Source organism: Mycoplasma zalophidermidis (genome assembly GCF_024742155.1).
In the GTDB taxonomy this organism is placed as follows: domain Bacteria; phylum Bacillota_I; class Bacilli_A; order Mycoplasmatales; family Metamycoplasmataceae; genus Mycoplasmopsis; species Mycoplasmopsis zalophidermidis.
Genome location: NZ_JANSFS010000001.1, coordinates 230686 through 282983 on the forward strand (window position 1 = coordinate 230686; position 52298 = coordinate 282983).

Consider the following 52298-nt stretch of genomic DNA (forward strand, 5'->3'; position numbering starts at 1 on the left):
AATGATGCAACTATTGTAATTAATTTAAAGAAGGAATTACAGAGCTTGCAGAATCAACAAAAAGATAGCAATCAACAAAAAGAAAAACTTGAATCGGAATTGGCTGATTTAAAACAAAAAATTGCACAACAATCTGTTGATGTTGAGCTTGCTCAAGAGGAAGTAAATAATAAAATAGAAGAAATTAATAATTTGCAAAAAGAAATTGATTTATTAAATGGTACTGAAATTGAAACTAATAATTTATCTGCTAAGGAGTTATTTAAATTAGTTGTCACCTTTCTTAAGGATGATTTCCCTAATGCAATGGCTGAACAAAGCCCAGATGCGTTTAAGGAAAATAAAGAACTATTTGATAAAATTTCTACACAAGTTACTGAAGAAATTTCTGATTTAGAAAATATAGAGGAAAATTCTAAAAATGTATGATTTTGACAAAATAAGATTTTATTTAATTTAAAAAGAGCTGAATTGGTTGCAAAATATGTTGATAATCCGCAAAATCCTGTGACTATTGCCAAACCTAAAAGCCCATTAATTGATGCTCTTTTTGATTGAAGAATAAATGATATTTCAAGAATTATTGAACAAGTTAGTTCAAAAGTCGATGACGCTTATAATACACAAGGTAACAATGGTGGTGAGATTAAAGCAAAATTAATTGAAAATTTAAACAATTACAAAAAACAATACGAAGATGCCAAAAAATCTGCACTATTGTCTCATCAAATTTCAAATTGATATAAATTAGAAAATGAAAAAGATGGCGTTATCGAAAAAATTATTAATGGTAATTCAACTCACCAAAGATCATTAATGCCACAGTACAAGTTATCAGATTTTAAAATGTCGTTATTCCCAGTTTATAAAAAAATTGTTGACAAAGACTTTATTGATAGTGCTAAAAAACAATTAACTGATTTGGTTGCTCAGTATAAGTCATTTCTAGTTAACAGAGGTATAGATTTTATTTATTCTGTACGTTATAAAAAGCTGTTTGACGAAATCAGAGATATCACAAACACATTAGTATCCGCAACGCAAGAAGGCAATCTAGAATACTTCACGGAATATTCTACTAAAGAAAAATTCCAAAAATTCATCGATTCTTCTAAAGAAACATTATTTAAAGGTTTATTGATAGATAATTCATCAGCAAAAAGAGAAATGAATGACAAAGTCGATAGCAATTTCAACTTAAATAACAATGCTTCTTTGGCTGCTAAATTCATTGGTGAATTGACCACTAAAAGCAATAAAGATTCAAATGCCAAAAAATTGCTTTTCAGTTCATTGATTAGAGAATTCCAAACAAAAATAAAAGCAATTTTCGATATGAATCACGAAACTTTTACTCAATCCTTTGCTAGATATCAAGAATATTTAGTGCTTGTAAAAGAATTTACAATTGTTAAAAATTTAGTTAATTTACATACAGATTTGGAAGAAAACATAGAAACTGACAACCTTAAAAATCTATTAAAATGGGATAACTCCTCAAAATATCAAGCTCTAATTGAATCAGCGAAAAAAAATAAAGAACGTGATAATAGCAATTTACAAGAACAAAAAACTCTTATTGAAACACTTAAACTTCAACATCAATTTACAAATAAAAATTCTGCAATTCAATTCATTCAAGAATTATCATCTGCAAGTAAAAATGTTTCTGACACATTTACAAAGAATTTTGATTTAACTGTAAATCAGAATACTAACTCTCCTGTTGGAGTATGAGCTCACATGTATGGAGATGATGGTGCTAAAAAAATTGTTAAATTGATTACAGATTTTAATAAGGAAGTTCAAAAATTACATTCATTGTCATCTACATTAGATGAACAAAATTTAAAAAATGAAATTGAAGTCATTATTAATCATGGAAAATTAGTGATTGCAAATATTTATGGTGGTAAAGAAGGCACAACCATTGATTCTTTCTATGGAAAATTCAATATTTTGGCTAAGAATTCTTATTTAACGCCTAGTGATGAATATTACGAACCAGCAATCAAAATACTAAATCAAATTGTTGGAATTTACGACCAATTTATTTCTAATGAATTTGCATCTAAAGATAATGCTATAAAATTCGTAAATGACAAGTTAGTTCAAATTGGTGCTATTATTGAAACATTTAAAACCATTACTGAATATGGAAGAGATTGAGAATATTTAGAAAATTCATCAGAATTAAAACAGTTATTAAATGAGCAAATTAGTAGTTTTAAAACAAAAGTGGAAGAATTTAAAACTAAGGCAGCAACTATAAATGACGAAAGTTGAAAAGCCATTATTGATTCAATTGTCAAATTAAGTAAAGAAAATAAACAAAAATTTGGATCTGTATCAGACAATAATCCGCCAATTGTAGATGTGTTGAAAGAAACTTTAGATTCTTACGATAATGAAATAAGAAGAGCTAAAAAGAAGATGGAAAATATTCCAACATATGGCAAGGTATTTTCGGGACATGAGGTTTATATTCTATTGCGTTATTGATCTAAAACTATGAGATCAGATTTTGAAAAAAATAAATTACAAAAAGAACAATTTAAAAATGACCCTTTCGCTCTTTGACTGGAAAATGAATTAAAATCAATTACAAAATACTCAGAATACAAACAAATTATGAAGGTGGAAAGCAATGACGAGACTTGAGATGTTGCTGATCCGAAACTTATTCCAGAAATTCATGCTAAGTTCACTGAGTTAGAAACAAACTATGCTAAAGCATTAATAGATTGATTTAATGGTAAAAATTCAGATAAAAAAGATGAGCTAAAATCAGATTTATTGCAAAAAAGAGAAGCATACTATACATGGTTAAATGAACTAAAATCAAGAGACATTCATTTTGGAAACAAGTTCATTAGATTTGGTGCAGACCAATATTGAGGGTTGGATGATAACTACGATCGTTTTGATGCTGCTTCTCTATTATTACTATATGCTAAATCATTTGCGTTAAGTTCGGTTATGAATGATCTATACGAAGAGTATCTAAAATAAACAAAAAAATAATATTAATTCGCTCTATAACAGTGCGAATTATTTTTTGCTTAAAATTTACGAATATACACGTTTTTCAGTGTAATTAGTAAAAAATAAATAATTATCTATTTTTATACGCTAATTAAATATTAATATATAATTTTATTTATATATATAAATTAATATGAATATTAATTGCGAGGGAATATGAAGGAAAAGAAAAATAAAAGTAAAAAACCTTTTAATTGAAGAACGTTAGTGTGACCTAAATATGCTATTTCACTTGGAATTATTGTGCTTGCTTCAGCAGCAACAATTGGGATTATGAAATACAATTCAACTAAACCGGTTTTAGAAAAAGGGACAGAAGCTAAAGAACTTAAGAACGAATTTGTCGACCCTAGCGTTGGCGCCGTTTTATCTTTTGTCAATACAGATAAAGATAAAACAATCGGAGAATTTGACCCGAACAAAGGCCCTGATGGTTCAGTTAAATACAAAGATAAATGAGTGGACTATAATGAATTCTTAAAAATTTATTACAATGAAAATCATGCAATGCCATTCTTGAATATCAGATACGGTATGTTTGATTTTTACAATGAATATATTGAAGCTGTAAGCGCTAAAGATTTTTACGAATTCACTCAATGATTTATGAAGAATGTTTCGTGAGGTCCAGAAATTATCACCCTTAAGGAATTTTCAATTGTCAAAGGTGTTGAATTAAACGGTAACAATATAACACTAGGTTCTCACTCAAATAAGGATAAAGAATATACTACCATCAAGTTTTTCCCTGATGCGTTTTTTGGTTCTATTCCATTGCACAGTGAATTGGGAGGATCTGGAAACGCGACTGACTCATTGCTTTATAAAATTAATAAAAAATTACTTTCAGGTTCTGAATTAACAAAATTTTTAGAAAGTATTGCTCAATATAATTCTTTAACTAATATTTCAGACGAAACCTTAAAAACACAATCTTTTAGAACAATTAATGATAAACGTGGTTTATTAAATAAATCTGTATTTGCAATTTCCGGTGATTTACCATCAATTATTAAAGATAATTCGTTTAGCGATATCGAAAAATCTAGACTAAATATCCAAAGTAATTACATCTCAGTTGTATTTGCTGATAATGAAAAAGAAGCGCAAGAAAAATTTGCTAAATTAGCTCAAAAATACCAAAACAATGATAAGAATGGAGTTTTGAAAAATATAAACAACTTTAAATTTGTTAAGAAAACAATTGTGGAGACAGTTTATACCTCGAATATTGATGCGAAAGAATTCGGTGCTGAAGATGAGTATCTAAAAATAATTTTTAATGATGGGACATCATTTGCACTTTTCGATTCAATTGAAAATGTTCAATATCAACAAGGTGATCATTTTGCTAGTGCTGAAAATGTTGAAAGCATTACACACGGGTTAGAAAGAGGCCAAAGAGAATATAGCAATTTAGAAAGTGATATCCAGACTCTTTTTTCAAATAAATTCGCTAATAACATTTATTTTAATATTTTAAATAAAGATAGATTTGTGCAATTAGTGGAAGATCTTGACTCAATCAAAGATCTAAGAAAGCAAATTACAATCGCAAATAAAGTCATTATTGAAAAAAATAAAGATTATGATGAAATTATCAATAAATTTAATGAGCATAAAGTAAACTCACAAAAACAATTAGAAGATTTAAACAATAAAATAGCATCTAATAAAGATAAAATTACAAAATTGAGTGCAGAGATTAATTCATCAACTGACGAAGTAATTAAAAAGCAAAAAAACTTTGAAATATTCAAAATCGAAAAAGAAAATAAATCATTGGAATTAAATAAATATGAGCTAGAACAACTTGTAAATTTTGCTGTTGAAAAAATCTTAGAATACAAAAAAATGATTCCTAGCGACCAAGAATTAGAAAATGCAAATAAGAAAATTAAAGACTTAACTGAGAAAATTACAAAATTGGACGAACCAAAGATTAATCAAGAATTAATCAAAATACTTAGAAGAGCAAAAATTGCTCCTGAACATCTTGAATCACTAATTGGTTTATACAAGTTAGCTAACGTTGTAAAAACTTCAAAATTCAATACACCTGTTACCGAATTTTCTAATATTAAACAAAAAGCAGATTATGTTAAAGAATTACGTGATTTTATTTCTCAAAATAGACCTTTATTCAAATTTTATAATGAAATATTAGGCGGCAATAACTTTGTCAAATTAGAGCCAGAATCCAATGATTATGTTTACTACTCAAACGACTTAGGATTTTTACCAACGCAATTAATTGCTCTTGATGAACTATCACAGATATCTAATTTAAATCAAATAAATTGACGTGAATATGTAAATATTGATGGTTTTTTACGTTCGCAAAGTGATACTCAAACTAAACAGTTTTATGTTTATGCTCCCGAGCTTAAAACAGTTAAAAACGACTATAATGAACCTAAAGAGACACTTGAATCATCTTTGGCAAAAGATAATCAAGAATTTAATACAATCAAAGATTCCTTCATTAAAAACAAGGAGCTAGTCAAAAAATCAGATTCAATTAATAATAAAGTTAACGCAAAAGGTTTTGATAAATTTGTTGCTGAATTTAAAAAGGCAATTCAAGAACTGACTGATTTAGGAAACAATTATAAGCTAGATGTCGATCAGTATGTTAAAGTGATGACTTTGAAATCTTTAGTCGAATACGAAGACGAAAAAACAAAAGAAAAGATTTTGTATAACGAAATTGTTAAGTTAATTACAGAAGATAACGATTTAGTTGGTTCATTAGAATCATTTAAATCAGTTATGGCTGATATTGATGTTACAAGAAAACAAATTCAAACAAACATTGAAACTTATAAAATAAAAGTTGCAAAAATTTTATCTAATATTATTTCTTCATATTCTCAAATGGTTAAAATCTCTAAAGAATATAAATCAGATTTTGATAGTTACACCAAATCTCAATTGCAGCTATATGACAAGCAATTATCAGTCTTATTATCAAAATTATCTTCAGTTGACTTAAGTAATTCTGAAATATCAAAATTAATGAATGAGCTAGTTGCTACAGCATTTGAAAGCATTGATATTTTCAATAAGAATCTTGCCAACAATGAATCAACTACATCTAAAATTTTAGTGGAAGCAAAGAACGCTTTAGATTATGTTAAATCATATGAAAGTAAAATTTATAGCACAACTGCGGATCGTGGAATTTTTGATGAGATGATTACTGATTACTTCTCATTAGTTTCTAGTCCAATTTTTAGAAAATATAATTTAGATGGTACGACAAATAATAGCCATAGAAAATATATCGCTGTTTTATTCAACCCGCTTATTGCATACCAAAAATCTAATTTTGAATTGAATTATGCTAAAGCTCAAGACTATAAAACTAAAGTAACTAAATTGCAATCAGAAATTAATAATTTACCAACACAAGATGAAAAAAATAAAAAACAAAAGGAATTGGTTTTGTTGCAAAACAACCAACTTTACTATGAATATTTAGCGGAAAATAATAAGTTCGAAGATGGACAAGTTTATAACACTTTGAATAAAATTTCAGTTTTAAAACAAGCTTGAACATTTACTGATTTCGAAAATAATGATAATTTTATTTTTTCATTTAGCAAAGATTCGTCGCCTTTAAAAGATGTATACACTAAAGCTCAAGTTGATCGCTTCAATAAGAGTCTACAAATTTATACCGAAACTAAAACAAAATTATTTGCTAATAATGATGAATTTATTCAAAAACCAATTGAATTCTTACAAAAACTTTTAACTAATGCTAATAGTTTTAATATTGCTGACGAAAAATACGAAACCACATTTGAAAAAGCAGTTTCTGTAGCAAAACAAATTTGAGAACTTGACCAAAAAAATAAAAAATGACATGAACCACTATTGACTGGTGAAGGTAATGAGATAAACAGCACAAATCCGCTGATTGTTGCTTCCACAAAAATTGAATTAATTGATAAATTAACTAATTTAGGAATAATCAAAAACGATACAAATGTTGACCAATTTGTTCAAAAATACATTCATAGAATGCAGTTAAATAGCGTTCAAAAACAAGGAACAAAATTGATATTAACCTTGAAGGAAAAACAACTGGTTAAAAATGATAAATATGATAACTACATGTCAACTAAATATTTAAAATTTAATATAGATGCTAACACTAGTGATAATGTTGGTGATTCTAAACTTGAACAAGTTAAGGAACTTTTTGATGTTTTAGGCTATAAAGCAGTAGTTCAACCTTCAATTATTAAAGAAGAAGGAAGCAAACTAATTGTCGACGGAAATGGTCAAACAATTAGTGTACCTACTTATAATGTTTATGTTGAAGCTTACGATAATTTTACAAATACATTATTAAATAAGATTCCATGAGCAGGCGAGTGATTAGAAGGCGAACATTTAGTTAAAAAACTAAATGCTGACGGAGTTATTGAATACAAAGTTGAAAAAGGAAAATATTTAGGATTTACACCCGATTCTCGTGTTGGTTTATGGGCATTGCTGGCAATGAATAATACTGAATATAAAGGTATTTCAATTGACTTTTTAAAATTCGTTGCTGCTCACGAGTATGGTCATCATATTACATTAAACTCTGCTCAAGATTTAGGCGATAAAGGTGAAAAGCCAATTTATGGTTCAGCTCTATTACCTGGCGCCACCCCAAATATTCAAAACTACTATTCAAGAAAAGCACTTGACTTGTATCTTAAAGCAAGAACACACCTAAAATTAAATTCATCACCACTATTGAACCAGCCTAATGTTGTTTCAGAAAATAATGAAGGTGAATACTTGCTTTACAACCAACCTAAAAAAGTTAATGGTAAGGTCATTACAGATAAAAGCACTGTTGAAAACCCTGAGGATGTCTGAGGTCATAAGATAGGCCACGAAGATCTTAAGCAAGCGATGGAAAACAAAAAACGTCGTTTCTTGCAAACTTATGAAGGTTTAGTTGAAGCAACCAAATTGCGTAGACAAGCTAATGGTATTGATACACCGGAAGACAAAAAATGATTAGAAGTATTTGACCTTTGATTGATGAATACTTTAGACCAAAACTCTGGAACGCTAAACCCAACGAAATTTTCAGATAATCAATTCCCAGTAAAATACATGGTTAAAGACGCCGACGGAAAATGAAGATTCAAAAAAGCTTCGCTCGATATGTTAAAAGGCGTAATAAAAGACGGAAAAGGCAATTTTATTGAATTTGAAGATGTTAACGGCGTGGCATTACCTAAGATTGTTGAAGGTGAAAGAAATGCCGAAGGCAAATTTAAAAAGATTACAAAAGTTCTTGTTTACAATGTTGATGGAACCCCGATAGTTAATGTTCCGTTGAATATTGATTTTGAAGATCCAAGAAGTTCATATTATCAAGTTGATGCTGAAGGTAATAATGTAACTATTAAGTTTGTTAATGACAAAATTCAAGAGGCAATTGACACAATTAGATCATTGATAGTTGAAGAATTTGTGATTAATGGTTGAGACTTTGCCACAACAGATACATCAACAAAACCTAAAACTTCAATTGCATATCCAAGTTACGCTGAAATTTTTCCTTCAATCGATCCAAATTACAATAAAGCAATGTTATTGCCATATATTGATCATTTGAAATCAAGAGATAAATCAAAAGGTTATATTCATGATAATTATGAAATAGCTAAATTTTATGATGTAAACGGAGATGTGCTATTCGACCCGTCAAATCCTTCAAAAGACCCTAATTTTAAAGAATCATTCCAAGAAGTATATTACTTAAATGCTTTTGATGGGGTTAAAAAAGAAGAACAAAATCTTAACAATTTACTTGTCGCAATGTATTTAGGTAACGGCTCGACATTAGAACTTGTTTCGGCCGGCGGTAAACAATCGCTATGATTAAGTGAATCTGAACAATATCTGCCAAACGTAAAATTACCTGAAGCAATCTCGTGAGGTTTCCTTGAAGAAGAATTGGATTTATCAACTCTTAAAGAATTGCATCAAAAACCTATTTTAAACTGATTCAAACCTTATATTTCTCAATTGGTTGGAAATAAAGCTAATCAACATAGCTATTTAATGGTTAAGGCTGACGGTTCTATTGTAAATAACAACCCTAAATATGAATCTTTCCCAGCCTTTTGAGAGATGAAATCCTTAAAAATCAACGAATCAATTCTTTCGCAGGATGTTGAAAAATCATTATTTGGAAGTTATTACGTAGTCAAAGCCGGCAAAAAAGAATATGGTTACAACATTACATTTAATGACTATAAACAATTTATGAAATTCGCTAGTGTTGATACAACAAAGGCAAAATTAGATCCAGATAACAGAGTAGTTAACTGAGATTTAGAGTATGTAAAAGAAAGATTTAATTTAAAAATATTTTCATCAAACTTAACTAAATCATTAGCATCAGCAAAAACGCTTTCTTCAGAGGAAAAAGCAAGACTTACAGCATTGATTAATTCTAATGATGAACAATTATTGGCCAATGAGGTAATGAACAGATTTATTAACTCAAAACTTGCATTATTTGTCAAAGAGTTAACTTTAGGCGAAATCGATAGTAAAATCAATGAAAATAGTCAAAATGAGTTAACTTATGGTTGAATTTTTGATAAAGATTTAGGGTACGGACTTTGAAAATCTGATGATGTTGTAGTTGGTAAACAAAATCCTGATAGAGCAAATTGAGAAATTTCTGTAAAGGAATTATTTAATACATTTAAAGAATTCGCTGACCAAAATGGCGTTGATTTAAATCAATTTACTATGTTTGATGAGTTAATACTTGATAACAAAACACAAATGTATTCAACTCAACTACTTTACAATTTTAGATTAGGTAAATTCTCACTTAAAGATATTTTGTTAGCATTTGTGAAAGGTATTACCAAAAAAGCCAAACCTTCTGATGATGTTGTTTCATATTTCAAAACAAAAACAGAACGTAAATTCAATGAATTTTTCTCAGACTATACTTATTCATTCGCTGAAGTAATCAACCGTGATAATTTACAAATTACATATTCTCCTTCAAACTCGCAATTTAGAAACCTACCAAGTTTTATTAGTGGAGTAAATGAATCTAACACAGGTCTTGAGTATGTTATCGATGGCCAACCTACTGCGAAATGAAATAAAGCATTAATTGAAATGAACTCTTCAAACCAACATTCTATTATTTCTACAATTACTAATTATGAAACTCGAAAAGATGCTGAAGGAAAACTTAGAGCTGATAAATTAGGTATGGAATTTATTCCTAGCGACATGGCCAAAAAAACAAGTTTTTCAAACGATTCAACAAGACAATCTACATATTTTGGAAAATTTAAATCAATTAATAATGGTTGATTTAAAGACCGTTGATATAGAGATGTGCTTAATTTTAGAATTTATGATGATGAAGGGAATCCGATTGCAGATGATACTATTTCAATTACCGATTTAGAAGGTAAAAAGGTTACAAATCGCGCTAAAGCTTATTGACAATATTACATTCAATCGCAAGGTGTTGGATTACGTAACCTATCAAATATTTGAAGACATACAGATAAGGATGCTATCGCTATGTTTGGTTACTTAAACTCAGAAGATGCCAAAAAAGCAAACTATCTAGTATTCAAAGATTTAGTTACCAGCGAAATAAAAACACTAAAAATCAATAAAAATCACAGTAGTAATATGTTTTATTACACAACACAACACGTAAATAATGAAACTAATCCGGCGTCTCGTCACTGATTAAAGGATGAAGTCTATGACTACACAGATTCTAACGGACATCATAAAGGTAAAGGATTTGTTGCATGAGTTTCTGATTACGGAATAATGTCGAATTATTCAAATAAATTACTAACTCCAAATCACGAGTATGAAATTTACTTTTCAGATAATGAGCTTGGAAATAAAACACTTGAAATTGATTTAGGTTCAAATCAAAGTATTTCGGAAAACGGTAAAACATTTTCTCAAGCACCAACTGCTGTTTATATTAAAGATATTAATGGTAAAAATACACCAGTATTTAAAGTTGGTGTTCAATTTAATGGGACAAAATAATAAAGGAGCAACATGAAGAAAAATAATTTATTAATAAAATCAAGTTTATCTATTACTGCCATGATTGTACCTTTGAGTGTTTTATCATGTGCTAATAAAAAAGACTATGACTTAGGTTTAGCAACTGACCCAATTAATTCACTTAATTACATTAAATATCCATCTGTTAATAGAGTTTTACCATCGTTAGTTGAATCACCTTTGAAATCTGGTCCAAATGAGTCAATTAAAAGACTTGCAAATATTCCTAAAATTAACATGGGTATTTATCAAACTAGTGAGGATGGTTCATTTGATAAATACTTACTAGACAACCCGAATCCAGAAAACTCAGGTAGATTTTATGCCTTAGATGGATTCGGTTCAGCGCCGGGCACCATCACAACAGACCAATCTGAGTATTTGGCAGTACACGGCGTGCAAACACCGTCAAACAAATTCTTATCTTTAAATGTTTTATTAAACGATGGACAGAGTAAATGAAGCAACGGGGATTTAGTTAGGGCTGATGATTATATTGATGCTATGCACTATATTTTTGACCTTGAAACAGGTTCTCAAAAAGTAACAACTATGTTACAAAGAAAATTTCAATCATCAAGTGAAATTATGCAGGCACAACAAGAATACATTCAAAAACATGCCGTTGCTTACAAAAATCCGTTTGCATACCCGCCATTAATAAAAGTTAATGGTGAGTGAGTATATGATGTTTTCGACCCAAGTTATCAACCTTGATCAAGTCAAGTTGAAGGTGATGAAAAAGAAGTAGAAAATATCAAAAAAGCTGCCTTAAATCTTGGGTTTTATTCAGGCAGAATGTATTGAAATATTGACAATAAAACTGTGCTGGGAGCAATTCCTTATTCACCTGACTTCAACTTTGAAAAAGATGAAACAGTTTTAATGTTACCCAACCCAGAGTATTCAGTGAATCTTCACTCAGATAAAGAATTAGAGTCAATACCTCAAAGAATTCCAACCAAAGTTAAGAAATACCTATATTTCGATCCTAAACAAACGCCGTCTAAGGAATTTAAGGATTTATTGGAACAATCACGTGCTCTTAAACATAAACTTGGTGATATTGAATTTTCTGATGAAAATACAGAGTTATATACTGAAAAAGTCAATAAGTTGTATAGAAACTTGTTGCCTAACGGGCAAACAACTTTAGATAATGAATTTATCAAAAAACTTAAACCTAAACATTATTTTACCAATAGAGTACTAGCTTTAGATGAATTCACTTTAAGAATAGCCTACGACGAGTATCAACCTACTGATATCAATAATGCATATCATGATATTTCAAATATTATCATTCCAATTAATCGTCGTTTTGTTGAATCAATTGGCGGAATTAGAGAGTTTGGTTTGAAACAATCTCATTTCTTAACTAACGGTCCATTCAATATCAAAGATTTAGTTTTGGGACCCCAAGGTTTTATTTCGCTAGAAAAAAATAAACAATATTATTCATCAAGTAAAACAATTAGCAACAAAATCAAAATTTACTTTTCTAACGACCCAAATATTAACTCAGCAATGTATGAAGATGGTTATATATCAGCTTCTAAAATTCCACCAGTACTTCAATGGAAATATTGGGCTGATTTAAAAACTAGAAAATATATGAAGAAATCAAATGGTTTCGGTACGATTGCTCTGGCTTTCAACTTAGATAAAGAAACTAACTCAAATTCTGTTGTTAATGATATCAATTTAAGAAATGCAATTTATTATGCCATTGATAGAAATGATATGTTAAATATCGTAGGTTGATCATCTTCATTCCCAGTTATAACTTGAACAGCCTTTGGTCAAGCTTCGTCTAGCTATGGTGATGCTGTTGAATCTGGTTTTGACCACGACTATATGTACACAAAATATGGTAGTTATCCTGAAGATTCAAGCGATAAAACTAATTACCTTAACCAATTTATTTATCAAAAAGCTAAACAGGAAGCCCAGGATAAAAAATGAGGAATTCCAATTCCGGTTCAAAACTACGCACATATCGATCATATTTCTAAATCAATGAGATTTGAAACTGTAAACAGAACCGATAAAGCATACCACCTAGAGGTTGCTCGTGCATTTCTAGAAGAATTCAAAAAATCTCATCCTAACGAAAAACAAATTACATTGAAATTCATTTCGAATTCAACTGATGAACAAAAAAATGCCGGATTGGCTCTAAAAGATTTTATGGCCAAAGCTTTCGGCAATTATATCAACATTGATATTAAAAACTTACCTGAGAATGTTTATGAGGACTGACGTACAACTGGTAAATATGATTTAATATATCGTAACTTTGATGCCTTCGGTAGCGATATTTATTCTTACATCAGAGTTTTTCTAAAACCTGATGAAATCAATTCAAAACAACAAAAAACAACAGGATTCAGAAATAATCCTGCCGGCGGTTGAACATATCATGATTATTTCACGAAAATGGGATATTCAAGAGATAAAAATAATAAATTAGTAATACTTGATCTTCAGAAAGCTAAAGAGATTGAAAACTTAAAACAAAGATTGAGAATCTTGGGTGTGCAACCTAAGAGCCCAAATGTTTGAGATAAAATAGTTGATTTATCTGTTATGTACAACGGAGAAAACTTAAATGATTATACTAAGCGTCATATGAAATTCTTCTCCGCACAATACACAGACGAAGAAAGAAATGAAGGTTGAACTGAGGTTAATGGGTTTGCAGTTATTGCTGGATTCGAAAAAATAGTTAGAGAAGCCGCACCAGTAATTCCGTTAATGGAAGTTGATACATATTGAGAAGTTTCAAGAGTAAATGGTACTGAAAGTTTATTTGCTTATTCATTGCAATATGCATATGATGTGGCAAATCGTCCATCACCTGACTTGCCAACATTAATTAAATAGGAGGAGAAAATATGGAACAAAAAAATAATTTTGTGGACAGATCATTCATTGAGCAGTCCGGCAATAAAATCACAGAAAAAGCTTCTTACGTTGACTTTACAGGTAAGCTAAAACCTAAAATTTCAAAGTTTGCTAGCATTGTAAATATTCAGTCTCCTTTGGCAAAGTCTATTATTAGATTCTTTATAATGGCGATCGAATTTCTAACTATTGCTTGAATTGTTGTAACAATTACATTTTTCTTAATTAACTCAATACCTGGTTCAACAACCTTAACAGCCGGATTAGATGAATCATCGGCAAAAGCAATTGAAGCGACTTATGGGCTTGACAAACCATTAGTTGAAAGATACTTTATCTATTTAAAAAACTTAACACACGGTAATTTTGGTATCTCATATTCAGTATTCCCTGGACAAGATATTAATGATTTTGTTTGAATTAGATTTTATAAATCATTTTTGATTGGAATTTTCTCAGTAATGTTGACATTGCTAATTGGAATTCCGGTTGGTGTTTATGTTGGTATGAATCCTGATAAATTGCCTGATCATATTGCTACAATTATTGTTTCAATATTTTCATCAATTCCATCATTAGTATTCGCCTTATGGTTATTATTGATTGGTCGGGCTATTAATATACCTTATCTATATGTTGAAACTGACTTAGCAACGTATATTTTGCCAGGTCTCGCATTATCATTGAGTTCTATAATTGTATATATAAAATACATTAGAACTGAGTTGAATAGGGAACTTAACTCGCAACATGCTAAGTTTTGCTATTTAAAAGGTTTATCGAAATCTAGATTCGTGTGAACACACGCACTTAAACCTTCTCTATTCCCAATTGCAACATTTTTCCCGGTTGTTATATTCGGTAGTTTTATTGGAAGTATGTTTGTTGAACAAATATTCTTCATTACTGGTAGTGGCGGGTTGCTACTACACGCTATAACCTCAAAGGATTACAACATCATTTTGTTTATGGTTACATTATTCTCATTAATAACAATTCTTTCTTACACATGTCGTGATGCGCTTTATAAAGCCATTGATCCACGTGTTAGAAGAAGTAAGTAGGTATCATGTTTGATTGAAAAATAAATAAAAAATATACAGCAGCAAATAATGAACACGGTAAGGAATTAGCTCCTAATCGTTTCCTACAACCGCTAAACTATAAAAAATGAGAAATGATGGGTAATATATTAGATTACCATGAATCAGCACATATTAAAGACCCACAAAATAAATGAAAAGAACTATTTTACAGATATTCACGTAGTTTTGCTGGAGTATTTGGAGCAGTATTGTTTTTGGTACTGGTTATCAGTGCAATCTTTATTCCTTTTGCAACAGCAAATCCCGATACTTTAGATATTGATAATAAATATTTAAACTTTTTCGAAAAATCATCAGTAATTTTTGGTACTGATTACCTAGGTAGAGACTTATTTGCAAGGTTATGGTGAGGTTTAAGATATTCGCTTGCCTTAGCATTGGTTACTACAATTATTCAAGTTTTTGTTGGGTTATTGATTGGAATAATGATGGGCCACTTTAAAATTTTTGACACTATAATGACTTATATAATCAAAGTTATTTCAAACGTTCCTTCAATAATCATATTAATTGTAATCACGATTGTTTGACGCCCAACATTCTGAGTTATGGTGTTTGCTTTAACTTTTACATCTTGAACTGGTATAGCCAACCAAATGCGTTCACAGGTGTTAAGAGCTAAAACGTTCGAATGAGTTTCAGCGTCAGGAATTCTAGGTACCCCTACATATAAAATATTATTGAACTATTTACCGGTAGTAATTCCTCTATTGGTTACCGAAATTGTATTTCACATTCCAGGTGTTATTCTTAGTGAAACATCATTGGCTTTCATAGGGTTGAGTATTGATATACCGACATTGGGTAACTTGATTTCTGAGGGTTCTAAAGTGTTTACAGCATATCCGCGTTATGTATTGTTGCCTTCATGTATGCTTGTTTTATTAACAACGTCGATACAACTTATATCAGCAAGTATTCAAGATTCATTGTTGAGACAAAGATAGGAGAATCATATGAAAAAAATTAATTCTCAAGATTGAAGAAAATTATCTTATAAGCAGAAAATTGAATACTATTCAGAAAATTTTAAAACAACATTAAAAATCGGTAACATTGAAAATAAAGCTCCTTACACGAAGTTATATCCACAGGTGATAAAAAAATTAGCTAAACCACATCCTAAAAATCTTTTAACTGTAACTAAGGAACAAAATAAATCATTTTGAAGAAACACAAAAGATTTTTGAGGAAACATTTGATATAGATTAACGCACTTATTCAAATTTGGTAAGAAGAATGAATCTAACATAGATTTTGATTCTTATATCGAAAATGCAAAAGTTGAGCATGTTTTAGGCGAAGATATAAAGGTTGCTGCGGAGATTGAGGATGTTTACTTAACTTTTAAAAACCCGGCTAATCCAAGAGAAAAAAATCTAGTTTTAAGGGGTCCAAGCTTCAAAATTTATGAAGGAAAAATCCATTCAATTATTGGAGAATCTGGTTCTGGTAAATCTGTTATTACTTCATTGCTTTACGGATTAACTGGTAATAACTCAATTATTGAATCAGGTAGCGTCAAATTATATGGTCTAGAAGTTCATAATTTTAATCTTTTCAATTGAGAAAAATCTAAATTAAGAGGGCGTATCGTTAGTGCCGTTTTTCAAAACCCAATGTCAATTCTTGACCCTACTATGAAAGTTGGTAATCAAATAATTGAAGGGATGCTAATTAATGGCATTTGTAAAAACAAAAAACAAGCTAACGAAGAAGCAATAAAATATTTGAAATTAGCAAAAATTAATAATCCTGAACAAGTAATGAAGCTTTACCCTCATGAATTATCAGGCGGTATGATTCAGCGTATTGCAATCGCTGCCATTGTTAGTCTAAAACCTAAAATTCTGGTAATGGATGAACCAACTACTGCCTTAGACCCAACTGTTCAAGCTTTGGTGCTGGATATTATTCGTGAATTGCAAGAACAATTCAAAATAGCTGTAGCCTTCATCACACACGATTTAGGTGTTGTTGCGTCCATTTCAGAATTTATTAACATCATGTATGCTGGTCAAATTATCGAGTCTGGAACTCGTGAAGAGGTGTTAATGCATCCACAACACCCATACACCTGAGGTTTAATTTCTTCAATGCCTGACTATAACAATGATGAACGTCTTAATGTTATAAAAGGCGCTGTACCTAGTTCGCTAAACAATATTAAAGGTGATGCTTTTGCCGTTCGTAATGATTACGCATTAATAAAAGACAAAGATGAGGAAGCAGATTTCTATTATGTTTCGCCAACTCACTTTGTTAAGTCGGCATTGCTAGACGAATTAGCACCATTTTACGAACCACCTAAGGTAATTCAAAACCTATGGAAGAGATATTTTGATAGATTAAATAACTTATATCCTGATGGTATATTTGTCGAAAACATACAATATCAAACTGATTTAGAAAAAGTTACTGAATTGAACAAACAAACACAATTATTAATTGACGAACGCAACAAAGAAAATGAACAAGAGGAGGCATAAATCATGGAACAAAAAAAATTTTATGTTGAATCAGGACATTTTGGTAAAAAAGTTTATCGTCAAATTAGACCCGGCACCGACGAAATGCTAAATTGTGTTGACAAAAAACCAATTGTGGAAATTCGAAATATGGATGTCACTTATGGTTATGGCGCTAAAACCTTTTATGCCTTGAAAGATCTAAACTTGAATATTTATCAAGGTGAAGTATTGGGTTTAGTTGGAGAATCTGGTTCTGGGAAAACAACCGCTGGTAGAGCAATAATTGGTTTAACCCCTCATAGCTTTGGTCAAATTAAAATCTTAGATAGAGTTATTCCTAAAAACAAAGATAAGATTATAAAATGAACTAAAAAAGGTAAAGACATTATCGACTTTATGGTAAATAAAGTGCAAATGATTTTTCAAGATCCTACAAATAGTTTAAACCCCTTTAAGAATGTTGAAACCGTTGTTGGTGAAGGTTTAACGAATTTAAAATGTTCAAAATACCTTTATTTAACTAATATAGATATTGAGACATATATTGAATTAAATAATAAGTTAAAAGAAATAAACCCTAAATTAGTTTTTTCTGATGACCCTTGAGAAGAGATAAGAAACCATTGAGATACAGAACAACAACTCTATGATTTCTTACATGTTGAAACATTAAATGAACTCAACCATTTAAAAGAAGTCATTAATGTAGATGATTTTACCAAACTTATTGAATTTATGGGCGAACGGAAAGAACTACGCGATAATGAACAAAACCTTACTGAAAAGGAATGTAAGAGAAAACTGATAATTGACATTTTACATCAAGTGGGTTTAGATGAAACTGTTCTTAATAGATTTCCATTGGAATTTTCTGGCGGACAACAACAACGTGTTGGTATTTGTAGAGCTGTTGTTTTACAACCACAAATACTTATTGCTGATGAACCGATTTCTGCTCTTGACGTTTCGATTCAAGCACAAGTAATTAACATTTTTAAAGAACTTAAAGAAAAGTACAACTTAACTATAATTTTCATTGCTCACGATTTGCGTATGGTTGAATATATTTCAGATAGAATTGCTGTAATTAATAAAGGTACACTACTTGAGGTTGGACCGACAAAATCTGTTATTTATAACCCTCACCATCCTTATACCCAAAGTCTTTTAGATGCTGTTCCATCAATTGAAGCTGAAAAAGGTTCATTGGTTGGCAAATTATACGACCCTTCAATTCATGATTACACAGAAGAAACTCAACCAAAATGACAAAAAGTTGCTGATAAACATTATGTCTTAGCTTCAGATGTTGAAATTGATTCTTTTGTTGAAAATGCTAAAAATTACAATAGCAAAATGAAAAAATAATTATTAAAAAAAGATTAGCTGTTTAGTCTAATCTTTTTTATTTTTTACTAAATTACTGATATTTATATTGAACTCGTTAAATTAATAATGATTATTTTTTCTGAATTCTTCAATCTCATTTTTATAATTTTCTAGAACATACACCAAATCTTTATCTCCACGACCAGATAAATTAACTAGTATATCAATCTCTTTGTCTTTAAATTCTTTAGCAATCTTAATTGCTTGAGCAAGAGCATGAGAAGATTCAAGTGCTGGAATAATTCCTTCGGTTGAAGACAGCAACAAGAATGCTTCAAGAGCTTCTAAATCATTAATTGAAACATATGTTGCCAAATTATTTTGTTTTAGATAGGCATGTTCTGGACCGACGCCAGGATAATCAAGACCAGAAGCTATTGAATAAACATCATCTGGTTCACCATTTTCGTCTGCAAGTAATATTGATTTAAAACCATGTAAAATTCCTGGTTTGCCAAATGATAAAGTAGAAGCGTGATTACCTTTCTTGTTACCTTTGCCTAATGGTTCAACTCCGATTAATTTCGTGTCGCTGAACAGGAATGCAGAAAAAGAACCAATTGCGTTTGAACCTCCTCCAACACAGGCCACGACATAATCAGGATTTTTATTGTATTGTGTGTTGAATTGCTCATGCATTTCCTCACCAATTATTTTTTGAAAGTTACGAACCATCAATGGGAATGGATGTGGGCCAACTACACTCCCGATAGCATACAAGGCCGTATCGCTTTGTTTACGATATGCCTCGAATGCTGAATCAACTGCTTCTTTTAGCGTTTGATTTCCGTGTGTTGCTGGGACAACCTTAGCACCTAAAATTTTCATTTTTTCAACATTTGCCTGTTGCTTAGCGATATCCACAGCCCCCATATGAATTTCACACTCCAAACCAAAATGAGCAGCAGCAAGTGCTACAGCAGAACCGTGACTTCCGGCACCTGTTTCAGCAATTAGTTTCTTTTTACCAATCATTTTAGCAAACAAACCTTCAGCTAAACAATGGTTAGTTTTGTGACTACCGCCCTCATTTAAATCTTCTCTTTTAATATGAATTCTTGCTTTCCCAAATTTAGCACTCAAATTTTTACAAAAATAAATTGGTGTTGGACGTCCTTGAAAATTTTTTCTTAAATTTTTTAACTCGTTTTTAAATTCATCTGATTCTGAAATAATTTTATATTGTGTAGCAATATTATTAAATATCTCTTTTAAATCATCAGGCAAATATGAACCACCAAATTCACCAAAATAACCTTCATCATTTGGTGTATTATCTAAATATTTTTTTAATTTATCATTCATCATTACTCCTATACTGTAATTATAATTTTATATGATTTTAGTTTTTTCTTTTGATTCAATTTAAATAAGTGGAGTATTGCAATTCATTTAATTGCAAGAATTAAACTTAATAATAATTCCCGAGTTTATTTACAACAAATTTTGTAAAGTATTCCCTGATTATTGAATTAAAAAAACTAATGTTTCCATTAGTTCTTTTAACTGCTCTTCGTCGGAGACTTAGCCAGACATTATTTATTTTACTAAATATCTGGTCATTTTTATTTGTAATCAGTATATTATATATTCCAAGATTTACAAACATTTTGTGGTTAAAAACCGTACCACTTTTATAAAAATATTATTTCTCCGTATTATTGATTGTGGATTAAAAAACTATGTTTTAGATGAATTTTTTCAAGAAATGTGTTTATTTTGCTTTTTAAATTTAAATTAATTATTGACAATATATAATTAAGATACATTACTATAATATTAGTGCAAATTTAAGGAGTTATAATGAAGTATTTACTTATTGGCGGAGCTGGTTATATAGGTTCACATATAAAAGAACAATTATTAAAAGAAAAACAATAAGTAACTATTTTTGATAATTTTTCAACTGGATTTAGAGAATTTACTACCGGAGCGGAAGTAATTGAAGGGGACTTTACTAAAATAGGTGAATTAGAGAATGTGTTTAATCAAAATAAGATTGATGTTGTCATTTTATTAGCGGCAAAAATCGCTGTTGGTGAGTCAGTTTTGCAACCGATAAATTATTATAAGAATAATGTTGTCGGAGCAATAAACACTTTAAGTTGCATTCAAAAATACAATGTTCCTAAATTAATATTTTCTTCGACTGCGGCTACATACGGTCTAGGCCGCGGTAAACCTTTAAAAGAAACTGATGATCAAAAACCAATTAATCCTTACGGTTACGGTAAACTGATGGTCGAAAATATTATTAAGGATTTAGCTAAAATTCACTCATTTAAATATGTTATTTTTAGATATTTTAATGTTGCGGGTGCATCTGATAGTTTAAAAATAGGTTACTTAACTAAAAATCAAAGTAAAGTCAATCACATTATCCCGGCAATTAGTTCATCATATTTTAATTTAACACAACCGCTAAAAGTTTTCGGTAATGATTACAATACTGCAGATGGAACATGTGTTAGAGATTACATACATGTATGCGATTTGGCTAGAGCACACATAGAAGCTGTAAGTTATTTAGACAATCATGATTCAAACATTTTTAATATTGGCTCAAAAAAAGGTTATTCTGTTTTAGAAATAATCAATGCATTTGAAAAAGCCAATAATATTGAAATTAAGTATCATTTGAGCAATAGAAGAGAGGGGGACCCGGATTATTAGTAGCTGACTCAACCAAAATCGCTGAGGAAATGAATTTTCACGTTCAATTCGACATTGAAGATATTGCAAAAAGCGAATTTGAATGAAGACGAGAAGTTATTAACAAACTGAATAAATAATGTTTAAAAAAGAAAATTAATGGACGAATCTATCGTAACCTTATTAGTACCAGTTTTCAAAGCTAAGGAATACTTTGAAGAAACGCTAAAAACCATTTTGTGACAAAAACAAAAAAATTTTAAAATTGTAATTTGTGATGATTCAAGTAACGATGGTACATATGAATTTATTAAAGACAAAGTGAAAGATGACTCAAGGTTTAAGGTAATTCGTACGGAAACAAACTCCGGATTAGGAAAAGTGCGTGATATTTTGATTCAAAATTGTGAAACCAAATATTTTTTATTTCTTGACGATGATGACTACCTAGGTAAAAATGCTATAGCAAAAATGTCTAAAAAAGCTCTTGAGACTGATGCTGATACAGTAACAAGTAAAGTTCTTTATCATTTCAAAACAAAAAGAGGTAATTATTCAATATTGCCACCATTATATAAATATTCAAACATCAAAACAACTTCTCAGTTTTTAATTAATAATATTGTTTATTTTTGAGGCAATTTTATTAAAAAATCTTTTTTTGATTCATTGAATATTAAGATTGAATCTAGACTGTTCGAAGATATTGCTCCGGTAACTAAATTATTTATCAATGCTAAATCCTTTGCTCATGTTAATGTTTTAGGAGTTAGATATTACAGAAGAAGTAATTCCCTTTCGGCTTTCAGTGGAGATAATTTTCGAAATAAAATGAATTTTCTCTTTGCTGCCTACAAAAAAGCTCTTGAATACATAGAGGCAGATGTTAAAGAACCTAAAGAAAAAATTCAGTTAATAGATGCAAAATTCTATAACTATCTAGCTTTAATGGTTTTATTTTATCGAAAAGTAAACCATAGTACAAAAGAACAAATTGTTAAATTTATAAAGGAAAATATTATACCTCTAGCAAAGCTATATAATTGAAAACCAAAACCATCAATTCAGACTTGAAAAATCTTTGTCAATAATAATAAACATATAATGAATGCACTTAAAGGGGATTAATTCAGAATCAAGCTAATTTATGAGCTTGTTTTTTTACATTTTAATTAGAATCCTAAGTATTTCACAACACAGTTATGATTTTTTAACTAAAAGACAGCATTTATATTTTAAAAATATTTGATCATGATGTCTCAAAATATCAGTTTTATCATGAATTCGAAAAGAATTAAAAAAACTAATGTTTCCATTAGTTCTTTAACCGCTCTTCGTCGGAGACTTAGCCAGACATTATTTATTTTACTAAATAACCGGTCATTTTCATTTGTAATTAGTATACTATATTTTTAAAGAAAAGCAAAATATTTTGAATTTTATTATTTATAGCTATTTTTTCGTTTGACCGACAATAAAATGTCGGTTTGTGAAGTAAGCTACATAAACATTATTTAACAACTTTAGGGTTTAATCAAAGCTCATTAAATTGGTTGCCTGCTATATCTTTTGAAATAATTTCATATAGTCCCAATAAGTTTTTAATTGGTTTATCATCAACAAAATTAGAAGTTTGTAGGAATTTAGCTATATCTTTTTTTGCTGTCTTTGTTTTTGAGACAGCATCAGTGTCTGTGTATTTTGCGATTGAACCAAATTCAGGTTTGTAGAATTGTTCGTAGAATGCTCATTTGAAGGTTTTGTTTTCTGCTATTGGTGCAAAGTGTTGTAGACCTTCTGTTTTGTTTAATATGTAATTAAACGGCATTATAAGCTTATTATATAAGTTAAGGGCAAAGATATACATCTGGCGTTGGTTTGATGGTTGTACGTGCCCTTTACGGCCATATGATAAACTTTCATCTCATTCGTCATAAAAGAATCTCTTAACTCCATATTCATCGATGTAATTTAGATAAATTGTCGGGTCAATAACGTCATATAGAGCGTCATTAAATGAACTAATAAAACTCTTAAATCCTTGTTTATACTGGTTTATTTTATAAAATTGTTGTAATTCTTTGTTCTCTTTATCGTCTAATAACTCAAAAAATGATTTTAAAGGGCGTTGTGAGAGCAAAGTAAGAATCTGTTTGAATTGAATATAGTGTTTTAAAACTATTAAGTGTTTAGACGTTATATTTGAGTTTTGAATTGGTTTAAAAGGTGCTAAAATGAGTGGACTATTGTAAAACAATTGTGGTTCTCATAGTCTTTTGTCGAATGGTAGTCATTCATAATAGTTTTTTGGATATACACCAATAAAATCACTATTATCTTGGGCTTGACCATAATATTCGAATTGAGTATTGTATCATTTATCAACATAATCATTTTGTGATTTGTTTAAATTTGGTACGTTTAAATTAGGGACTGGGTCTAAGTGTAAAATGTTATCTGAATTTAGTTTTACACGTTCTTGTAAGAAATGTCTATCCGTTCGTTCGTAGAAGTTTTTAGAGACTTTAAACATATCTCTATATGATAAGAATGTTTGGCCTTTGATTTCCTCATTCAAGTGTTCGTCTTGATATTGGTATCAGTTGCCGTCGAGGTGCGGTGTTTTTAGAATTGTTTCATTATTTTCGTAATCTAATGGTAATACGCCGTGGTACATTTCTGCGTATTGAGTGCGTTGCTTGTAAAAGTCAGCAAAGACAGCAATGATTTTGTTTAAATCATAAGTTATTGCGTCGTATCAAATTTTTCCCAGTCTTTCAGTAGAATAACCATTATTTATTTTTTCTTGTTCGGGTTTTGATTCTGTTAGAAGTTTTTTAATTCTATTTTTAATACCTTCTTTATCTTTAATATTATCTACTTGCAAGATGTAATCGTAGTATTTTTTAATACCTGAGTAATAGAACATAGCGGTTGGATGCTTAAAAATTAGATTATATTTACTAATTTTAAATTCTGGATTATAGTTTGTAAGAAATGTGCCTGTATCGTTAAAAACAGCAGGGTTATAATCCAACGAAGCTTTGGTGTTGTATAAGTTATCATAAGAATATACTATTTCATTTACGTTTTTTGATGGTTTTTTGGGTTCCACTGGTTTTGGGGGAGTTGAAGGTGGAATAGCTGGTGTTGATGGAGTTATATTTGAAGTATCAGGTTTACCAGTACGACCTTGTGTTTGATGTTTAAAGGATTCATTATTTTTGCTATTAAAACAGGATGAGGAAAACATCGTTGTGGCTAAAACGGCAGTTGTGTGTATTGATAGTATAATATTTTTTTTAAGTTTGTTTTTTCTCATACTTTAATTATAAATGTTTATTATTTTTTTAATAGGAACATAGTTAATACATATTATTTGTTTAGTCATAATGATAAATTATTATTAAATCATGATTTTTATTGTTAGATGTGTAAATTGGTAAAAAACAAACTGTTAGTTAAGGACAAAAATTAAATAACTGGTAGCACAAAAATATTTGTATATTATAATTAGAACTGATTATGAAAAAAGCAAACGAACTAGAAGTAACAAGAGTTACAGAGATTAAAAGAAATAGAATTAAACAATCATTTCTACATTTTTCAACGTTATATAGAATCAATAAGCTAGGTTGACAAATTGCTTTGTCAATCGTAATTGGTTTAATATTCGGTGTAATTGAATTCACAATGATTCAAATCACTGGTTTATACCAAATGGGATTGGGGGCACTAGCTCAAGCTTTGGGTCGTTTTACGAGAATATTTAATACCGATAAGACCTTGTTTAATATTCTCTTTTGGTTGGTAAACTTTCTCGGAAATGTCCCCTTATTTGTTTTTGCTTACAAAAAAATAGATAAAAAATTTGCATTATTAAATTTTGCTTATTTAGCTAGCTCAACAATTAGTGGTTTTGCATGTGCTTCTATTCCTGGGGCTGAGCATTGATTTATTTTCTCTGACCCCAATACTTCGTTACCGGCAATAGATGGAGCAGATGTTTTAAAAAATGTTGAAATTATTATTTGAGATACTGCAAATTTGAAAGAATTTTCAATATTCTTTTATGCTATGTTGTTTGGGATTTTGCAAGCTATTTTTAATGCTGTGTTATTAATAACCGGATCGTCTTCAGCAGGTTTTGATATAGTAGCTATCTATATGTCCAAAAAAAAATTCCGTGATATGGGTTCAGTATTTTTATTGATTCATCTTGTATGTTTAATTATTGCTAATTTGTTTGGTACATATATTCCGGCAGGTCACGCAATAACGGGACATGAATATCAAAATTTTAATGTAGGTCCATGAGCAATGCAAAATTTCTTTAGTCCAACTTTTATAGCTGGTGTATTGATGATTTTGGTAAATGCTATCACTTTGAACATATTCTTCCCTAAATTCCAATTAGTAAGGGTTGAAGTTATTTCTTCAAAAGTAAATGAAATACAACAAGCAATTCTTAATTGTAAAGACAAAACATACGCAACAACAATAGTTGATGCGCGTGGTGGATATTCAAATCAAAAACAACAAATTTTGATAACAACCTGTTTATTTATTGATGCTGCTCAATTATTAGATATGATCAGAAACGTTGACGAAAATGCCTTCGTGACTGTATTAGATGTCAAAAAAGTTGATGGACACGTTTACACCGCAAACACAAAACACAAAAAATTATTTAGTTCAAAAGAAAAACGTCAAAAAAGCGACATAGAACTAAATATTAATCAAAATACAATGTTAAATAATTAAAAATCAGTAATTTATTATTATTTATTAGTTTATTTATACATTTTTATTAAAATTAAATTGTTAAAGAAAAAAAGATAGAAAGAGGAAATATGGCAGAAAATGAAAAATCATTAGCAAGTGTCTACCACGTTACTCCTTATAATGGCAAATGGCAAGTAAAAGGTGTAGGCAACACAAGACCAACCAAATTATTTGATACCCAAAAGGAAGCAATTGCTTATGCTAACGAATTAACAAAAAAACGTAATGGTTCTGTGCTTATTCACAGAAAAACTGGCCAAGTTAGAGACAGTATTAGCAATAAAAAGAAAAAATAATTATCAATTTTAATTAACATTCGTTTTAAACATGTAAAAGTCAATAGAAATGCTCTATTGGCTTTTATTATTCGTAAGTTAAATTAGGTTCGTAATAGAATTATTAACATTAAACTAATAATTAAAAATAACAATATTTCTAATTTACGTATAAAATTTAAATAAATGAAAGAGGTTTTATGTCTAATTATAAACTACACTCTAAGTATAAACCCGCAGGTGATCAACCATCAGCAATAAATGAATTAGTTGATAATATTAATAGCGGCGAAAAATTCCAAGTTTTAAAAGGCGTCACAGGTAGCGGAAAAACCTTTACGATTGCTAATGTAATTAAAAATTTTGATCGACCCGTTTTAGTGTTATCTCATAATAAGACTTTAGCCAGCCAGTTATATAGTGAGTTGAAAGGTTTTTTTCCCGAAAACAATGTTGAATATTTTGTTTCTTATTTTGACTATTATCGTCCAGAAGCGTATATTCCTTCATCGGATTCATATATTGAAAAAAATTCTCAAACTAATAAAGAAATTGAAGCAATGAGAATGTCTGCGTATAATTCTCTTTTAACTAATAATAATACAATTGTTGTTGCTTCGGTATCAGCAATTTATGGTGCTCTTAATCCAACAGAATATCGCGAACAAATATTCTTTATCCAGGTTGGAGACAAATATAAAAGAAATGACTTTTTAAAGGAATTAGTGCAAAAAAACTATAATCGAAATGAAGTTGAATTAACATTAGGCAGTTTTAGTTCAAAAGGAGATATAGTTTTTATTAGACCTGCTCACTCATTTGAATTTTTAATAAGAGTTGATTTTTTTGGCGATGAGATAGAAAAGATTTCAACCTGTCACCCTGTTACAAAACAAATATTTGAGACTTATAAAAAGTTTAGAATTTTCCCCGGAGACGCATACACTGTAGGTTCAGAATTAATCAAACAAGTTGTCGAAAAAATTGGAAAAGAACTTGAGGAAAGAATTGAATATTTCAGTAAAAATGGAAAATTATTGGAAGCACAAAGAATAGATGAACGCACAAGAAAAGATATGGATTCATTGAGCGAATTTGGTGTTTGCAATGGTATTGAAAATTATTCAAGATATTTCGATAAACGTGAGGCTGGGGAGCGACCATATACATTGCTAGATTATTTTGCTGACAAAAATCCGTTATTAATAATTGATGAAAGTCATATGATGCTTCCTCAATTAAGAGCAATGTATTTAGGTGACAGAAGTCGTAAACAAACTCTTGTTGATTATGGTTTTAGATTACCGAGTGCTTTAGATAACAGACCTTTAAAATTTGATGAATTTGAAAACAGTTTCGATTTTCAAACAATTTATATTTCAGCCACACCCGAGGAATACGAATTAAATAAAACATATGGTGTTATTACTCGTTTATATGTGCGTCCGACAGGGTTATTAGACCCAATCATTGAAGTTAGAAGTAGTCAAAATCAAGTTGAGGATATCTATGATGAATTACAGAAACAAAAATCGAAAAATGAACGAACATTAATATTAACAACAACCAAAAGATTAGCGGAAGAATTAACAAGACATTATCTTGAAAAAAATGAAAAAGTTGCTTTTATTCACTCAGAACACAATACTTTTGAAAGAAATAGAATTCTTTTAAAATTGAGAAGAGGTGTCTATGACACAGTAATTGGTATTAATTTACTTCGTGAAGGGATTGATTTACCAGAAGTTAGTTTAATTGTTGTTTTAGATGCTGATAAAGAAGGATTTTTGCGTGATACAAAGTCTCTAATTCAAATTGCGGGTCGTGCCGCCCGTAATGCCAATGGCCGTGTCTTATTTTATGGTGATAAAGTTTCAAGAAGTATGCAAGAAACTATTGATGATAATCTCGAAAAACGTCAATTACAATTAGAGTACAATAAATTGCATAACATTACGCCTAAAACTATTATCAAAGATATTCCTGATTCGCTTTTAGACGATGCCAAGGACGAAGAAATAAGTTTCTTTTTGAGCGATAATAAACGTAAGGCTAATTCAAAACAAGCGAAAATTGATTTAATTAACGAATTAAGAGCAAAAATGAATGAAGCGGCCAAAAATTTAGATTATGAAAAAGCTATTGAAATTAGAGATGTTATTATCGAATTAGAAAATAGTAATTAAAGGAGATGATTATGTCAACAAAAGAAAACATTACGATTAAAGGTGCTAGAGAAAACAATTTAAAAAACATTAATTTAGTGCTTCCAAAAAATAAACTAATTGTCTTTACTGGTTTATCGGGTTCAGGTAAATCTTCTTTAGCATTTAATACAATTTATGAAGAAGGTCGAAGAAGATATGTTGATAGTTTAAGTAATTATGCTAGACAATTTCTTGGAGGAACTAATAAACCTGATGTAGACGCAATTGATGGCCTTAGTCCATCAATTGCTATTGAGCAAAAAACTACCCACAATAACCCTCGTTCAACAGTTGGTACTGTTACTGAAATTTATGATTATTTAAGATTATTATTCGCAAGAATTGGTAAACCGTTTTGTCCAAAACACAAAATTGAGATAACTTCGCAAACTAATAAAGATATCTTAGATTCAATTTATTCATTAGATCCTGATTCAAAATTATTCATTTTGGCACCAGTCGTGGAAAACGAAAAAGGAACTCATGTAAATTTAATTGAAAAACTTAAAAAAGAGGGTTTTGTACGCCTAAAAATTGATGGTCAAATTTATGACCTTGATGAAAAAATTGATTTGGATAAAAATTCAAAACATTATATTGATATTGTGGTTGATAGAGTTGTTTTAACCGAAGAAAATAGAGCCAGAATTGCTGAAGCAATATCTGTTGCCGCTGATTATGGAAAAGGATTAGTTAAGGTTGAATCAACAGATGGTTACAGTAAGGTTTTTTCAAAATTACACTCCTGTTTTTACAAAGATTTTGAGATGCCGAAGATTGAGCCAAGATTATTCTCTTTTAACTCACCGGCCGGGGCTTGTGATCAATGTAAGGGCTTAGGCGTTGATTTGCGAGCAAGTTTCGAAGCGCTAGTGCCTGAACCTTGAAGAAGCATTAATGAAGGTGGCATTAAGATTTATGAAAATACAGTTAATACTCAAAATCTTGAATGACAAGAATTTGATATTTTGTTAGATCATTATCAAATTGATAAAACAATCCCAATTGAGGATTTATCCAAAGAAGAATTAGACATAATTAAATACGGTGCTGATGAAGAATTAGAATATGTATTAACTTCCACTTCTGGAAACCGAATAAGAAGAACTAAACGCATTGAAGGTATTTTAAATACTGTGGAACGTAAATATATGGAAACAGCATCTCAAGCAGTGAGAGATTGATTAAAAAAATATATGGGTTCATATCCATGTTCACGTTGCAATTATTCACGTTTAAATAAATATGCTTTAGCTGTACAAATCAATGGTATGAACATTGACGATTTTGCCAGACAATCAATCGAAGAGGCCTTATTTACAATTGAAAACATCGAATTACAGGATACCGAAGTTCAAATTTCTTCACTGATTATTACAGAGCTAATAAATAGACTAACATTTTTGCAAAATGTAGGTTTAAGTTATTTAAGTTTAAATCGTAGTGCTGAAACACTATCTGGTGGCGAAAGTCAGCGTATTAAATTAGCAACGCAAGTCGGTTCTAATTTGACTGGTGTTTTATATGTACTAGATGAACCATCGATTGGACTTCATCAAAAAGATAATGAAAGACTAATTAATACATTGAAAAACATGGTCGAAATCGGCAACACTTTAATTGTTGTAGAACATGATGAAGACACCATTAGAGCTGCAGAACATTTGGTGGATATTGGACCGTTGGCGGGAGCACAAGGTGGCAATATTGTTGCGCAAGGAAGTTTGGAAGATATTAAAAATTGTCCGGAATCACTAACTGGACAGTATTTAAGTGGTAAGCTGTCTATTGATGTACCAAAATCTCGTCGTTCTGGAAATGGTCAGGTTGTAACAATTTATGGTGCTAAGGAAAATAATCTTAAAGATATTGATGTTAAATTTCCGCTTGGCAAATTTATTGCTGTCACAGGTATGAGTGGATCGGGCAAAAGCACATTAGTAAATGAGATTTTCGTAAAAGGAATACAAAGAGTTGTCAATAAAAGTACCGATAAATTGGGTAAATTTAAGTCAATTAATAATATTCAAGCTATTGATAAAGTTGTTCCAATTTCTCAAAGTCCGATTGGACGAACACCTCGTTCAACCCCGGCAACACATATTTCAGTTTTCGATGATATTAGAGATCTTTTCGCTTCAACTACTGAAGCTAAATCAAGAGGTTATACAAAATCTAATTTTAGTTTTAATGTCCCGGGCGGACGTTGTGAAAAATGTAGTGGAGATGGTGTAATAAAAATTGAAATGCATTTTCTTCCTGACGTTTATATTGCTTGTGATGACTGTGACGGCAAACGTTATACACTTGAAACACTTGAAATCAAATATCGTGGAAAAAACATATCAGATGTATTGAATATGAGTGTTGATGAAGCTCACGATTTCTTTGCAAATCGTTCAAAAATTAAAGAAAAATTAGCAGTAATTCAATCAATTGGTCTGGGTTATATTAAATTAGGTCAGCCTTCAACAACACTGAGTGGAGGCGAGGCGCAAAGAGTCAAATTGGCAACTTACTTACAGAAAAAACCAACCGGAAAGACTGTCTATGTACTTGATGAACCAACAACTGGTTTGCACCCACACGATGTTAAAAAATTATTAGATGTCTTAAACAAAATTGTTGATGGCAGTGATACAGTTATTGTTATTGAACATAATTTAGATGTCATTAAATGTGCTGATTACATCATTGATTTAGGGCCAGAGGGTGGTGTCAATGGAGGCAAAATAGTTGCTTCAGGCACTCCTGAACAAGTTGCTCAATGTGAACAGAGTTTTACCGGCCAGTACTTAAAAAAATACTTAAAATAACGGATTTCCGTTTTTTTATTGCATTTATAACAATATCTGAGAAAATATTCTGTATTTTTATATATAATTCTAAATATGAATTTAAAAAGAAAATTAATCCTTTACATTTTGGTTGCGATTATGACAATATTTTTAGTAGTCGCCTCATTTATAATGCTTTGATTAGATGTGGCAAAAGTTTGATCAGCAATATTTACATCGCTACTGATTTTAAGCTCGGTATTGACTGGCACTTTTATTGTGTTATCAATTAAAACTTTTATTTCTAACCAATCATCAATAAAATCTTCATATAGTAAATTTGTTGATGAAATAATGGTTCATAATCAAGTAGGTACAATAATTTACGATATGAGCGGCAATATAATCCAAACAAGTGAGTTTATTCGCACCCGCTTTGGCAAACATTTAGTAGGTTTAAAATTACATAAATTTTTCGAATCGATTTTTGTTAATTTTTCCGAAAAGAAAAGAGAATATGAATTTAAACACGAAAACTCGTATTACGTAGCTTCTGTGTTTCCTTTGAATAACTATGTTTCGATTAGAGATAATTCTCTTGAAAAAAGAAGCATGCAGATTTACAGTCAAGAACAAGCAGTAGTCGGCGAACTTGAAATTGATAATTACTGACTATATCAATCAATTCTTTCTGAGGAACAGCTATACAACCTCAATAAAAGCGTTATTACAGTTCTAGACAATTTAGTTCAAACATATAATTTGATTTATCGTCAATACAATACTAATGGGAAATTTTTACTTGTTACAAACAAAATTTCACTAGATAAGATGATAGAGGCTAAGTTCGAATTCTTTGATAAATTACACCAAGTTCTTAAAACCGATAACAATAACATTGTAGTTTCAGTTTCAGCCGGTTTTGCATATGGGGCCAATGAATATCAAACTAAAATAGATTTAGCAAAAAGCGCCTTATTACAGGCACAAGGACGTGGTGGTGATCAAGTTGTTGTTTTATCTCCATATGATCATCCAATTTACTTTGGTTCAACAACAGAAATTCTACCTAGCGTTGATAGAACTAGAATTCGAAACCTAACTGGTTTAGTAGAACAAAGATTACTCAATCCAAAATTAGATAAGGTAATTATCTATGGACATGCCGTGGCAGATTTAGATGCGATTGGTTCAGCGATGGGGGTTTTAGCTTTATGCAAAACATATGGTAAACAAGTATATATATGTTCTGCCACACAAGACTCTACAACTAAAAAAGTCTTACAACAATATTGAGAAAACATTGGAGACAATTTTATTAAACCTCAGGTTGCAAATAAAATTTCTGACGAGAATACAATTGTCTTCTTTGTGGATAATGCTCATCCTACACGTACGGACAATCCAGAAGCAATAAAAAATGTCAAGTCGGAAAATATCTTCATTTTAGATCATCACAGAATGAAGTTATCAATTGATTTTGCACCAAAAGAAAACAGAGTTATTGCAACTTCAGCTTCATCGGCCAGTGAATTGGTTACCGAGATGTTAATTTTTTCAAAACGCAAAGTGGTTGTTGATTTAATTACTGCTCAAATGTTATTAAACGGAATTTGTTTGGATACATTACAATTCCAAAAACACGCAACATCTAAAACTTTTGAGGCAGCAAGTTGATTGGAAACCAGAGGAGCGAATTCAACAGTAGCGGCTAATGCATTAAAAATAGATGCTGAAACTTATGCCAAGGTAAATAAAATGCTGGAATCGTTGGAAGAAGTGAAAGAAGGATTTTTCCTTGCATATGCTGACGTTCCAATGTCAGACGATTTAATTTCTATTACGGCAGAAGAAATTTTAAGAATCGATGGCCGGAGAGCAAGTTTTGTTGTAGCTCGACAAGAAAAAGGCGATAAATACAAATTATCAGCTCGTGGCATTGACACAAATGTTCAAATAATTTGTGAAGGTGTCGGTGGTGGTGGAGGTTTTGCAGCAGCAGCAGCAGTTTCTACTGATGACCTAGAAACATTTATAGATAATATTAAACAAGCGATTGTGAGTGTGAAATAATGAAAATAATACTATTAAAAGATTGTAAAGATGGTAAAGCTAATACCATTATTGAAGTATCAGATGGCTATGGGGCTAACTTTTTGGTTGCCAAAGGTTTTGGGGTTCCATACAACGAAAAAACTAAATACCAATTAGATAAACGTCTTAAAGATATGACTAATGACGAAATGGAAATTCGTGCTAAGGCTCTTGAATTGAAGCAACAATTAGAAAATGACAAATTAACTTACCAGTTAGATGCTTTAATTGATGCCCACGGAAATTTAATCGTGCATAAATCAATTTCTACTAAAGATATCAACAGAGATTTAGTTAAAAAAGGCTACAAACTTGATAAATATTCAGTGCAAAAAGTTCATATTGTGTCAAACGGTTTACATGAAATTGATATAATTTTATACAAGGATATTGTAGCTAAATTTAAAGTAGAGGTACAAGTCAATGTTAAATAAACCAGAAAATTCGTCCGGTAACTCAATTCACATTAATGTTCTGTATGAGAAAAATATTTTAGGAGTAGTGCTTTCGGATAATAAATACGCCGACAATGTTATTCCTTACTTATTGGAAGAAGATTTTGCAGTCGTTGAACACAAACGACTTTTTATTGTATTGTCTCATTTGTATAAAAACAATATCGGTATTAACAACCAACAAATACTTGAATTAGCTAAAAAAACTAATGAAACATTAGTAACACCAATGCTATTAACTGAAGTTTATGCCTCGGCAGGTTTGCCTTCTAATATCCAAAATTATTTAGAAGAATTAATCAAATTAACGAAATTAAGAACTATTCAAGCAAGAATTAGCGAAATGCAAAATCAACTTAACAGATTAGACCATAATTTAGATGAAAATTCGTTAATTAACCAAATTCAAAAATTGTTAATGGATGTTGATCGAGCTAAAGATGGTGAAGACTTTTTAACTGCGAAATCAGTTAGTGATGAATATTATGATGAGTTAAACACTTTAAAAAATGCTGACCCAAACTCTATCAGGGGAATTCCAACTGGCTTTAAAGACATTGATGTTGCCACTCAAGGTCTACATGGATCGGAATTACTGATTTTAGCTGCCAGACCCGGTATTGGTAAAACAGCCTTAGCATTAAATATTGCAGTCAATGTTGCTAGGTCAAAAAATAAAGTTACTAAACGCAATCGTCGTGTTGCATTCTTCAGTCTGGAAATGTCCCCTAAACAACTAATGGGTAGAATTTATTCATTTATGTCTGGTGTGGATCAGTATAAACTTAAAAAACCACAATTATTAACTGACGATGAGATTTTAAAAATTAATGCAACTAAAAATAATTGGATTGACCGTTTAAATCTTTTTATTGATAATACTTACGAAAACGAACTGCAAACTCTTTTATGAAAATGTCGTCGTTTGCATAAAGTAGAACCAATTGATTTAATCGTAGTTGACTATTTACAATTAATTTCATCAACTACAAAAGGTCGTGGTGGGGAAAATAGACAACTGGAAATTACTAGAATCTCAAGAAGTCTAAAAACACTATCCCTTGAGTTAAATGTACCAATTTTAGTATTGTCTCAATTAAACCGTCAAACCGAAACGCGTGAAGACAAAAGACCTATGCTAGCTGACCTTCGTGAATCGGGTTCTATTGAAAATGATGCCGATATTGTAATGTTTTTATACCGTGAAAACTACTATAATTCAAAAAATAAAGATATAGAAGTCGAAAACGAAAGCAAAAATATCGGTGAAGTTACTGAATTAATTTTAGCAAAACACCGTAATGGCCAAACGGGTAAAATCGGCCTAAGATTTTTACCACATATTGGTAAATTTACCGACGTAAATTTTTACGATGAGTTTAAAGAAATAGAAGGTGATAATTAATGGATAGACTCAGTATCATACTAATTCCAATATTAGTATTCTTACTACTTTGTAGTTCGATTTTTAGTAGTTGTGAAACTGCATACTCAACATTGAATCCGGGCAAGCTTGAAACAATGATTGATAAAAAAGAATTTGGTTCAAAATTGATTAAGAAACAATACAAATTTTTTAACCGTATGCTAGGTTTGATTCTAATATGTAATAACTTAGTTAATATTGGTCTTTCAGCAGCTGTTTCATACTTACTTTCGAAAAACTTAAGTGCTTCTGTTGAACAATATTCGGCTCTAATTTCAACTGCTGTTTTAACTCCTGTTATTGTTATTGTTGGTGAAATCTTACCAAAATTAATTGCTAAAGCACACCCAGAAAAAGTCGCCAAAACATTTTGTTATGTTTTGGAAGTTCTGTACTGAGTATTTTTCCCAATTTGTTGATTAATCGGTAGGATTAGTAAAAGTATTTATATAACAAACACTGAACAAGATGTTAAAAATCTTTTGGATGTAGCTCACACCGAAGGCGTTTTAGAAGCTAATGAAAGCATCATGGCGCAAAACGCTTTGGATTTAGACACAACCAAAATTAGAAAACATTATATTAAAATTAAAGATATGTCTTATCTACCATATAATGCAACTATTGTGCAAGCGCAAGAAATGTTTAAAAAGACAAACTATTCAAGACTGCCTATTGAAAAAGATGGTCAATTCCTAGGTATTGTTTTATTAAAGGATATCTTCTTCCTGAAAAAAGGTAAAGTCATAACTTATATGAAATCTGTACCAACTATCAGTGCTAATTCAACCTTAGCTTCAGCACTGGAGAGATTAAGATTTGAACGGGCGCAAATGGCATTTGTCACAAATAATATGTCTTCGAGTGAAATCTTGGGAATAATCACTATTGAGGATATTCTTGAAGAAATAGTTGGTGAAATATATGATGAATATGATGAGGACGAATTAAAAGAATTCTTCGAAATTAGTCTTGAATTATTCCATGTTTCTGGTGGCGTTAAAATGAAACAAGTGCTAAAACAAATGAATTTAGAATTAAAATTATCAGATGAGGAATTGAACTCAACATTGGAAAAATGAGCAAAAACCAAACACACAGAAAAATTAAATAAAAACACTAAATTTGAAGTAGATGGCGTCTCATTTAAAGTGTTAACATCGCCGACAACCAAACAAAAACATTATCGTTTTGAAATCGAGATTGGAACACAGGCACCTGTCAATATCGAACCAACAATGGAAATATAATAATATTGGGTAAATCCCAATATTTTTTATATTATATGTTTATATAAATATGACAGATTGCGTAACAATGTTTTCATTGTAAATATAAATAACCTCCAATATACATAATTATTTATGGCTTGTTCATAATGATTTTTAATTTGAACATTTTTAATTATGTAAACACACCATCCTTCGCTGGTTTAACTTTACTTCATAAGTTATGAGTATTGTTTACTATTTTTTCTTTATATTTTAATGATGCGTTTTGTATCTTAAATTTTAATTTATAATTGTAATATTTCATTATTAGTGTTGAACATTTTAATATAGTAATTTTAATAATCAACTGGTCGGATCATTGACATTCTTTAATAATAGATGTTGTTTGTATAGGCAAAAATGATGTTTCTCGCAATAATTTTCAACTATTGCAAATCACTCTTAATAAACGCTAAGACCAAAACGTAGTGGAAAATCAGTTTTATAATGCATAATTCTCCTTGAATTTATTTTTATAGTTATAAATTTTAATAAAATGCTTATAGGACGAATTAAAATCAAAAAATTAGTATTTTCCAGAATTTATTTTATTAATGTAAAAAAAATGAAAAAAAATTAGGCGAGTAATATAATTAATTTATGAAAATTATTAATTTTTTTGATCGATATAAAAGCTGAAAAGAACTTATAAATTTTAATGATGAAATTTCTGAATTTTTAGAATCAATAAAAATTGAAACATTAAATGAATTAACCGGCCTAGATTTAAATATGTATGTTGGGAAATTAAATGAGAAAGACTATTGTAATTTAACTAATGAAATTAAAAAAATTCGTAAAACTTTTGTAGTTAATCTAGATTTTGAAAACTTAACTTTTTTTAATCTTGATGGGATTAATTCTTCATTTTATAGCTATCCAGTTCAATATTTTGAATTTAAAAATTATAATCATTCAATTTTATTAGAAGAAACCTGTATCGATAATTTATTTGAATTAACACAATTTATTTATTTAAATTTGCAAGAAAGAAAAAAAGTGAATAAATTTATTAACGTACTAGCGGACCAATTATTTTACACTCGTTCAAATTTGATTGACATCTGCAAAATATTAAATTTTTACGAAAACTTATATAAAAATTGCAACTACACAAATCACGTTGTTAAATACAATTATGAATTAATTAATTTCTTGTTATCCAAATTAAACATAACGGAAGTTCAGATAAATTCAGAGTCCATTAATTTAAATGTTAAGGCGTTTGTTATTGAAGACTTCAATTTTAAGACTATTCTAAATGAATCTGACTATGAATACATCAATACACTGATATTAGAAGACCCAGTTAAGTCTAACGAGTTTTGCGAAAATAAGAATGAAGAACGTTCAAAAAATAATGTCACTTGTGCTTATACTGAATGAGAACAATGTCTGGACTTATCATATTTAGAAATATTTAAACCAATTTCTAATTTTATTGATTTGAATATAAGGAAACGCAAGATATTAGAGAGTTATGGATACTACAATTTGCATGATTTGATGACTAAAAAAGATGTTAAATCACTAATTGAACCAACTGAGGAATTTCCGGAGTTGTGACTAAACAAATTAAATCGTCTAAAAAAGGTTTGAATAGCAAAAGTAATTTATCCGCTTGATAACTTACGCTATTTTAAAACCAGTGATTTAGATGTACCTCAAGAGGTTCTTGACTATCCGAAAGAGTACTTTAATTTAAGTGATAATTCTGAATTATTGAGAAGCGCAGATATTATTAAAGCGAAAAGTTTAAGCGAATTATACGAATTTGTAAAACTAAATAACTTAACACCAGTTAAACAATCTCGCGCTGTAAAATTATGGAAAAACCAAAAATTTTATATTCCTGGGATTATCGAACTAAGACATAAAAAAATAAAATCATACATAAGATGATGAAATGAAATGTTGAATTACCATGTTATGTTTAATGAGTCATTAATAAAATTTATATCAAACAAAGATTCTTTTTTAAATATAAATGAAGATGAAATTTTAGATATATATTATGAGTTTGTTATTTCTTTTTTGAAAGACCAAAAACTACCAGTACATGTTCATGAAATAACTAAAATGTTATTAAAATTAAACGATATTAATACGGAAAAATTTATTAAAAAACTAAGATTAAGCAATAATCTTTCTTTTTGAGACAATTTCATATATTATGAACATATAGGAATAAACCAAATCGCTCTAGTCCAGCAAACTTTAAATGAAAATAAAATAATTTCGCATGTTACAGATACAGGAATAAATGTTTCTGAGTATATATACTCATATCTATATGAAAATTATGACATAACTTTACAAATAATTTCAAAATATTTTATTCTAAACGAATTGCAAAGTATGTTTATCCGAAATACTTCAAATAAAGGAAATGTTAAATTTGTTAAAGCATTTTATGACCCTTTGATACCCCCGAAAATAAAAGTTAAATTTTCGGAGATTCTTATAAACGAATACAAAATAACTATGATAGACAATAATTTTTTAAAAGTTGATAACTCATCATTAGTTATTTATGTACTTAAAAGCTTTGGAACCAAATTGGTAAGTAACGAAGTTTTATTTGAAAAATTAATTAAATTTATAAATGATAATAATTTCAATGATTTTATCAGTAATAGTTTAGTTGCAGATTATAGATTATTAGAAAGAATTTTGGTTGATTCCACACATGCTTTAATTTCATATGGTAAGGAATCTAGATATTATGATATTGAAAAATACTCTATAGAAGAATGAATGGATTTCATAGATGAATTAAAACTTGAAAATTATAATGATAAATTAATTTCGACAAAAATTTTATTTAAGGAAAATAAAGCTTTGATTTATAAATACGATTTAAATAATGAGTACATTTTACACTCTCTATTGCGTAAACTTAAAGAAAGATACAATTTGCTTAAAAATGTTTCAATAAAAAGAATGCCTTACATTGAAATTGGTAACGCAGATAGAAATAAACAATTGGCGGAATATTTAAAATTAGATTACCCTATTAAGATTAGTGAATTCTTCCGAAAATACTCCGAAGAATTTGGGTTTAAAGAAGCCTCAATACGAGCGAATAATTCGGAATTTATTTCAAAATACAAATATAAAAACGATTATTTATCAATTGAAAATAACTTCAATCCAACAATTGAAGAAATAAAATCGGCTAAAAAAATTATTGATAAAAATATTTATAAAGTCGAAGAATTTACTAAGTTAATCAATAATATTTTAAACACCAACATTTCTGATTTGACATTAGATATTACCGAAAAAATAAATTATACTATTGCCGGTGAATATGTGTATAAAAAAGACCTGAGTTCTTTTTATAACGCATTTTATGAAACTTATTTTAAAGATAAAAGAGTTGTTAAAGATACTGATATTAGTATAGTTAACTGCAAAAATACGAATATATTTAATTATGATAAAAACATATCGAATGCGTTATACAAATTATTGTATGAATATAAAATATTCTTTATTGATAAACATAGAAATTCATTCACAACACTAGATACATTATCTTTAAATTCAGGAATAACTGTAAATGATATTTTTGATTACATAAAAAAATGTTTATATTATTCAAATAACACATATTTCACTTTTAAGTCATTGTTAAAAAATGGCCTAAAACACAAACTAATTGAATTAGGTTTTTCTAGTTATTTTTATGAAAGTATACTGAAATATCATATTGATATATGGGCCATCCCAGTATCGCAATTAATTTTTATTAAAAAGAATAACACCAGTGCACCATCGTTTATGGATTTTATAAATTTTGTGATTGATAAACATTTTTGACAAAACGGCCATGAATATCTATACTTGAGTGATTTAATTGATGTCTTTAAGGATTTTTATTGTTACGAAATTGATTATTATAAATTGAAGAATAAAATAAAAGAGCTTAATAACTATTATTTTAACGAAATAACTGAAATTATATATAAATCGAAAGATGTGTTTTTGGAAAAATTTAAGGAGAAATAATGAATCTACTAGAAAGTAATAAAATTAAAAAAACAAACGAAAAATTAAATTTATATATTGACGGAAGATTGCAAAATCTTCAAGTATATGAAATAGAATTAGATGCTTTGTATTACAATGATAAAAATGACCGTGTTCTTACTTGATCATCAACTGCTGATTCAAACGAATTAACCGCTTTGAAAGAAAATAATATTGAAGCATACAATAACAAGTTTGAAACATGAATCAGAGAAAGTAATGTCGCTCGTCTAAATAGTACTAAAGAAAATATTAAAACTATCGGTCAAATAAAACCAGGCGTTGTATTAGCTGACGGAAGAATAATTGATGGAAATAGAAGATTCACGTGTTTAAGAATGCTTCAAAGAGAGAATGCTGCTGTACCAAACAAATATAAATTTAAGGCTGCGATTTTAGACTTGAATATAAACAGCGATAACAAACGAATTAAATTATTGGAATTGAATATTCAATTAGGTGAGGATGAGAAGGTTGGATATTCTCCAATCGAGACTATGTTAGGCGCCTATAAAGATATTGTTTTAAATGAAATAATAACTATTGATGAATATTCGACGGCAGCAAATATTTCTAGAGCCGAAATTAAGAAAAGAATTGAAAACGCCGAATTTCTATGTGAATTATTAAGTTTTATAAATGCTGATGGTCAGTACTATATCGCAAGAAACAACGCCTGACACGATCCCATTTTAGAATGTGTAAAAATATTAAAATTCGCTAAAAATAACGGTCTAAATGAAGAGGAACAAGAGTCACTTAAGAAAATATTATTTATGAACTTATTGACTAATCAATCAGGAGATAAAACCCGTTATATGCGTCAATTTTCTAATGTTGTGAAAACGCCTAACTATGCTCGCGAATTAATTGAAAATGAACACCAATATTTAGATAAAACGCTAGATATTTTAGAAAAGCATTTATCTTCAGACAAAAAATTAGAACAACCGGAAGATTTTTTCAAGGAATTAGCATTTACAAATATTGATTCTGAACTGAATTATATTGTTAAATCAATAGTTGAAAAAAGTTCATATAGCCAAGAAAAAGATAAGCCGTTATTATTGATTCAAGATTCAATCAAAAAAATAAATGAGATTGACATGGATTTTATTTATTTATGTGATAAGGAGACTAAAAAAGCATTACAAGAGTCAATTGATATATTGCTGGAAAAAACGACAGAATTAAAATTAAAATTAATTAAGAAGTAAATTAAAATATGTCTGCTTTTTTACGTAAAATTATTATAGATAACGAAGATTATTTAGAATTGTTTTTTGACGAAAATGAATTAATTTCCTTTTATTCTAGTAAAAAATACAAACTTTCTAATCTTAGTAAATATATTGATGTTTTTCAATCTAAAAAACGCTCTTCAATTTTAATTAAATCATCGTTAGCTACGCAAATTTACAAAAAAATAATAAATAATATAGAAGATATTTGTCAAAATTTAAATATTAAAATAAATTATGAAAGTAATTTAAAGAAAAATATAGAACAAAAAATATTAGAAATTGAATCACGCAAAAATATAGGTATTGACCTAAAAAATTCATCATTCAATGATAAACTAACTGAAAGTTTAAACATTTTTAGTAAAAAGATTTCTAAGTATCTTATTAGACCATTGAAAAAACAACAATTGATTAATTCATTCTTTAACTATGTTATGAATAAGTCATGTAATTTTTCAGTTCCGGGAGCCGGCAAAACATGCACAACTTTAGCCGTATTCGCAGCGCTTTATGATGCGTGTCCAAACACAAAAATTTTGGTTATATGTCCTAAAAACTCTTTCGATTCTTGAATCAATGAATGAAAGGAAACGTTTGGAAACAACATTAAGCTTGATTATCAAATTCTAAATAATAACAAAAATAATATTGCATTCTTTAGAACTAAAAATTTAATTCTAATCAATTACGAAAATGTTAATTCTTTTTCAACTATCGCTAACTATGTTTTAGATGCTAATACGTTGGTAGTTTTTGATGAAGTTCACAAAATAAAAAATCCTGATGGTATCCGCTCAACAAAATGGTTGCAAATGATTCAATCCAATAATAACGCAGGAATAATTTTAATGACGGGTACTCCCCTACCCAATAGTTATCTCGATTTATATGTATATGCAAATTTAATTTTTGGTGCTGAAATTAAAAACTTTTTTCCTTACGAACGCGAAATTTTGGACGCTGCATCTAAAAATAATGACGAATTGACTATGAAAAGTGTTAATAGAGATTTATATCCTTTCTTTATCAGAACATCAAAGAAGGATCTGAACATTAAATCACCACTGCCAGATATCATTCACACATGTGATGCTAGTTCTCATGAATTAAAAATTTTCGAGGAAATTAATGATTCGGTTATTAACCCGTTACAAAAGATTATTTTGCTTCTCGAATTAGAATCAAACCCATATTTATTATCCGAAAAGAACATTGATTATGATGTGCAAAACTTCTGGGATGAATCGGAATTGTTCAATCAAACTTTTCAGGATATAAGTTTAGACATTGGAGATTTAACAATTTCATCAAAATTTAAGAAAACAGTAGATATTATTAAAAAACTTATTTCAGAAGATAAAAAAATCATATTATGATGTATTTTTACACGAACCATACAATTATTCGAAATGTTTTTAAATAAAAATGGAATTAAAAGCATAAAAATATATGGTTCAACAAACGAACAGGAACGTTCAAAAATTATAAACGATTATAAAAATGGACATTATGATGTTCTAATAACCAATCCTCACACTTTGGGTGAATCTGTTTCATTTCATAAAATAGCTCATGATGCAATATATTATGACTTAAGTTATAATTTAGTGCATTTTTTGCAATCTAAAAATAGAATACACAGAATTGGCTTAAATGATAATGATTACACACAATATCATTTTATTACTCAATCATATCGTTTCCCATATTTTGAGTTTAATTTAATGAAAAAAATATATGAGCGACTAAGTTATAAAGAAAATATCATGAATGAAGCTATTGAAAATAAAATGCTTGAAGGACACACATTTAGTACTGATGATGATATTAAATTCATTCTAAGAGACTTAAACCAAAACCTTGTCAAAAATAATGGAAAATAGTTTTTCATTATATAAAATAATCACTAAAATATGTTTAAAACTGAATAATTTAATTAATTGTCTATAATACGCCATTTAATGTCATAATTGCAATTAAGATTATTAATTTTGTTATTAAAACAAATTTTACTGACAATAAAAATTACATCTCCTTGTACGGAGTAATTTTATATTGATTGTGGCTATTGTCAAGCAAAACCACTATTTACAAATATTTAATATGTTATAATTTAACGGTGTTTTAAGGTACGTTAAGTGGATTAAGTATTTAGGTTTTTGTTTTTATATTAAAAATAGATTATCAGCAAATAATACATAAATATTTTTAAAGGATTTGTGTTATATGAAAATGATCAAAACTAAAAAAAGCGAAATATATTTAATTGTATTTATTTCGCTATTGTCAACCGTGTTTTCGATTTATTCCATAAGTGAAAATAAGTTTATTTGAGACCGAGATATGAATTTGTATTCCAAAATTATTGGAATAGTTGTTGCTCTTTCAACAATATCTGGATTGCTTGCAACATGGTGGTTTTACACAAGATTACATTGAGCTTTTCTATTGGCTATATTGAATTCTGTTTTGTTTGCATTATATGCAATTTCAATTAATTTAATTGGCGATTTTATTATTTATATGTTTATTTACATGCCAACTTATATATTTTTTTGAATAAAAATTAAATACAAAAATAAAATTAAGAAATTTAATTTAAATAAAAACCTATGAATATTATTTGTTCTATTGTGAATATTTTGTTTTGCAACCTTATACTTTTTAATACCTTATCTTACATACTTATATGGGAAGATGATTCATCAAAATTTAAGTTTTGGCGATTACTTCAAGATATTTCATTTAGCTAAATTTTTAGCAATAAGTATTGATACCTTTTTAATTGTTTCTTTTATTATGACGATTTTAGGTTTTGAAGAATCGTGACTAATGTGACAATTTAAAAATTTATGTTCTATTATATTTTTTGCTGGGGTTGGTACCATTGATCTTAGTGTTATTGTTATGAATATTTGTTTCTCTATATTATCTTTATATATCTATGTTAAGGTTAGAAAAAACAAAAAAATTCTTATTGGGATTACAGGTCCTGGATGTGTGGGAAAAAGCGTTGTTTTAAATTCTCAAGAAGTTCAAGATTTATTGGATAAATATGAATTTAAATTAATGGATGAAAGAGAATATTTAAACGAAAATGATGAACCAAACGAAAATAACGATTATTTAAATGCATTGAAGAATAAAAATAATTTCTTTAGGTCACAAAAATTATTTTTCACTAATCAAGCTAAATTTATTGAGGAAGCTCAATTGATTGATTCTAATGTATTTTTTGATCGGTACATGAGTGACAGTTTCTTATATGGCGATGTTTTGTGCCGAGAAAATATATTTACTCAAGAAGAAAAAAATAAGTGGCATAAATTAAGAAAAAAATACCAATATTTTTTATCTGTTAAACCTAAACTTGATTTATTAATTATATTTATGGCTCCACTCGAAAGAATAAATGAATGAAGATTAAAAAAATCTGCAAAAGATATTAGAAGAAAACTTGAACAAGATAATTACGATCTATATCAAAAATATTATCAAGAATATTTAACAAATAGCGATTGAAAAAATATAGCAAAAAAATCAGCCAAAAAAATTGTTTGAATAAATAATGATTCTGATATCGATTCAGTTAAAATGAAACTAATAAATGAAATAAAATGTGTTTTGGCAGTTAAAAAATAGATTATATGCCACATTAATGTCTAAAACATACAATAACTAAGCCCTAAAATCGATTTTGTAACATATTTAAAAATGTTTAGATTAAATCTTATAATTTAAATACAAAGAGCTAAATCTTTGTCTAATATGTGTCTTATTTCAAAACACTAAAATGGCGAAGGCACAAAATGACATCTTGTTAAATGAAAGTAAGCATCTCTCTTTCTTTGTAAAGACACAATCTTTTAAACGGTTAACCATTTTAAGTTCTTGATTTCATGATATACGTTTATTCAGTGTTTCTAAACAGAGTTAGTTTTTTAAAAAAGAACGTATGTATGAACACTTATTAAACAACTTAATGAATGGCAGAGCAAATAATAATTGTTATGGATGGTGGTGGGAGATTTGTGTCTAAAAGCAACAAATAGGACTGATGAAATGGATATTGGTGGTCGCGAAATAAATAAAAACGAATTGTTAAAAATAATGAACAATCTCATTCTCAACAAAATGCATCAATATTTGGATTCAAAAATAGATAATCGAAACAAGTGAAATTTGATAAGGCTGATCAAGTTATTAACAATCATTTCAGCATTTTAAGAACAAATATTTCCAAAAATTCTACTATAATAAGTGGCGAATGATAAGTTAATAAAATAGTATTACAGAATGCTGCTGACTCATTCACTAACTAACAGGTTAATTGCTCTATTAAAGAGTATGTAAGATACGGTGGCCATTTTAAAGTATACGTCAGTGATATAAAGAAAATGTGGCATTACCTTTAAACGAGACTTAAAGAAACTTACATAAAAGTAAGCGAGAAACATTTATCTTTTTATCTTAATTAGTTTCAGTTTAGCCAAAACCACTAAGATGATGTGATATTTAAAGAAATTATCAATAGAATAGGAGAATGCAAATATGAAAAATTATGAAATAAACAAAAAAACTTTTCTTAAAAAAATGGCAGGAAATTCGCTTAAATATAAACGATATTTAGGTGCTCCTATCAAATATGCTGGTGGTAAAAGTTTGGCCGTAGGAACAATAATAGAATATCTGCCCACAAACATAAATAAAGTTATATCTCCTTTTATAGGCGGTGGTTCGGTTGAAATAGCGATAGCAACAGAAATAGGTATACCTGTAATTGGATATGATATTTTTGATATTTTGGTGAATTTCTGAAATGAATTTATTAATAATAAAGATAAATTAATATCGAACTTAAAAGACTTAACTCCTGATAAGGAATTTTATGCAAAAATAAGAGGCGAATTAAAATTAGTGTGAAAGAAGAAAAAAACATTGCCGAAGGACGAACTTGCGTGAAAATATTTCTTTAATCATAATTTATCATACGGGCCTGGTTTTTTGGGTTGAATGTCATCTAATTATTTGGATAAAAACAAATATGATAATATGATTAAAAAACTTTCTCTAAAAAAGAATCACAATATAGAAGTTTATTGCGATTCGTTTGAAAATGTTATTCCTAAACATAACCAAGACTTTATGTATTTAGACCCCCCCATATTATTTAGATGAGGGAACTTTATTTAAAGGCATTTATCCCATGAGAAATATACCTGTTCATCATAATGGTTTTAATCACAAATTATTAGCAGATTTATTGAAAAATCATAAAGGCGGATTTATTCTATCATATAATGATTGTAAGACAATAAGAGAACTCTATAAAGATTGCAAAATTGTTGAGGTTAGTTGACAATACACGATGGGTCAAGGCGAAACTAGAATTGGTAAAAATAGACAAGAAATTAACAATAGCCATATAAAACAATCGAGTGAAATTCTTATTATAAAAGAAAGGCAATAAATGAAAATAAATGAAGTAAAAACTGCTTTTAAAATAGCGGATGTAAAAATATTACGTCGAGATATTTTAGAATTTGAATATATTACTTATCCATGTTTAAAAGATGAATAGGGAAAAGTTCTAGATGAAAAATTTTTGTCCAAAAATGTTGGTAGGGTTTATATTTTTTCAGTAGACGGAATAATTAAGAAAATTGGAGGTTCTGAAAATGTAAAGGGAATGAAAGGGACCTTAGAAATTTATAAAAATGGCGGTTTAAATGGTCAGCCAAGTAGTCGTTCTATTGGTATTTGGTGACATTTATTTCATGAACTTGTAAATAATCGCAAAATAGAAGTACATATGATTTACCAAGATAATTTCCCGGGAAAAGTAAAAGGTCTTTTTGGATTATCAGAACAAAATGTATCAATATCATACAAACATATTGAAAATGCTTGTTTAGCTGATTATTATTCTGTCGAGAAAAGATACCCTGATTGAAATTATCAGGAAAACAACATACCTTGAGAGTCTGAAATCGATGCCATATTAACTATAACCAAAGAAAATAAAGGCAAAAAAGGTAAAGAAAAAAATTTGGATTTTGCAAAAACTTTAAAAGAAAAAGGTTTTGACACTAGAATAACTAGGAGTTCTGAAGATTATGATAAATCCGAAAATATTTAAATACCAAGAATCAGACCTCAAAATTCATTAACCTTTTAATAAAGTAATACATGACCTAGAAACTAAATAAAAAACAAAAGCAACCTTAACAGCTGCTTTTTTAGCTTTTGATTATTTGAGAGTTATGTTTCAAATAAATTTAGGAGATATACCAAAATTCTCTTTAAATTATAACTTCGCCTATAAATTAATTGTATATTTTGAATTGTTCGGTAAACGCGTTAATAATACGAGCTTTATGCTTAATGTAATATTAATTGACCTCCCTTTTTTATATTATAGCCCATTCAATAAAATTAATATAATTGCATTATTTGTAATTCAACCGCAAATAAAATTAATATTTCGATAATAAAAATGCTAAGAAAATTAACATTGTAAGGTGTTAATATTTTTTTACTCATCAGTAAAACTCATCATTCAAATTAGTGTTAAAAAGGAAAAGATAACCCGAAATTATAGTTATAAACTAGGTTTCTTAAATTGACTTACTTTTCTATTTTTAGCGAGCAAAAATTCTAATATCTAAAATAAAAAAAGACGGAAAAGTTATTTTTGTTTATGAATATGATTGGTGTTTTGGGATAAATAAAGGTTAATTCCAAAGAAGAAAATGAAGTATATTATTTAAATATCATCTATTCCTTATCTACTGAAAGTTTTTAATAAATAAATTTTATGGTCCCAAAAAATAATTAATAAGTCTTATTCCTAATTAGTTAAAACGATATATTTTTCAACTATTAAAAACAGAAGTATAATGACATATTTTGATAAAATTTATATACTATAAAAAATAAATTGGAAGCGTAAAATTTTAGTGTGTTAATTCAAGCGCAAGCGTCTTAAATATCTGGTTTAATTATACCTCATTTTATGATTCGTTAAATTTTTGAGCAATTTTTTTAATGAGCTCAAAATTTATCGTGGTGTCATTAATTTGAAAACAACAAAATAACCTGGTGTCAGGTTTTTGTTTTTCCTTTACGCGCGCACGCGCACCTTTTAAGGCAAGATAAGGTTGGCAACAAACTTCTAACCGAAGTGCCAATTTATCTTGCATATTACATAGTAATATGATTTTTTAAACATTTGGCACCCAACTGGCACCAGCATTTCATTTCTGGCACCGATTTGGCACCAATTAAGGTTTTTTGTTGTTTTATATAACTATGTTATATAGTTTTTAATAGACGCTGACACTGATTTGACACCACCATATAATTAGGCATAATTTTTCACCAAAAAATATTAATAAAATAATTTCATTTTTGGAATTATTTAATGTTTATGCACCAGAAAAATTTAGCCTATATCGTTAAAAATAGTCGCTATATTTCGCAATAAATTTTTATAAATAACTTTAGTTTTAATATGTTTTTTTGAAAACAATGCATTCGGTTTTTTGATATGTTTTTTGAATGAGTGATAAACAAAATGCTCGGTATAACTTTCATTCAAAACGATTTTTCCTTCGTTATTTCAAATGTTATTAATATGATTTTTAATATATTTGAATAGTAATTTTGCTTCTCTTATATATTTTTTATCAACCCTCAAATCAATTGCTTCATTTAGAAATGTTTGTTTTAAAGTTTCATAATTACGATAATTTAAAGCATATTTTTTATCAAAAATCGCCCCAAATAAATCAACTCATCGTGCTCCAAAAGTCGTGCTAAATCATGATTTATAAAGCTGTTTATTGTCCTTAGAATTGAATTTTCCAAACCCAAAAGTATCGTTTATTTTCTTTGCTAAATGAAAATAATCAAGGCTATATCTAACCTTGATTTTACTTGCAAAATCGCTCATTCAAATAGCACCATCTCCTTTTAAGACGGTTTTTTTACGACAGATATTTAATTTTTTAAACTCTTTATTAAAAAAATTTTCTAAATTTGTAAGTTCATTTTTTGATGATTTATCTTGTAAATTTTTAGTGAAAAAATAACATATTGCCGAGCTGTTTTGATAGTGTTTTTTAGCTGCATTTTTACTAAGAAAATTAGTGTGTAAAATTACCTCTCTAACCCTCATTTTAGGACGGTATTTTATACCTTGAAATCTAGTGAATAAATCATCAATTTCAACGTGAATTTTTTTCTGATTTCTAAGCTTAAATCTATTGGCATTTTCTAAATATTTTTTGTTGTTTTGAATATCGATTTGCTCGTCGATTTTGAATCGTTTTTTCATTTCATATAATAATTGTTTGGATGGCTTTAAAGGTATCAATTCAGACGGTAATGATTGATTATTTAAGTCGCTTATAATACAAAATTTAATTAAATCAAAATCATATTTAGAACGCTTTAAACGTTCTATTATTACATCATGATAATATGTTATTCGACGTTTTTTGCCCCTATTGTCTAAATATTCATACATCGTATAATTTAATTCGAAACTACCACCCATCGTAATTCATTTATGAGTTTTTTGTTTAGTTATTCTCCAGTCTGGATATTTTTCGAAACGTATTTTATTTCGAAATTCTTCTTCAGCAAAATTTAATTCTCTTGCTTTGTTAAAATAGTATTTTCTCAAATCTAGTTCATTACTAAATATATTAATTTCATAATTCATAATTCAATTATAAAAAAACATAGCCTCGCTATGTTCATATTAATATTACATCTTTAATTTCAATGTAAAAGTTTCTGCAGGAGGACTTGTTTCGGGTTTTGGATTATTCGGGAATTGAGCTTTTTTGTTGTCTTCGATATCTGGAGGTCAACTTGAACGAAATGTTTCTTTCATTGATATATCTACTCGTTCATATAAATTAGTTGTTGTATTTAGTTCAAAGTCAATATCCTTAAAATCGTTGATTTCGCCGGGAGCTAATGTTAACTTTTTGATTTCTCTAAGAGCTTCTATAGTTCTCTCAGGGTTAGATGTATTTATATCTTTGAGCTTTTGATTTGCATCAAAATAATTTTCATAATAATATCTTTGTGGAGTTGTAATATTTAGGTTATTTTTACTCAATGTTGATTCTAATTGGTTTTGAATTAAATTAGGAGTTGTGTATATTGGTAAATTTTTTCTTAAGTTTTTATCAATTTCAATAATATTTAATTCAGGTGGAATACTATTAATTCGTTTATTCAAATCATTCATAATTAAGCTCTGGTCAGAAGTGTTTAATGAATTTGTTTTTTTATACATTTTATGGTCAATATTTTTTTCTAATACATCTTTATCTATAATAAAAACATCTTTAGTCACGGCCACTTCAAGAATTTTATTTCAATAGCTTTCTGATTGATAACTAGAATTATCTATTAGTATATTTGATTTTTCCGTGGTTGGTGTTTTTGTTTGCAATCTTATACAATAATATTTATCTTTAGATTTTAATATAACAATAGGGTGAGCTTTAGGAGTTCCATTTTTCTTAAAATAATCTAAATTCAAATTAAAGATATTCTCAAGTTGAGGACTTTTAATTTTTAAAGGTGTTCATTTGTTAATTTCCATAAACAAATTATAAAACAAAAAAAGAAGCAAAAGCTTCTTTTTAAGACGAACGTCCATTCTAGTCTTTATCGTTAAGTCAGCTAGCCTTTAGTATGTAGTCCTGCTAGCCAGTTCGGTTTACTACATATTGTATCGGCCTAGAATAATGTAATTATTATAAACTACTTTTTCTTATTACCAAAGAATTTTTTTGTTTTTAGCGTTTTAATTTTCAAAGAAAAGCAAAATATTTTTTCTATTTAATTTTTTTATCAAAGTATCTCACTTTAATAAATCAGCCTAATGCTATACCAATTCCCAAAGTTATAAGGCTTAAAGGGGCTAAAATAGATATTAAAAGCTTCTTATTTTTTACTTTTTGCTTTTGGATATCATCATTATTATTTGGCAACTCAACAACAACATCATCTAAATCATCAATGACGGAGCTATTCAAGATA

Annotated in this window: 31 protein-coding genes (1 of these 31 running past the window's edge); 25 read left to right on the top strand and 6 right to left on the bottom strand. The window is 28.9% G+C overall.

Annotated features, from left to right (window positions below; genetic code table 4):
• The 7 genes from NW238_RS01020 to NW238_RS01050 form a co-directional block, all read left to right on the top strand.
• Nucleotides 1-3012 carry the 3' portion of a coiled-coil domain-containing protein gene (locus NW238_RS01020; protein ID WP_258451640.1) on the top strand. 96 nt of this gene lie to the left of the window's left edge, so 3012 of the gene's 3108 nt are visible here — the last part of the coding sequence; its start codon lies off the left edge, out of view; the stop codon is at nt 3010-3012.
• Between the two features lie 189 nt (nt 3013-3201).
• Complete coding sequence (locus NW238_RS01025; protein ID WP_258451641.1) at nt 3202-11118, top strand: PDxFFG protein; 7917 nt, start codon at nt 3202-3204, stop codon at nt 11116-11118.
• A gap of 12 nt (nt 11119-11130) precedes the next feature.
• On the top strand, nt 11131-14025 hold the full coding sequence (locus NW238_RS01030) for an ABC transporter substrate-binding protein (RefSeq protein WP_258451642.1): 2895 nt from the start codon (nt 11131-11133) through the stop codon (nt 14023-14025).
• Between the two features lie 11 nt (nt 14026-14036).
• Nucleotides 14037-15110 (top strand): ABC transporter permease, encoded by a 1074-nt coding sequence (locus NW238_RS01035; RefSeq protein WP_171111763.1) that lies wholly within the window; start codon nt 14037-14039, stop codon nt 15108-15110.
• A 5-nt stretch (nt 15111-15115) separates the two neighbouring features.
• Nucleotides 15116-16099 (top strand): ABC transporter permease, encoded by a 984-nt coding sequence (locus tag NW238_RS01040; RefSeq protein WP_216505663.1) that lies wholly within the window; start codon nt 15116-15118, stop codon nt 16097-16099.
• Nucleotides 16100-16108: 9 nt separating this feature from the next.
• Nucleotides 16109-17641 carry an ABC transporter ATP-binding protein gene (locus tag NW238_RS01045; RefSeq protein WP_258451643.1) on the top strand — a complete coding sequence of 511 codons (1533 nt, stop codon included), beginning with the start codon at nt 16109-16111 and terminating at the stop codon, nt 17639-17641.
• 3 nt (nt 17642-17644) lie between these two features.
• Nucleotides 17645-18991, top strand: a complete 1347-nt coding sequence (locus NW238_RS01050) for an ABC transporter ATP-binding protein (RefSeq protein WP_216505661.1) — start codon at nt 17645-17647, stop codon at nt 18989-18991.
• 81 nt (nt 18992-19072) lie between these two features.
• Here NW238_RS01050 and trpB read toward each other — a convergent pair whose 3' ends face one another.
• Nucleotides 19073-20317 (bottom strand): tryptophan synthase subunit beta, encoded by a 1245-nt coding sequence (gene trpB / locus NW238_RS01055; RefSeq protein ID WP_258451644.1) that lies wholly within the window; start codon nt 20315-20317, stop codon nt 19073-19075.
• 582 nt (nt 20318-20899) lie between these two features.
• On the opposite strand from trpB, the gene galE reads away from it, so the two are divergent.
• Both galE and NW238_RS01065 read left to right on the top strand, forming a co-directional pair.
• A complete protein-coding gene (gene galE / locus NW238_RS01060; protein ID WP_373889496.1) occupies nt 20900-21685 on the top strand; it encodes a UDP-glucose 4-epimerase GalE in 786 nt (261 codons plus the stop codon).
• Between the two features lie 138 nt (nt 21686-21823).
• On the top strand, nt 21824-22792 hold the full coding sequence (locus NW238_RS01065; RefSeq protein ID WP_258451645.1) for a glycosyltransferase family 2 protein: 969 nt from the start codon (nt 21824-21826) through the stop codon (nt 22790-22792).
• Nucleotides 22793-23174: 382 nt separating this feature from the next.
• Here NW238_RS01065 and NW238_RS01070 read toward each other — a convergent pair whose 3' ends face one another.
• Nucleotides 23175-24986, bottom strand: coding sequence for a hypothetical protein (locus NW238_RS01070; RefSeq protein ID WP_258451646.1), 1812 nt, complete (start codon nt 24984-24986; stop codon nt 23175-23177).
• A 203-nt stretch (nt 24987-25189) separates the two neighbouring features.
• On the opposite strand from NW238_RS01070, the gene NW238_RS01075 reads away from it, so the two are divergent.
• From NW238_RS01075 to NW238_RS01110, 8 genes are all read left to right on the top strand, one after another.
• Complete coding sequence (locus NW238_RS01075) at nt 25190-26428, top strand: YitT family protein (RefSeq protein WP_258451647.1); 1239 nt, start codon at nt 25190-25192, stop codon at nt 26426-26428.
• 89 nt (nt 26429-26517) lie between these two features.
• Entirely contained in the window at nt 26518-26745 is a 228-nt protein-coding gene (locus tag NW238_RS01080) for a DUF2188 domain-containing protein (protein WP_216505655.1), read from the top strand.
• A gap of 179 nt (nt 26746-26924) precedes the next feature.
• Nucleotides 26925-28910: an excinuclease ABC subunit UvrB gene (gene uvrB, locus NW238_RS01085; protein ID WP_258451648.1), complete on the top strand. Its 1986-nt coding sequence runs from the start codon at nt 26925-26927 to the stop codon at nt 28908-28910.
• 11 nt (nt 28911-28921) lie between these two features.
• Nucleotides 28922-31747: an excinuclease ABC subunit UvrA gene (gene uvrA / locus NW238_RS01090; protein WP_258451649.1), complete on the top strand. Its 2826-nt coding sequence runs from the start codon at nt 28922-28924 to the stop codon at nt 31745-31747.
• Between the two features lie 75 nt (nt 31748-31822).
• Entirely contained in the window at nt 31823-33781 is a 1959-nt protein-coding gene (locus NW238_RS01095) for a GGDEF domain-containing protein (protein ID WP_216505652.1), read from the top strand.
• The gene (gene rplI, locus NW238_RS01100; RefSeq protein ID WP_216505651.1) at nt 33781-34236 is read left to right on the top strand and encodes a 50S ribosomal protein L9; all 456 of its coding nucleotides are present in this window, start codon (nt 33781-33783) and stop codon (nt 34234-34236) included. Before NW238_RS01095 ends, rplI begins: the two co-directional genes overlap by 1 nt.
• Entirely contained in the window at nt 34226-35662 is a 1437-nt protein-coding gene (locus NW238_RS01105; protein WP_258451650.1) for a replicative DNA helicase, read from the top strand. Before rplI ends, NW238_RS01105 begins: the two co-directional genes overlap by 11 nt.
• On the top strand, nt 35662-36933 hold the full coding sequence (locus tag NW238_RS01110) for a hemolysin family protein (protein ID WP_216505649.1): 1272 nt from the start codon (nt 35662-35664) through the stop codon (nt 36931-36933). Before NW238_RS01105 ends, NW238_RS01110 begins: the two co-directional genes overlap by 1 nt.
• A gap of 154 nt (nt 36934-37087) precedes the next feature.
• Here the strand turns inward: NW238_RS01110 and NW238_RS01115 are convergent, their stop codons facing one another.
• Nucleotides 37088-37219 carry a hypothetical protein gene (locus NW238_RS01115; RefSeq protein WP_258451651.1) on the bottom strand — a complete coding sequence of 44 codons (132 nt, stop codon included), beginning with the start codon at nt 37217-37219 and terminating at the stop codon, nt 37088-37090.
• A 335-nt stretch (nt 37220-37554) separates the two neighbouring features.
• Here NW238_RS01115 and NW238_RS01120 point away from each other — a divergent pair, with 335 nt between their 5' ends.
• The 8 genes from NW238_RS01120 (at nt 37555) to NW238_RS01155 (ending at nt 48372) form a co-directional block, all read left to right on the top strand.
• On the top strand, nt 37555-40968 hold the full coding sequence (locus NW238_RS01120; protein WP_258451652.1) for a hypothetical protein: 3414 nt from the start codon (nt 37555-37557) through the stop codon (nt 40966-40968).
• The gene (locus NW238_RS01125) at nt 40968-42206 is read left to right on the top strand and encodes a ParB/RepB/Spo0J family partition protein (protein WP_258451653.1); all 1239 of its coding nucleotides are present in this window, start codon (nt 40968-40970) and stop codon (nt 42204-42206) included. Before NW238_RS01120 ends, NW238_RS01125 begins: the two co-directional genes overlap by 1 nt.
• An 8-nt stretch (nt 42207-42214) precedes the next feature.
• Nucleotides 42215-44116 (top strand): DEAD/DEAH box helicase, encoded by a 1902-nt coding sequence (locus tag NW238_RS01130; RefSeq protein ID WP_258451654.1) that lies wholly within the window; start codon nt 42215-42217, stop codon nt 44114-44116.
• A gap of 814 nt (nt 44117-44930) precedes the next feature.
• The gene (locus NW238_RS01135; protein ID WP_258451655.1) at nt 44931-45875 is read left to right on the top strand and encodes a hypothetical protein; all 945 of its coding nucleotides are present in this window, start codon (nt 44931-44933) and stop codon (nt 45873-45875) included.
• Between the two features lie 372 nt (nt 45876-46247).
• Complete coding sequence (locus NW238_RS01140) at nt 46248-46460, top strand: hypothetical protein (RefSeq protein ID WP_258451656.1); 213 nt, start codon at nt 46248-46250, stop codon at nt 46458-46460.
• A gap of 324 nt (nt 46461-46784) precedes the next feature.
• On the top strand, nt 46785-47426 hold the full coding sequence (locus tag NW238_RS01145) for a DNA adenine methylase (protein ID WP_258451657.1): 642 nt from the start codon (nt 46785-46787) through the stop codon (nt 47424-47426).
• A gap of 13 nt (nt 47427-47439) precedes the next feature.
• Nucleotides 47440-47703 (top strand): DNA adenine methylase, encoded by a 264-nt coding sequence (locus NW238_RS01150; protein WP_258451661.1) that lies wholly within the window; start codon nt 47440-47442, stop codon nt 47701-47703.
• 135 nt (nt 47704-47838) lie between these two features.
• Complete coding sequence (locus tag NW238_RS01155; RefSeq protein ID WP_258451662.1) at nt 47839-48372, top strand: GIY-YIG nuclease family protein; 534 nt, start codon at nt 47839-47841, stop codon at nt 48370-48372.
• Nucleotides 48373-49677: 1305 nt separating this feature from the next.
• Here the strand turns inward: NW238_RS01155 and NW238_RS01160 are convergent.
• From NW238_RS01160 to NW238_RS01170, 3 genes are all read right to left on the bottom strand, one after another.
• The gene (locus NW238_RS01160; protein ID WP_258451663.1) at nt 49678-50961 is read right to left on the bottom strand and encodes an Mbov_0401 family ICE element transposase-like protein; all 1284 of its coding nucleotides are present in this window, start codon (nt 50959-50961) and stop codon (nt 49678-49680) included.
• Between the two features lie 45 nt (nt 50962-51006).
• A complete protein-coding gene (locus NW238_RS01165) occupies nt 51007-51858 on the bottom strand; it encodes an Mbov_0400 family ICE element protein (RefSeq protein WP_258451664.1) in 852 nt (283 codons plus the stop codon).
• Nucleotides 51859-52093: 235 nt separating this feature from the next.
• A partial coding sequence (locus NW238_RS01170; RefSeq protein ID WP_258451665.1) for a hypothetical protein occupies nt 52094-52298 on the bottom strand: 205 nt, incomplete at its 5' end.